The 57,671-nt window shown below is 62.2% G+C and carries 52 protein-coding genes and 1 pseudogene (1 of these 53 cut by a window edge); 30 read left to right on the top strand and 23 right to left on the bottom strand.

The genetic code is table 11. From position 1 onward, the window contains the following. Positions 1–349: 349 nt before the first annotated feature. From AC1RQC_RS21705 to AC1RQC_RS21670, 8 genes are all read left to right on the top strand, one after another. Complete coding sequence (locus AC1RQC_RS21705) at positions 350–2,035, top strand: ShlB/FhaC/HecB family hemolysin secretion/activation protein (protein ID WP_492884579.1); 1,686 nt, start codon at positions 350–352, stop codon at positions 2,033–2,035. Between the two features lie 487 nt (positions 2,036–2,522). Continuing rightward, positions 2,523–4,541, top strand: a complete 2,019-nt coding sequence (locus tag AC1RQC_RS21700) for a two-partner secretion domain-containing protein (protein WP_492884578.1) — start codon at positions 2,523–2,525, stop codon at positions 4,539–4,541. Between the two features lie 169 nt (positions 4,542–4,710). Next, positions 4,711–5,589 carry a hypothetical protein gene (locus AC1RQC_RS21695; RefSeq protein WP_492884576.1) on the top strand — a complete coding sequence of 293 codons (879 nt, stop codon included), beginning with the start codon at positions 4,711–4,713 and terminating at the stop codon, positions 5,587–5,589. Positions 5,590–6,227: 638 nt separating this feature from the next. Beyond that, on the top strand, positions 6,228–7,034 hold the full coding sequence (locus tag AC1RQC_RS21690; protein ID WP_492884574.1) for a hypothetical protein: 807 nt from the start codon (positions 6,228–6,230) through the stop codon (positions 7,032–7,034). A gap of 398 nt (positions 7,035–7,432) precedes the next feature. After that, on the top strand, positions 7,433–10,627 hold the full coding sequence (locus tag AC1RQC_RS21685) for an autotransporter outer membrane beta-barrel domain-containing protein (RefSeq protein ID WP_492884572.1): 3,195 nt from the start codon (positions 7,433–7,435) through the stop codon (positions 10,625–10,627). 222 nt (positions 10,628–10,849) lie between these two features. Then, positions 10,850–12,154 carry an amidohydrolase gene (locus AC1RQC_RS21680; protein ID WP_492884570.1) on the top strand — a complete coding sequence of 435 codons (1,305 nt, stop codon included), beginning with the start codon at positions 10,850–10,852 and terminating at the stop codon, positions 12,152–12,154. 208 nt (positions 12,155–12,362) lie between these two features. Then, positions 12,363–13,646, top strand: coding sequence for a PDZ domain-containing protein (locus tag AC1RQC_RS21675; protein WP_492884569.1), 1,284 nt, complete (start codon positions 12,363–12,365; stop codon positions 13,644–13,646). Between the two features lie 11 nt (positions 13,647–13,657). Beyond that, the gene (locus AC1RQC_RS21670) at positions 13,658–13,888 is read left to right on the top strand and encodes a hypothetical protein (protein WP_492884566.1); all 231 of its coding nucleotides are present in this window, start codon (positions 13,658–13,660) and stop codon (positions 13,886–13,888) included. Positions 13,889–14,152: 264 nt separating this feature from the next. Here AC1RQC_RS21670 and AC1RQC_RS21665 read toward each other — a convergent pair whose 3' ends face one another. Further along, positions 14,153–14,785: an acyloxyacyl hydrolase gene (locus AC1RQC_RS21665; protein WP_492884564.1), complete on the bottom strand. Its 633-nt coding sequence runs from the start codon at positions 14,783–14,785 to the stop codon at positions 14,153–14,155. Positions 14,786–15,096: 311 nt separating this feature from the next. Between AC1RQC_RS21665 and AC1RQC_RS21660 the strand changes: the two genes are divergently transcribed. From AC1RQC_RS21660 to AC1RQC_RS21645, 4 genes are all read left to right on the top strand, one after another. Beyond that, positions 15,097–15,588: a flavodoxin family protein gene (locus AC1RQC_RS21660; protein WP_492884562.1), complete on the top strand. Its 492-nt coding sequence runs from the start codon at positions 15,097–15,099 to the stop codon at positions 15,586–15,588. A 221-nt stretch (positions 15,589–15,809) separates the two neighbouring features. Then, positions 15,810–16,586, top strand: coding sequence for a COG4705 family protein (locus AC1RQC_RS21655; RefSeq protein ID WP_492810229.1), 777 nt, complete (start codon positions 15,810–15,812; stop codon positions 16,584–16,586). Positions 16,587–16,734: 148 nt separating this feature from the next. Further along, entirely contained in the window at positions 16,735–17,070 is a 336-nt protein-coding gene (locus AC1RQC_RS21650) for an ElaB/YgaM/YqjD family protein (protein ID WP_492374953.1), read from the top strand. 51 nt (positions 17,071–17,121) lie between these two features. Beyond that, positions 17,122–19,422, top strand: coding sequence for a heavy metal translocating P-type ATPase (locus AC1RQC_RS21645; protein ID WP_492884560.1), 2,301 nt, complete (start codon positions 17,122–17,124; stop codon positions 19,420–19,422). Between the two features lie 40 nt (positions 19,423–19,462). Here the strand turns inward: AC1RQC_RS21645 and AC1RQC_RS21640 are convergent, their stop codons facing one another. After that, positions 19,463–20,746, bottom strand: a complete 1,284-nt coding sequence (locus AC1RQC_RS21640) for an MgtC/SapB family protein (RefSeq protein WP_492884558.1) — start codon at positions 20,744–20,746, stop codon at positions 19,463–19,465. A gap of 335 nt (positions 20,747–21,081) precedes the next feature. Between AC1RQC_RS21640 and AC1RQC_RS21635 the strand changes: the two genes are divergently transcribed. After that, positions 21,082–21,570 (top strand): phasin family protein, encoded by a 489-nt coding sequence (locus tag AC1RQC_RS21635; protein ID WP_492884557.1) that lies wholly within the window; start codon positions 21,082–21,084, stop codon positions 21,568–21,570. Positions 21,571–21,916: 346 nt separating this feature from the next. Here the strand turns inward: AC1RQC_RS21635 and AC1RQC_RS21630 are convergent, their stop codons facing one another. Further along, positions 21,917–22,825: a LysR family transcriptional regulator gene (locus AC1RQC_RS21630; RefSeq protein ID WP_492884555.1), complete on the bottom strand. Its 909-nt coding sequence runs from the start codon at positions 22,823–22,825 to the stop codon at positions 21,917–21,919. Between the two features lie 127 nt (positions 22,826–22,952). Here AC1RQC_RS21630 and AC1RQC_RS21625 point away from each other — a divergent pair, with 127 nt between their 5' ends. Then, the gene (locus tag AC1RQC_RS21625) at positions 22,953–23,705 is read left to right on the top strand and encodes an SDR family oxidoreductase (RefSeq protein WP_416047273.1); all 753 of its coding nucleotides are present in this window, start codon (positions 22,953–22,955) and stop codon (positions 23,703–23,705) included. 85 nt (positions 23,706–23,790) lie between these two features. Here AC1RQC_RS21625 and AC1RQC_RS21620 read toward each other — a convergent pair whose 3' ends face one another. Further along, on the bottom strand, positions 23,791–24,204 hold the full coding sequence (locus tag AC1RQC_RS21620) for a hypothetical protein (protein WP_492884553.1): 414 nt from the start codon (positions 24,202–24,204) through the stop codon (positions 23,791–23,793). A gap of 331 nt (positions 24,205–24,535) precedes the next feature. Next, positions 24,536–25,714: a 4-hydroxybenzoate 3-monooxygenase gene (locus tag AC1RQC_RS21615; RefSeq protein ID WP_492810215.1), complete on the bottom strand. Its 1,179-nt coding sequence runs from the start codon at positions 25,712–25,714 to the stop codon at positions 24,536–24,538. Between the two features lie 367 nt (positions 25,715–26,081). Here AC1RQC_RS21615 and AC1RQC_RS21610 point away from each other — a divergent pair, with 367 nt between their 5' ends. The 8 genes from AC1RQC_RS21610 (at position 26,082) to AC1RQC_RS21575 (ending at position 33,167) form a co-directional block, all read left to right on the top strand. Beyond that, positions 26,082–27,047, top strand: coding sequence for a Bug family tripartite tricarboxylate transporter substrate binding protein (locus AC1RQC_RS21610; protein WP_492827127.1), 966 nt, complete (start codon positions 26,082–26,084; stop codon positions 27,045–27,047). 14 nt (positions 27,048–27,061) lie between these two features. Continuing rightward, positions 27,062–28,765 (top strand): FAD-dependent oxidoreductase, encoded by a 1,704-nt coding sequence (locus AC1RQC_RS21605; protein WP_492884551.1) that lies wholly within the window; start codon positions 27,062–27,064, stop codon positions 28,763–28,765. Next, positions 28,762–29,103: an NIPSNAP family protein gene (locus AC1RQC_RS21600; protein ID WP_492884549.1), complete on the top strand. Its 342-nt coding sequence runs from the start codon at positions 28,762–28,764 to the stop codon at positions 29,101–29,103. Before AC1RQC_RS21605 ends, AC1RQC_RS21600 begins: the two co-directional genes overlap by 4 nt. Before the next feature lie 123 nt (positions 29,104–29,226). Beyond that, positions 29,227–30,216, top strand: coding sequence for a Bug family tripartite tricarboxylate transporter substrate binding protein (locus AC1RQC_RS21595; protein WP_492884547.1), 990 nt, complete (start codon positions 29,227–29,229; stop codon positions 30,214–30,216). A gap of 196 nt (positions 30,217–30,412) precedes the next feature. Then, positions 30,413–31,588, top strand: a complete 1,176-nt coding sequence (locus AC1RQC_RS21590; protein ID WP_492810205.1) for a thiolase family protein — start codon at positions 30,413–30,415, stop codon at positions 31,586–31,588. Positions 31,589–31,591: 3 nt separating this feature from the next. Beyond that, complete coding sequence (locus tag AC1RQC_RS21585) at positions 31,592–31,993, top strand: Zn-ribbon domain-containing OB-fold protein (RefSeq protein WP_492810203.1); 402 nt, start codon at positions 31,592–31,594, stop codon at positions 31,991–31,993. A 10-nt stretch (positions 31,994–32,003) separates the two neighbouring features. Next, positions 32,004–32,801 (top strand): enoyl-CoA hydratase/isomerase family protein, encoded by a 798-nt coding sequence (locus tag AC1RQC_RS21580; protein WP_492827137.1) that lies wholly within the window; start codon positions 32,004–32,006, stop codon positions 32,799–32,801. A gap of 111 nt (positions 32,802–32,912) precedes the next feature. Next, positions 32,913–33,167 (top strand): tripartite tricarboxylate transporter substrate-binding protein, encoded by a 255-nt coding sequence (locus AC1RQC_RS21575; protein WP_492884669.1) that lies wholly within the window; start codon positions 32,913–32,915, stop codon positions 33,165–33,167. A 123-nt stretch (positions 33,168–33,290) separates the two neighbouring features. Here the strand turns inward: AC1RQC_RS21575 and AC1RQC_RS21570 are convergent, their stop codons facing one another. Next, on the bottom strand, positions 33,291–34,406 hold the full coding sequence (locus AC1RQC_RS21570; protein ID WP_492810197.1) for a porin: 1,116 nt from the start codon (positions 34,404–34,406) through the stop codon (positions 33,291–33,293). A gap of 298 nt (positions 34,407–34,704) precedes the next feature. Here AC1RQC_RS21570 and AC1RQC_RS21565 point away from each other — a divergent pair, with 298 nt between their 5' ends. The 4 genes and pseudogenes from AC1RQC_RS21565 (at position 34,705) to AC1RQC_RS21550 (ending at position 37,002) form a co-directional block, all read left to right on the top strand. Next, complete coding sequence (locus tag AC1RQC_RS21565) at positions 34,705–35,073, top strand: hypothetical protein (RefSeq protein WP_492810195.1); 369 nt, start codon at positions 34,705–34,707, stop codon at positions 35,071–35,073. Between the two features lie 208 nt (positions 35,074–35,281). After that, a complete protein-coding gene (locus AC1RQC_RS21560; RefSeq protein WP_492810193.1) occupies positions 35,282–35,788 on the top strand; it encodes a hypothetical protein in 507 nt (168 codons plus the stop codon). A 130-nt stretch (positions 35,789–35,918) separates the two neighbouring features. Further along, positions 35,919–36,230: pseudogene (locus AC1RQC_RS21555) on the top strand (AraC family transcriptional regulator ligand-binding domain-containing protein); the annotation flags it as partial. A gap of 1 nt (position 36,231) precedes the next feature. Beyond that, positions 36,232–37,002, top strand: coding sequence for a helix-turn-helix domain-containing protein (locus tag AC1RQC_RS21550; protein WP_492884545.1), 771 nt, complete (start codon positions 36,232–36,234; stop codon positions 37,000–37,002). Here the strand turns inward: AC1RQC_RS21550 and AC1RQC_RS21545 are convergent. From AC1RQC_RS21545 to AC1RQC_RS21485, 13 genes are all read right to left on the bottom strand, one after another. Further along, a complete protein-coding gene (locus AC1RQC_RS21545) occupies positions 36,999–37,793 on the bottom strand; it encodes an SDR family NAD(P)-dependent oxidoreductase (protein WP_492827139.1) in 795 nt (264 codons plus the stop codon). The two genes, AC1RQC_RS21550 and AC1RQC_RS21545, sit on opposite strands and share 4 nt — an antisense overlap. Positions 37,794–37,827: 34 nt before the next feature. After that, the gene (locus tag AC1RQC_RS21540) at positions 37,828–39,249 is read right to left on the bottom strand and encodes an aldehyde dehydrogenase family protein (protein WP_492884543.1); all 1,422 of its coding nucleotides are present in this window, start codon (positions 39,247–39,249) and stop codon (positions 37,828–37,830) included. A gap of 8 nt (positions 39,250–39,257) precedes the next feature. Continuing rightward, a complete protein-coding gene (locus AC1RQC_RS21535) occupies positions 39,258–40,541 on the bottom strand; it encodes a cytochrome P450 (protein ID WP_492884541.1) in 1,284 nt (427 codons plus the stop codon). 25 nt (positions 40,542–40,566) lie between these two features. After that, positions 40,567–41,553 (bottom strand): PDR/VanB family oxidoreductase, encoded by a 987-nt coding sequence (locus AC1RQC_RS21530; protein ID WP_492827145.1) that lies wholly within the window; start codon positions 41,551–41,553, stop codon positions 40,567–40,569. Positions 41,554–41,979: 426 nt separating this feature from the next. Beyond that, positions 41,980–42,912, bottom strand: coding sequence for an electron transfer flavoprotein subunit alpha/FixB family protein (locus tag AC1RQC_RS21525; protein WP_492884539.1), 933 nt, complete (start codon positions 42,910–42,912; stop codon positions 41,980–41,982). A 17-nt stretch (positions 42,913–42,929) separates the two neighbouring features. After that, on the bottom strand, positions 42,930–43,679 hold the full coding sequence (locus AC1RQC_RS21520) for an electron transfer flavoprotein subunit beta/FixA family protein (protein WP_492810179.1): 750 nt from the start codon (positions 43,677–43,679) through the stop codon (positions 42,930–42,932). 76 nt (positions 43,680–43,755) lie between these two features. Beyond that, positions 43,756–44,634: a MaoC/PaaZ C-terminal domain-containing protein gene (locus AC1RQC_RS21515; RefSeq protein ID WP_492884537.1), complete on the bottom strand. Its 879-nt coding sequence runs from the start codon at positions 44,632–44,634 to the stop codon at positions 43,756–43,758. Next, complete coding sequence (locus AC1RQC_RS21510) at positions 44,627–45,448, bottom strand: enoyl-CoA hydratase/isomerase family protein (protein ID WP_492884535.1); 822 nt, start codon at positions 45,446–45,448, stop codon at positions 44,627–44,629. Before AC1RQC_RS21510 ends, AC1RQC_RS21515 begins: the two co-directional genes overlap by 8 nt. A 36-nt stretch (positions 45,449–45,484) precedes the next feature. After that, positions 45,485–46,267, bottom strand: a complete 783-nt coding sequence (locus AC1RQC_RS21505; RefSeq protein WP_492884533.1) for a phosphotransferase — start codon at positions 46,265–46,267, stop codon at positions 45,485–45,487. Between the two features lie 2 nt (positions 46,268–46,269). Next, positions 46,270–47,043: an SDR family NAD(P)-dependent oxidoreductase gene (locus AC1RQC_RS21500; RefSeq protein WP_492884532.1), complete on the bottom strand. Its 774-nt coding sequence runs from the start codon at positions 47,041–47,043 to the stop codon at positions 46,270–46,272. Positions 47,044–47,412: 369 nt separating this feature from the next. Beyond that, positions 47,413–48,942, bottom strand: coding sequence for an acyl-CoA synthetase (locus tag AC1RQC_RS21495; RefSeq protein ID WP_492884530.1), 1,530 nt, complete (start codon positions 48,940–48,942; stop codon positions 47,413–47,415). Positions 48,943–48,971: 29 nt separating this feature from the next. Then, entirely contained in the window at positions 48,972–50,114 is a 1,143-nt protein-coding gene (locus AC1RQC_RS21490; protein ID WP_492884528.1) for an acyl-CoA dehydrogenase family protein, read from the bottom strand. Positions 50,115–50,124: 10 nt separating this feature from the next. Next, a complete protein-coding gene (locus tag AC1RQC_RS21485; RefSeq protein WP_492884526.1) occupies positions 50,125–51,285 on the bottom strand; it encodes an acyl-CoA dehydrogenase family protein in 1,161 nt (386 codons plus the stop codon). A 221-nt stretch (positions 51,286–51,506) separates the two neighbouring features. Between AC1RQC_RS21485 and AC1RQC_RS21480 the strand changes: the two genes are divergently transcribed. Both AC1RQC_RS21480 and AC1RQC_RS21475 read left to right on the top strand, forming a co-directional pair. Further along, positions 51,507–52,286, top strand: a complete 780-nt coding sequence (locus AC1RQC_RS21480; protein ID WP_492884524.1) for a FadR/GntR family transcriptional regulator — start codon at positions 51,507–51,509, stop codon at positions 52,284–52,286. Between the two features lie 49 nt (positions 52,287–52,335). After that, complete coding sequence (locus AC1RQC_RS21475) at positions 52,336–53,145, top strand: FadR/GntR family transcriptional regulator (RefSeq protein WP_492810161.1); 810 nt, start codon at positions 52,336–52,338, stop codon at positions 53,143–53,145. Here AC1RQC_RS21475 and AC1RQC_RS21470 read toward each other — a convergent pair whose 3' ends face one another. The 3 genes from AC1RQC_RS21470 to AC1RQC_RS21460 all read right to left on the bottom strand — a co-directional run bounded on the left by AC1RQC_RS21470 (position 53,146) and on the right by AC1RQC_RS21460 (position 56,086). Next, complete coding sequence (locus tag AC1RQC_RS21470; RefSeq protein WP_492810159.1) at positions 53,146–53,835, bottom strand: nitroreductase; 690 nt, start codon at positions 53,833–53,835, stop codon at positions 53,146–53,148. A gap of 59 nt (positions 53,836–53,894) precedes the next feature. Continuing rightward, on the bottom strand, positions 53,895–54,872 hold the full coding sequence (locus AC1RQC_RS21465; protein ID WP_492810157.1) for an NAD(P)H-dependent flavin oxidoreductase: 978 nt from the start codon (positions 54,870–54,872) through the stop codon (positions 53,895–53,897). A 92-nt stretch (positions 54,873–54,964) separates the two neighbouring features. Continuing rightward, a complete protein-coding gene (locus AC1RQC_RS21460) occupies positions 54,965–56,086 on the bottom strand; it encodes a CaiB/BaiF CoA transferase family protein (RefSeq protein ID WP_492810155.1) in 1,122 nt (373 codons plus the stop codon). 216 nt (positions 56,087–56,302) lie between these two features. On the opposite strand from AC1RQC_RS21460, the gene AC1RQC_RS21455 reads away from it, so the two are divergent. Together AC1RQC_RS21455 and AC1RQC_RS21450 are read left to right on the top strand one after the other, a co-directional pair. After that, complete coding sequence (locus tag AC1RQC_RS21455) at positions 56,303–56,881, top strand: DUF2889 domain-containing protein (protein ID WP_492884522.1); 579 nt, start codon at positions 56,303–56,305, stop codon at positions 56,879–56,881. A gap of 3 nt (positions 56,882–56,884) precedes the next feature. After that, complete coding sequence (locus AC1RQC_RS21450) at positions 56,885–57,358, top strand: MaoC/PaaZ C-terminal domain-containing protein (protein ID WP_492884520.1); 474 nt, start codon at positions 56,885–56,887, stop codon at positions 57,356–57,358. Positions 57,359–57,569: 211 nt separating this feature from the next. On the opposite strand, the gene AC1RQC_RS21445 is transcribed toward AC1RQC_RS21450, so the two are convergent. Continuing rightward, on the bottom strand, positions 57,570–57,671 hold the final stretch of the coding sequence (locus AC1RQC_RS21445; protein WP_492827167.1) for an acyl-CoA dehydrogenase family protein. 1,053 nt of this gene lie beyond the right edge of the window; 102 of the gene's 1,155 nt are visible here — the last part of the coding sequence; the start codon falls outside the window, past its right edge; it ends in the stop codon at positions 57,570–57,572.

Genomic DNA, 57,671 nt, shown 5'->3' with positions numbered 1-57,671 from the left:
CATGCCACGCGCCGCACGCCGTCGCGGCGACGGGCATGCCGCTGTTTGAAGGCGTGATCGAGTCCGCCCGTGCTGCCGCGCCGGGTTTTCTTGCAAATTCCGCCGCATTTTCAAACTTGTCCGATTGTCTTCCCTGCCCAAGACACTCAGAATCACACTCAGAATCCTGTTACTTCGCTAGCGACAGCAGCGACGCGCGATGCACGACACGCACGCGCGACACAAGACACCAAACGCAACACACAGCGACTGCCACCCTGGCCCATCAAGCGGCTCAGGCATTGGCGGGCTAGCGTTTTTGCAACAAACCTGCGCCTGTGTTCCAGGCAACACGCGCAGCATGGGCAACATGAAATCCATCCGTATTATCGGCGGCGCAGTTGCGCTGCTCCTGCTTCGGGCCCCCGCGGCCACCGCACAGTCACTGACACCGCATGCGGCCGCCGAGACCACCGAAACGACACGCCGCCAGGCGCAGCAGGTCGATGAGGCGCTGACGCGCGCCTCACCCGCGGCGCCGGTGCTGTCGGGCAGCGAAGCGTCCCCGCACGCGACACTCGTCTTTCCCGCCGAGTCGCCGTGCTTCGCTATCTCGCGCCTTGAGTGGAAGAACGCCGAGGCGTTCGCATGGCTGGTGCGCGCCGTGCAGGTGCAGGACGTGTGCATCGGGTCCGAGGGCATCACCCGCCTGCGCGACCATCTGCGCTACCTGCTCATCGAGCGCGGCTACGTCACCACGCAAGTGCTCATCGGCCAGCAAGACTTGCGCGCCGGCAAGCTGGAGATCGAGCTTGTGCCAGGGCGCATCGGCAGCATCGCCGAGACCGGCGACGCGCCGGGCCGCCGCCAGATGGCGATGCCGATGGCCGAAGGCGACGTGCTCAATCTGCGCGATCTCGACCAGACACTGGAAAACATCCGCACCGTGGCCGGCGACGCATCGGTACGGATGGTGCTGGAGCCGGGCAAGGAGTTTGGCCAGACCGATCTCGCCATTCACCACGCGCCCGAGGTGCGCCGCTGGCGGGCCATCGTCACCGCCGACAACTCCGGCATCGACGCGACCGGCAAGAACCAGCTTGGCGGCGTCCTGGTGGTGGATTCCCCCCTGGGACTGTACGACCAGCTCATCGCCACCTACAACAATGACGCGCACTTCGGCAACCGTAGCGTCGGATCGCGCGCGATGGGCCTGCAATGGACGGTGCCGTATGGCTATGGCTCCTTCTGGCTGGGTGCGAACCAGTATGACTTCCTGCAGACGATCGCCACCACCGCCGGCAACCTGCCCTACACGGGCCGCACGCGCACGTTCGAGGTGGGTGCCAGCCACGTGGCTTACCGTACCGGCACCATGAAGGGCACGGTGCGCGCCAAGCTGTCGCGGCGCTCGGACGACGTCCGGCTCAGCGATTGGCCGATCGGCGTGCAGACGCGCGACATCACCGGCTACACGCTCAGCTACTCCCACTATCAACGCGCGCGCCGCATGACGTTCACCGGCGGGCTCGGCGTGCGCGGGAGCATTCCCGCGTGGTCGGCCAACAGCGGCTATGTGAGCGGCAGAACGCAATGGAACGGCCGCTACAGCATCCTCAGCGCCAACGCGAGCGTCGACGCGCCCTTCTCCGTCGGCAGGCAACGCTTTGGCTATCGCGCCAGCATGAATGCGCAGGCAGCGCCGAATGCGATTCCAGCAACCGAGATGCTTTCGATCGGCAGCCGGTACAGCGTGCGCGGCTTCGATGGCTCGCGCACCTTGGTGGGACAAAGCGGATGGGTGCTGCGCAATGAAGTCGCGGTGGCGATCGGGAACACCGGACAGGAAGCCTATGTGGCGGCCGACGCGGGCGCCGTGGGTGGCAGCGTGACACGCGAACTCGCCGGGCGAACGCTGGTTGGCGCGGCGCTCGGGGTGCGGGGCGAGTACGGCAAGGTTGGCTACGACGTGTCGGTCGGCATGCCGGTGGCCAAGCCTGCCGGGTTCGAGGCCGCGCGGGTAACGGTGGCCGTGCAGCTATCGATGAAGCTCTGACATTGGGTTCGTCGGGGTGTCGGGTTTTGTGTGTTGTTAGTCGTGTGTTGTTAGTCGTGTGTTGTTAGTCGTGTGTCGTGTGAGTCGATTCACCGCTGGGCTGAATCCCGCGCCGCCGTAGCTCCCCTCTCCCGCCGTGCGGGAGAGGGGTTGGGGGAGAGGGCGGGCCTGCGCAAGAGCGAGGCGTTTCACTTCGAGCGAGCGCCCGCCCTCTCCCCCGGCCCCTCTCCCACTTCATGGGAGAGGGGAGCAAAACAGCGTCTTTCTTCCGGCAACTCCAGCCCGCATGCAGTACCCACACCAAAGCCGGATGAACGGAAATTGCCTTGATCCACAACCTGAAGGAGGAAGCCAACCACAGCCATTACTGAATCTCCAACACCCTGACCCGGCATGCCCGCCCCCAAATCGGCACAGATCTCCGTATGCCGGCGGCCTGCCGTCTCTCACTTTACTTACCATGGTCCAAATGATGAAAAAGACATCCATGATTGCCCGCCAGCCCCGCTGCAGCACCTTGCTGAGCGCCCTGTTGCTGGCCGTCCCAGCGCTTCACGCCTCCATGGCATCCGCGCAGATCAGCGCGGCGCCTGGCGGCCCTGCTATCGGCGCGACCGCCAATGGCGTGCCGCTCGTGCAGATCAACGCGCCGAACGCCGCCGGCGTATCGCACAACCAGTTCCAGAACTACAACGTAGGCGCCAATGGCTTGGTGCTCAACAACAGCGCCAACGGCGCTGCCACGCAGATCGGCGGCAATGTCGCGGGCAATGCCGCGCTCGCCAATGGCGCCGCCGGCGTCATCCTGAACGAGGTGGTCGGCAATTCCCGCACCATGCTCAACGGCACGACGGAAATCGCCGGGCAGCGCGCCGCGCTGATCGTCGCCAACCCGAACGGCATCTCCGTCGATGGCGGCAGCGTGCTGAACGCTTCGCGCGTCACGCTGACCACGGGCACGCCGACGCTCACCAGCGGCGGCTCCGTGTCCGGCTTCACGGTGGCCGGCGGCGACATCGCCATCACCGGCAGGGGGTTCGATGCCAGCACGGTGGACAAGGTCGACCTGCTGTCGCGTTCCATGAAGATCGACGCGGCGGTCCGTGCCAAGGACCTGATCCGCGCCGTGGCGGGCCGCAACGATATCGCCTATGACGGCGACCGTATCGATGCCGAGCAAACCAAGGGGACCGATCACGTGCCGGTGCACGCCATCGACGTGGCCGCGCTCGGCGGCATGTACGCGAACGCCATTTCGCTGCGCAGCACCGAAGGTGGCGCCGGCGTGAACATCGCAGGCAAGGTGCAGGCGCTCACCGGCGACCTGAAGATCGAGAAGACCGGCCTGGTCATCACGACGGCGGATCAGGGCGGTGGGAAGGCCAGCGACGACAAGGCTGGCGGCGAAACCGCCAGCGCCGAAGTCGCCCCTGGCTTCGTCGTCGCCGGGAAGGCCACCGAGGACAAGATCAGCGTACGGGCCGGCGCGCAACTGCTGGCGGCGGGCGCCACCGATATCCGTTCGAACAGCGTGGACAATGCCGGCGCAATCAGCGGCAAATCCGGCGTCTCGTTCAAGTCGGCGGTGCTGATCAATGACGGGACCATCACGTCGGACGGTGACATCAAGCTGAACACGGCCACGCTGCGCAACACGAAGACCATCAAGGCCAGCGGCACGCTGACGGCCGATACTTCCACCATGACCAATGGCGCTGACGGCACGATGGAATCGGAGCGGGACCTTTCGGTCAAGGCCGCCACCCTGACTAACGATGGCGTGATCCGTTCCAACGCCGGCAACCTCAACGTGGATGCCGTAGCCACCAGTAACAACGGTACGCTCTCCAGCGCGACTGGCACCACCAAGGTGAAGGCGACGACGTTCACGAACTCCGGCAAGATCACCGCGAGCCAGAATCTTTCGGTCAATACAACGACCGCCAGGAACGAAGGCACGCTGTCCAGCGAGCACGGCAACCTCGACTTCTCCAGCCTCACGTTCACCAACGTGAACCGCTTGTCCGCCAAAGAGGGCAAGGTGAAGGTGCAGTCGATGATCTACTCCAACTCCGGGACCATTGAGCAGGCCCCGCTGGTGGCGCAGGTCAAGCCCGTAGAGCCGTCCAAGCCCGTGGAGCAGGCGAAGCCCGTGGCGCCGACCAAGCCGGTGGAGCAGGCCAAGCCCGTAGCGCCGACCAAGCCGGTGGAGCAGGCCAAGCCCGTTGAGCCGACCAAGCCGGTTGAGCAGGCCAAGCCCGTTGAGCCGACCAAGCCGGTTGAGCAAGCCAAGCCCGTTGAGCCGGCCAAGCCCGTGCAGCAAGCCAAGCCCGCGCAGGTCTGGCCCGGGCAGCAAGTCTGGCAGGCGCAGCAGGTCTGGCCTGTACAGCAGGTCTGGCCCGCACAGCAGGCCTGGCCCGTGCAGCAGACCTGGACCGTGCAGGTGCCCGTAGCCAACCCCTGGTGGCAAGCGACGCCCATCAGCTGGAATACGCGCTGGTACTAACCTGCTGAAGACATCCGTCGCATAACGCGGCGCGGATGAGAGAAGGAGAGGCGGGCGCCGTTCTGGCGCCCGCCTTTCGCCGCCATCTTGATTCCGCAGTCCATCATGACCAGCGTGAGGAGCGCCCGCTGCGGCAGGCGTGCGTTGACGCCGATCAGAGAGAATTTCTATGAAAACCTATGTCGTGGACATGAACGTCCTGCAATGCCCTGACTTTGCCGCGAAAATCCGAGCGGAAGCCGAGTCCAGGTTTGTCATTCCAGATGTCGCCCTGGTTGAGATGTGCAAGCACGAGGACTGTCGGTTGACCATGAAACTGGCATTGCAGGTGTTCTCCCCGCACATCGATCAGGTGGCGGTTTCTTTCAGCGTGGGTGAGATATCCAATACGGAGTTGAACTCGCGTTGCCCTTCCACCCCGGATGGAATCCTATCTTCCGAGTTCACGAGTTTAGTTGGCAATTTGATAACGGATCTCGCAAAAGACGAGAACGATAAAACCAACGATAGCATTCAAAAGAGATTTAGCGACGCAAGAGCGTCTCTCCTGGGCAAAGATCTGGATGCAGCCAATGCCAGACTCCGCACCGAGCAACTTCTGGAAGTATTGCATCAAGGCCTGAGGCCTAAGCTCATCGCTTCCATCCGAAGTCCAAATCTGAGTTGGCCACGCTTTCTCGCCTTCGTTCAGGTGATGTCTGAGATCTTCTTTTTGAAGATGCTTAAGAAAGATCACGGCATGGAGGAAATTGACGCACTCCGCTTCATCGCCCGGAAGCCGATGTACCTCCGATACAATTATCTGCTGGCAAGGCACTGCCTGATCACGATAAGAAATGGGGGGAACGTCGCGGCGGCAGGGAAGGAGCTCAACCATCAACTTGATCTGGACTATGTCTTGATCGCATCGTACTTCGATGGCCTTTTGTCCCAGGATAAAAGGGTAAACGAAGCACATCGCGACCTGCTCGCGATACTTTCCACTTCCTCTGGGGAAGCCAGAGAACGGGCGATGGATTGGTTCGAGGAGATCGGTCCCCCAGACTGATCGCGGTATGTCCCGGTGTTAAGCGAGAGCGGACGTCTCCGGGATCGATTGCTACGCTTGAAGAACCGTTATTGACAACGGAGCTCACGCTCAAGGGGCGCTGGGCAAGGTCGCCGGCTGGTGGTTCATGGCCGAACTCAGCCGTCGGACCGATCCTTGAACGATACCGTCACCCTTGCCGCTTCAGCTCTCCCATGCTGCAAACCGGAGCTGACATAGCCGCCCTTCTTCGCGCCAGTAAAAAAACCCAGGCTGCCACGGGGATAACAGCCTGGGGCGCGATTGCGGGTTGGAGGGGGGTACCCACTCTGCAAAGGTCGATCATCGGCACATAGGGGTATGCCGACAAACAAAAGTCTAACGAGGTTTCACGGTTCAGGAAATCGGATAAGTCTGAATTTCATGGCGCGATCAATCGGATAAGTCCGAAATGACTAAGCCCGCCAAAGATGCCACATCCTCAGTCCACGCGTGCTTCGAGGTACAGCGCGCGGAATTCGAGAGCCGGGCGTGGCGTTGCGCAGAATCAGACTTGTCCGATTTTCGACTCATATCAGCAATGCTAGTATTGCCCTTTGACCAGCTTCGCCCGGATCGACCGGCGGTGTTGCGTCGCTTTTGCGCTGCAGAGGTGAGCCTTGCCTGATTCCGTTATTCCTTCCCAACTCGATGTGCCGCCACCATGGGGCACGCGCTTCGATATACGCGATACGCTTGCTGCGTACCGTGCCGAGGCCGTCAAAGTGCATCTTGCGGCCACGGCCCCCACCCAGGCGCGGGCGTTGCGCCGCGCGCGGCTGCGCGGGCTGGCTGCCGGCACGGTGGGCTGCGGCACGGCCGCGGCGGCGGCGTGGCTGTTGGCGGCGTCGTTGACAGGCCCCGCTCCCGCGCCCTTGCCTGCACCCTTGCCCGCATTCAAGCCTGTGTCCATGCCCGAGTCCTCGCCTGCGCGATCGCCAGCAACAGATGCCGGGCTGCAAGCCGCTGTGGCCGAGCAGCCGGAAGCCGTGGCTGCCGTGGCTGCGGCGGTTGACTCGCCCGCGCCCGCGGCGCCTCTGCCCGCCCCTTTGCTGGCTGAAGACGCAACCACCAGCAAAGCCAACAGCACAGCCATCAGCGCAAGCAACGGCACAGCCACCCGCGCCGCCACCAGCCCCATCGCCGCTGCGGTCGAGCACACCGTAGCCCGCAGGCATTCGTATGCCGAGCCGGTTCCTGCCAGGCAAATGGCCGCGCGCAGCGCCAGGGCGCCGGCAGCCCATGACGCGGGCGATAGCGCGGACAGTAACGCGGACAATAACGCGAGCTACAGCGCGGGCTACAGCGCCGGCTACAGGCTGGCTGTGCCGGCGTACGACGCCAGCTCGCGCCCGAGCGCCGTGGCCTATCTGCCGCCCGACTCGCATATCACGTTGCATGAGCACTCCCGGCTGATCGACGAGTAAGGCTGCGGCCTTCCACTTGCGCCGATTTCATCGGCTCCGCCCCGCTCGGCGTGGCACAGAGACTGGCCGCGCGCCAGGCGAAACGCGTGTCGCTCCCGGCCAGCATCCCGACATCGGCTTTTCCAGGCGCCCGCTGCGATTTCGCTGTCAATTTCGCTGTCGATTTCGCTTTCGGTCAAGCAATGCGCCGTGCCTGGAGCGCGCGCCGTGGCGTTGAGCACCCTGCTTTTCGTACTTGTCTGATTCAAATCTGGTGAACGCGTCTCTAGAATGGACCGGCGAATCAAACTCTTTCAACGCTCCCCTTCAACGCTGCCATACGCGCTTCATTATTTCCATTAGCCGATTCAGGTCTGGTGCATTTGGTATTGGGGGTGGAGCAAGCCGGACACTCCTCCATGAAACTGCAACCAACTCGAATTTCCGTCGCCATCCTGACACTGCTGTTCCCGGGCATTCAACTGGCCACGGCGGCGACGGCTTACCCCAGCATCGATCTTTCCACACCCGATGGAGAAACCCGGGTGCTCGTTCCCGGTGACACGGTCACGCATGCGGGCGCCGGCACGGCGGTCAACATCAGCGGCGCCAACAACGCCCTCTCGGGCAACGGCGTGAGCATCCAGTCCGGCATCGCGGGCACGAGCGTCGGCGCGCAGGGCGTCAGCGTCAGCGCCGGCGGCACCCTGGCACTGTCCGACAGCAACCTCACCGCACTGGGCAGCTTCGAGGCCAATGCCTTGGTCGTGCGCGATGCGGGCAGCACGGCGACCCTGAACGACACGCGGATCAAGACCGAGGGTCAATATTCCCACGGCGTGCACGCCATCGACGGCGGGCGCGTCGAGATGACAGGCGGCTCGGTTTCCACCCAGGGTGACGAAGCCCATGGCCTGAATGCAGCGGGCACGGACGCCGTGATTACCGCCCACAAAACGCAAATCACCGTCCTTGGCGATGGCGCCTCGGCAGTCCACGCAGCGGATGGTGCCAGCGTCGTCCTGGATCAGGCAAAGCTCAATGCCACTGCCACCACGCATTGGGGCGGCAAAGGCATCAGTGTCGACCGCGGTACCGTGACCGCCACCAACACCGACATCGTCTCGGTCCGCGGCACTGGCATTCACGCGTCCGGCGGCAGCGTCTCGTTCTCCAATGGCACCATCGACGCGTATCGCGATGGCGTGTATCTCACCAGGGCCGGCGGAGCGGAATTCACCCCGTCCACAGCCGATTTGCGCGATGTGGTGGTGCATGCCGAGACGGGTTCCGGCATCGATGCAAACGCTGATGGCGTCCATGCCAGGCTGGAGCGCGTGCAGATCAGCAGCAATGGTTCGAACGTCGCCGGCATCCGGGTTCCGAGCGAGAGCGTTGTGGTGGCCAAGGACGTCTCCATCAGGATGAGCGGGGAAAAAGGCGTGGGCGTGGAAAACCGGGCGGGCACAGTCACCATGGACGGCGGCTCGATCACCACGCGTGGCGAAAGCGGGCACGGTATCTACGTCTCCGAACTCTATAGCGGCAGCGGCAGCAGCGCGACGACCACCGCGCGCGGCGTCGCAGTCGAGACCTTCGGCAACGCTGCCATCGGCGTGGTCTCGCGCCTGCCCGGGTCCAACGTCGTGCTCGAAGGTGGCTCGGTCACCACCCACGGCCACACCGCCTACGGCCTGCTCGCCAACGCCGCGCGCCTGGATGCGACAGGTACCATCGTGCGCACCGTTGGTGACGGTTCCCACGGGCTGATGATGGGCCGCCAGGGCGCGCAGGTCAGCCTGGACGGCGTCGACATACGCACCAGCGGCACAGGCGCCAATGGCATCCTGGCCTACTCGAACACGCCCGGCGTCGACAACACGATCTCGATCCGCAACAGCCATATCGAGGCCGCGAACGGCAATGGCATCACGGTCGAAGGCAGCGGCCTCACCGCGAACCTGGTCGACACCACGATCATCGGCAAATCCAGCAGCGGCGATGGCGCCTTGCTGTACGTGGACGAACGGCGCCCCTCCTCGCCAGACGGCGATGTGGTTGCCGCACGCGATGTGCAGCTCAACGCGCAGCGCAGCCACCTGGAGGGCGACGTGGTGCTCGACAGCGGGTCGGCCAGCGTGAGCCTGCGCGACCACTCCGTGCTGACCGGCGCCCTGCACAACAACGCCGGGCGGATGGTGGACACGCTGAGCATCGATGGCAGCAGCACCTGGCGCGTGCGCGGCAACTCGGCGGTGGCGCGCCTGGACAATGCGGGCACGGTGTCATTTGCCACCCCGGGCAGCGCGTTCAAGGTGCTGGACGTGACCGGCAACCTCAGCGGCGGCGGCCTGTTCGAAATGCGCACCGACCTGGGCGCCGGCCAGGGCGACCTGCTGCGCGTCGGCGGCACCGTCTCTGGCGATCACCGCGTGCTGGTGGCCAACAGCGGCGCCGAGCCGATGGCCGGCGGCGGGTCCCTGAGGATCATTCAGACCGAAGGCGGCCCGGGGTCGTTCACGCTCGCCAACCGCGATCAATTGGTAGATGCCGGCACCTATCGCTACGCGCTGAAAAGCAGCGATACGGTCGGCGGGCGCGCCACCGACTGGAGCCTCGTCAACAGCGGCGAGCTGTCGCCGGAAGCGGTGGCGCCGCCAGGGCAGTCCGAGATTGCGCCGCCTGGCCCCGAAGACCTGTCCACGGCCGCCAACGCCGCCATCAATACGTCCAGCGCCGGCACCGCGCACGCGATCTGGTACGCCGAAAAAGGCACGCTGGCCAGGCGGATGGGTGAGTTGCGCCAGGGCAAGAACGAAGGTGGCGTCTGGATGCGGGGTTTCGGCGAGCGCCAGAGACTCGACAACCGCGGCGGCCGCTCGTTCGAGCAGACCGTGGGCGGCCTGGAGGTCGGCGTCGACAAGTCCCTGCCGGTCGAAGGCGGGCGTTGGTACGTCGGCGGCATGACCGGATACAGTTCGACCGACCGCCGTTTTCGTGACGAAGGCACGGGCGGCGCCGATAGCTACCACTTCGGCGGCTATGCCACCTGGCTGGCCGATGCCGGCTGGTACGTCGACGGCGTGTTCAAGGCAAACAAAATCCAGCAGAACTTCGCGGTGGTGGCGACCGACGGCCAGTCGGTGAAGGCCGATTCCCACCAGAACGCCATCGGCGTGTCGGTGGAAGCCGGCCGCCAGGTGCCGTTCGGCTTGGGCTGGTTCGTCGAGCCGCAGGTGGAGCTGTCGATGCTCCGCGCCAGCGGCGCCAGCTACCGCGCCAGCAACGGTCTGCAGGTCGATGCCGACAGCGGCAATTCGATGCGCTTGCGCGTTGGCTCCCTGCTCGGCCGCCGCATTGCATTGGCCAATGGCGGCACCGTGCAGCCCTACGTCAAGCTGAGCCTGTCGCAGGAGCTTGACGGCAAGAGCACGGTACGCACCAACGGCGTGGCTACCCGGACCGACCTGTCCGGCGGCCTTGCCGAGCTGGGCGTGGGCGTTGCCGCGTCACTGGGCACGAACCACCGCCTGTACGCCGACTACGGGTACGCAAGCGGCGCCAGGCTGGACAACCCGTGGACGGTCAGCATGGGCTACCGGTACAGCTGGTGACCACAGTGACCACAGCCCCGTACCCAAGCCCATATCGGGCCAGGATGCCAACGCGTGGTTGCGCGTGGTTGCGCGTGGTTGCGCGTGGTTTCGTGAGGCTTCGTGAGGTTTCGTATCCCCGGCTCTGACATCAGGAAGAAAGGAGAATCCCAGGTGCAAGAAAAAGCCCAGAAGAAAGTGCAACAAAGACGCACGTTGGCTCGCCGTGCGGCGGCGGCCGCCATGCTGCTTGCCGCAGTCAATGCCGGTGCCGGAACATTGGCGCAGCCCAGCGAGCCTGGCGCCGGACGAACCACCCAGTTGAACGGCCTGGTGGCAACCATGTATCCCGAGCTGGACGCCTTGTACAAGGATCTGCACGCGCACCCCGAGCTCGCATTCGCCGAGACCCGCACCGCATCGCGGCTCGCCGGGGAGATGCGCGCGCTCGGCTTCGAGGTGACCGAGAACGTGGGAAAGACCGGCGTGGTGGCCCTGTACCGCAACGGCCCGGGCCCGACCATCATGGTGCGCACCGACATGGATGGCCTCCCCATGGAGGAGAAAACCTCTCTGCCCTATGCCAGCAAGGCAGTCACCACGTGGAACGGGCGCGAGAGCTTTGTTGCGCATAGTTGCGGCCACGACTTGCACATGGCGACCTGGGTAGGCGCCGCGCGTGCCCTGGTCGCCATGAAGGGCCAGTGGCGCGGCACCCTGATGTTCGTGGCGCAGCCGGCTGAAGAGATCGGCGCCGGCGCCAGGGCCATGCTGGCCGACGGGCTGTTCAAGCGCTTTCCCAAGCCCGACACCGCGCTTGCCTTGCACACGGATCCCCGGCCTTACGGCACGATCAGTTACAGCGTGGGCCCGATGACGTCTGCCGCCAGCTCGTTCGAGATCCTCTTCAAAGGCCGTGGCGGACACGGCTCCGCACCCAACAAGGCGCTGGACCCGGTCATCATTGCCGCGCGATTCGTCACGGATGTGCAGGCCGTGACGAGCCGGGAAAAGGATCCGATGGCATTCGGCGTGATTACCGTCGGCGCGCTCCAGGCAGGAAGCTCGGGCAACATCATTCCCGACAGCGCGGTCTTGCGCGGCACCATCCGCGCTTACGATTCCGGGGTCCGGGAATTGCTCGTCGACGGGGTACGGCGCGTTGCGCGGGCATCGGCAAGCGCGGCCGCTGCCCCTGAACCGGAGATCACGATTACCGACAATGGCCTCGGCGTGGTGAACAGCGAGACGGTGGTCGCACGCGTCGAGGCCGCGTTGCAGGCGGGCCTGGGCAAGGACAAGGTGGCCCGTACGCGGCCGCTCACGACCAGTGAGGATTTCGCGGAATACGGCGGCGAGGGCGTGCCTTCGATGTTCTTCCTTGTGGGTGTGCTTGACCCAGAAGACGTCTCGGCCGCAAGCAAGCGCGGCGGCAAGCCTCTGGTGTTCAATCACTCGCCCTACTTCGCCCCGGTGCCCGAGCCGTCGATCAAGACCGGTGTCACCGCCATGAGCCTGGCCGTGCTTAGCCTGCTCCCCGCGCCCTGAACGCGCCCTGAACGCGCCTTGAACGCGCCTTGAACGCACCTTGAACGCGCCTTGCCGTGCGATGCTCCCGTCGGCCTGCTATCTGCCTGAGGATCATCGCCCTTGCGCCGGCTTGCCCAGGTGCTGGGCGAACCAGCTTGCAGCCGCGCGGCTGGCGTCAGGCCATCTTCGGTCGCGACGATCATCAGCCATCAGAAAGGACGAACCAATGCAATCGACAATAATCAGCGGTGCCACGCCTCACCGTGCCGTGCACACGTCGCGCAAGGCCGCACGGCGCGGCAGCAAGCCGATCTTGGCCGCAGTCTTTGCACTCTTATCCCAGATTCTGATCGCGTCACCCGCGTTGGCAGCAAGCGAATCGGCCGACGCCACGACGGCCGCAGTCGCCTCGCAAGTGACCAAGCGCGACGGCAAGTACTACCTCTACAAGAACGGCAAGCCGCTCAATGACACCGGCTACGACCGTCTGGACATCGAGTTCCCGGGCCTGGCCAAGGCCCGGCTCGGCTCGCAATACGGCGTGCTTGACGCGAACACGGGCAAGCTCGTGCTGCCCTTCATCTACCAGAGCGTCCGAACCGAAACGCTGAACACCATCGGCTTGATCCAAGTGCGCAAAGACAATCTGACGAGATTCGTCGACAGCAAAGGACAGCCGGTCAAGGTGCCCGCCTATGACGTAGTCGCGGATTTCAATGGAGCCGGACAGGGGCTCGCCGAACGTGCCGGCAAACTGTTCATGCTGACATTCAGAGACGGCCAATTGCGCAGCGAGGACGCGGCGCCGCAGTACCTTCCGAGCATCATCGTGCCGCCCGGACTGCGGCAGCGCCCGGCAAATCCGGGCGGTCCGCTCAACGGCACCTACGTACCCGCATCCTATCCGGATCTGAAGACCGCATGGGCCGCGTGGCGCAAAGGGCAACTTCGCGAGCCAGCTCAGCCGGCGATCGTGGTGAAGGGCGACATCGCGTATGTGTCGTTCGGCATCCTGGCCGACCCGCCGTTGCCGATGATGTTCAATACGATGGGCGCGTGCCAGAACGAACAGGGCTTGGCGTTGTTCGATACGATGCGGGCCGAAGGATGTGCATCGGCGGAGAAGCCGACGTTTCACTTCCAGCGCGAGCGTGACGGTTCGCTGCAGTGCACCGACTGTTATCCCGCCATGCCGGGTAAGTGGCTGAAACTGCCGGCTGCGACGCAATCGCTCGTCGGCATCGGTATCGTGATCGCCACGCCGCTGCATAGCACGGGTGCGCTCGTGCACGCGGTGATTCCCGGCGCGCCGGCTGAACTCGCCGGCGTGAAACCAGGCGACCGGATCACGACGGTCGACGACCGGTTGACCTCCGAGATGTCGCTCACCCAGATCACGGATCTGATTCGAGGTCAGCCGGCGACTTCTGTGAGGCTGGGCATCGAGCGCGAAACGCAGCGTCTGGAGCTGAATGTCGAGCGCAAGGCGATCGTGGTCGAAGCAGACTAACGGAGGATCTATTGCTCGTACTCGATGGCCACGCCCCGATCACGGCGGACGGGACCAGCGCCTGCTGTGCGTGCCGCAGGAGCGGCTGGCGCGCATGGTGCCGGGTCGCGTTTGTCGAGATCGACCTGCCAGCCATGCCATCGGCACTGGTATGGCCGGCCGACGACCGCAGGCCGATCCTTCAGGAACTCGACGCGCTGTTGCTGCGCATTGGCCGCCGCTACGGCATCGCTCCCGCCTGAGCCCGGGCGCAAGCCTTTTAGGGTTCTTCAGACTTTCGCGTGGGTAAGTGGCGGGAAGCAATACGCTGGTTCGCTCCCCTCTCCCATGAAATGGGAGAGGGGCCGGGGGAGTGGGCGGGCGCTCGCTCAACGTCATGCGCCTCGCTCTTGCGCAGGCCCGCCCTCTCCCCCAACCCCTCCCGCAATGCGGGAGAGGGGAGCTACGGCAGCGCTGGATTTAGCCCAGCGATGCATCGACCCACACGAAAGTCGGATGAATCCCTTTTAGAAGCGGGCCGAGTACTGAAGCATGTAGAAGTTGATGCCGGGGTTCGGCTCCTTGATGCCGGCGTTGGAATAGTGCTGGAAGCGCACCCCCAGTTCCGAGTCGATCGCGTCGCCAAACCGGTAGCCGGCGGCAATGCGATCGCCAAACTGGAACGCCGTCGAGAATACTTTTGAGTCCGAGATGCGCGTGCGCGACAGCAGGTGCACGCCGGCGCCAACCTCGGCGAAGGGCCCCGAGCGGCCGGCACCCTGAACCCGGAAGATAGGTGTAAAGCCCACATCGCCCATGAGGTTGCTATTGCTGCCATGTGGATTCCAACCACCCACGGAAGCTTCGAGACCCAGGCGAACACGGACTGACCGCGAGCTCGTCGCCCAGAGGTCGGTCTTCAGGTTCCATCGCGCCTCCAGGCGTGCGATCGAGGCCTCGCCGCCCGCACCCAGTGCTGCCCCAAGACGAACCGGCTCGAACCACGCGGCATCCTCGCTGGCGGGCGCGGCAAGCGCTGCGGCGCTGGCAAACGCACTGGAAATCAGGACGAAGGAGAAGACAGATCGAAGCATGACAAAAGCCTTGTGAAGATGAATTCTTGTTGTTGGTGATACCTTGATCGCGTTGGAAGTGAACACAAGTCAAGAGGATTCCATCGGCATGGCGAACAATTCCCCGGCCCGCCGCCCCTCCTGGCTGGACTTCGCGCGAAAACCCCGAATTATGCGTTCGGCACAAGCGACCGAATAGATACCGCTAGCGCATATCAGCGTCCCAGATTTGGAACGACGTGGACGGAACAGGCGTGAAGCCGACTATCAAGCGGCGCACCGGCACGCGCGAAGTTGCTCTCAGGGCTGGACCGCGGCTTTTCCTCGGCTAGCCGGTGTTTGGGGCGTGCTAGAGTGCGCAACGTACCGGCGTACCGGCGGATGGCGAGTAGGAACAAATGAAGACGCTGCTGATCGTCTACCACACGATGACCGGGGGAACAAAGCAGATGGCCGAGGCGGCAGCCGACGCGGCGCGTATGCAGCCTGACATCGCGGTCAGGCTGCAGCGGGCGGCCGAGACCGGTCCGGACGATGTGCTGGCGGCCGACGGCTATCTGTTCGCGACGCCGGAGAACCTGGCTGCGATGTCCGGGCTGATGAAGGACTTCTTTGATCGCTGCTACTACGCGGCGCTTGACCGTGTGAACGGCCGCCCGTACGCGGCCATGATCTGTGCCGGCAGCGACGGGCAGAACGCGCTGCGCCAGGTCGAACGCATCGCTACCGGCTGGCGGCTCAAGTGTGTGGCGCCGGGCCTGATCGTCTGCACCCATGCACAGACGCCCGAACGCATTCTGGCACACAAGGAGATCAGCGCCGAGGACCTGGCGCACTGTGCCGAGCTGGGCGCTGGCTTGGCGGCAGGTCTTGCGCTTGGCGTCTTCTGACGTCGAAACCCGTCACATTCGGGATTGTCACGTTCGGGCTTGACGCGATAAGCCTCCCGCCACCACGCGCCAGCGGCTGATAGTCAACTTTCGTCCTCCGCCCCGCCCGTTGCGCCGCAACACGGCCTTAATGCTGCCTTAATCCCGCGCGAACTAGTATCTGGCAATCCTTGCGGTGGCAGGAGTCCGCCGCACCAAGCCTAACGTCGAAGGAGTTCAACATGACAGCACGCCCCAGCCACGAGGCCAGCGCCGCAGCGGCCAGCAAAGTGCCGGAAGTCACACTGGCATTCTGGCTGATCAAGATCGCCGCGACCACGCTCGGAGAGACCGGCGGCGATGCGCTGTCCATGACGATGGGACTGGGCTACCTGGTCAGCACAGCGATCTTTGCGGCGGTGTTCCTGGTGGTGGTCTACGCCCAGGTTCGCGCCACGCGCTTCCAGCCGCTGCTGTACTGGGCCACCATCGTGGCCACCACCACGGTCGGCACGACCCTGGCGGACTTCGCGGACCGCTCGCTCGGCATCGGCTACGCCGGGGGATCCACGTTGCTGGCGCTGCTGTTGCTGCTGTCGCTGGCGTTGTGGTATCGCTGGCTTGGCACGGTCTCGGTCGACAGCGTGCATTCGCCGCGCGCCGAGCTGTGCTACTGGGTCACCATCATGTTCTCGCAGACGCTTGGCACGGCGCTGGGAGACTGGACCGCCGACACGGCCGGGATGGGTTACGTGGGCGGCATGGCGATCTTCGGCTCGCTGCTGGCATTGCTAGCCCTGGCCTACTACCGCACGCGGATCTCACGCACCCTGCTGTTCTGGGCGGCCTTTATCCTGACGCGCCCGCTCGGGGCGGTGGTGGGCGACTTCCTCGACAAACCCCTGCAATCCGGCGGGCTGGCACTGGGTCGCTTCAGTGCTTCGGCAGCGCTGCTGGGCTTCATGGCGCTTTGCCTGCTGCTGATGCCGCAGCGGGCCGCGGCCCGGGCCCGGCACTAGCGGCCGGACCCCGCATCCGCTTGCTTGCTGCCGGCTTGATGGCGGCTTGATGTCGATCAACCGCCAGACCGGCGCCGAACCTATAGTGGTGTGTGGCTTAGCTTCATCCCGCCGTACCTTCATCGTTTCCACCCGCCAGGAGTGCGCCATGAACGACGTCAGATCCGTATTTTCCGTACACCGCGCCGCGCTACAGCGCGATGTCAACGTCTTGCTAGCCGATGTGCAGGCATTGCTGCGCGACGCCGCCGCCTTGACCGGCGAGCAAGCCGGCCAGGCCCGCGAACAGTTCAAGGTGCGGCTGGAGGCGCTGCAGCTGCGCCTGCGCGAGCTGCAGGCGCAAGGCCGCGGCCAGGTGCGCGATCTGGCCGATGCGGGAGAAGCGTACGTGCAGGCGCACCCATGGCGTGCGCTGGGCGCGGCCGCGGCCGTTGCCGCCGTATGCGGGGTGCTTGTCGCCATGTCGGTCTCGCGCCGGGATTGATGCCCGATCGATAGCGGATCGATAGCGGATTGATGGCGGATCGAAGGCAATATGGCGCCTGCGCAGCCTCGCTACCACCGCTGGCTCAACCTCGGGCTGCTGGCGACCTGCGCGCTCACGCTGAGCGCCGGATCGCTGCTGTACTGGTTCGAATCGGCGGCGCTCGCGCGCACCGTGTGGCTGATCGGCGTCCTGCCGGTGCTGATTGCCCTGGCCGCCAGCACCGTGCTCGCGGCGTGGCGCCGCAATGCCGGCGTGGATGTCCTGGCTCTGCTGGCCATCGGCTTCGCATGGTGGCTGGGCGAGCACTTTGCCGCCGCTGTGATTGCCCTGATGCTGGCCAGCGGACGCGCACTGGAGAGCTATGCGCAAGCGCGCGCCGCCAGCGAGATGAGCGCGCTGCTGCGCCACGCGCCGCGCGAAGCCAGCCGCTTCGAAGGCGGCGAATGGCGCCCGGTACCGCTGGAGCTTGTGCACCCCGGCGACCGGCTGCTGGTACGCGCGGGCGAAGTGGTGCCAGCCGATGGGACGCTGCTCCAGGCTGCCGAACTGGATGAATCCACCCTGACCGGCGAGGCCATGCCGCTGCGCCGCGCGCCGGGCGAGCCACTGCGCAGCGGCGTGGTCAATGCCGGCGCGCCGTTCGAGATGCTCGCCGGCGCCACGGCGGCACAGAGTACCTATGCAGGCATTGTCCGCCTTGTGACGGAGGCGCAGCAAAGCCGCAGCCCGTCCATGCGCCTGGCCGACCGCTACGCCCTGCTGCTGGTGCCGCTGGCGCTGGCCGTGGCCGGCGCGGCCTGGATCATGACCGGCGATGCGCACCGGGCACTGGCGGTGCTGGTGGTGGCTACCCCCTGCCCGCTGATCCTGGCCGTGCCGGTGGCCATCGTCTGCGGCATGTCGCGCGCTGCCAGCCGGGGCATCCTGGTCAAGAGCGGCGGCGCACTGGAGCGGCTGGCGCAGTGCCGCGTGCTGTTTTTCGACAAGACCGGAACCCTGACCACGGGCCAGGCCCGCGTCTCGGCCATCGAGGCGGCGCCAGGACACGCGCAGGACGAAGTGCTTCGCCTGGCAGCTTCGCTGGCACAGGCCTCGGTGCATGCCAGTTCCCGCGCGCTGGTCGCCACGGCGCGCGAGCGCGGCCTGGCGCTGGCGTTGCCGGGCGAGGTCGCCGAGGATCCCGGCGCCGGCCTGCGCGGCAGGATCGGCGGGCATGTGGTCACCATCGGCTCCCTGGCGCACGTGGCCAGCGCGAGCGCACCCACGCCGTGGAGCACGGCATGGGTGCGGCGCATGGGCCATGAGGGCGCGTCGGCCGTCTTTCTTGGCGTCGATGGCGCCATGCGCGGCGCGCTGCAGCTTGCGGACCAGATCCGGCTTGACACGCCGCGCGCGCTCAGGCTGCTCAGGCAGGCCGGCATCCTGCGCATGGTGATGCTGACCGGCGACCGCGACGACGTGGCGCAGATGACAGGCGCGATGCTGGGTGTGACGCAAGTGCGCGCCCAGCAGACGCCCGCGCAAAAGCTCGCAGCAATTCGCGAGGCACAGCGCAATGACAAGGTCATCATGGTTGGCGACGGCGTCAACGACGCGCCCGCGCTGGCCGCCGCCGACGTCGGCGTGGCAATGGGCGCGGCAGGCGCGGCCGCGTCGGCGCAGGCTGCGGACGTGGTACTGCTGGTCGACCGCCTGGACCGCCTGGCCGAGGCGATGCAGATCGCCCGGCGCACGCGCCGCATCGCCGTGCAAAGCGTGGTGGCGGGCATGGCGCTGTCGCTGGCGGCCATGATCGCGGCCGCATTCGGCTACCTGCCGCCAGTGGCGGGCGCGCTGCTGCAAGAACTGATCGATGTCGTTGTGATTCTCAACGCGCTACGGGCACGCAAGCCAGGGCCTGAATGGCAGCCCGCACAAATCACGGCGGCCGAGGCCACCAGACTGAAGACCGAGCATAGCGAACTGGGGCAGGTGCTCGACCAGGTGAGATCGATGGCGGATCGCGTAGCCAGCCTCCCCGGCCAGGCCGCCGCAGCCGAACTGGCAGCGCTCAACCAGGCGCTGCGCGAGCAATTGCTCGCGCATGAGATCCACGACGATGCCGACCTCTATCCGGAACTCGCGCGGCGCCTCGGCGGCCAGGACCCGCTAGCCGCGCTCAGCGGCGGGCATCGCGAGATCTTCCACCTGGTCGGCATGCTGGAGCGCATCGCCGCGGACCAGCCCGCGGACGGCATCGACCTGGAAAGCGCGCAGGAAGTCCGGCGCCTGCTCTATGAACTCAACGCGATCCTGCGCCTGCATTTCGCGCAGGAAGACGAGCTGTATCACGCGCTGGGGGACGCCTGACGATCTGCCCGCAGCGCAGCGCAGCGCGCCCGGGCCGGCATCAGCGCAACGACACCAGCGCGAGCGCCGCGGCCCAGGTCACTGCGGCAGCCAGCACAAGCCCCGCACCGACACGCAACGCAAAGGCACGCCCGCCCGCGGCAGCCAGCACGATCTTGGTAGCGGTGTTGGCGGAAAAAGCCGCCAGCACCGGCCACACCGCCGCCTCTGCCGACATGCGCCCCGCCGCTACCTGCGCGGCAACCGACACGGTTGCGGCATGTGCATCGGCAAACCCGCCGGCCACGGCCACCATCATCAGCATCCCGGGCCCGGACCATGCTCGCGTGGCGCCATTGGCCAGCAAGAGCAAGGCCATGAGCAGCACGAACCCTGCCGCCACGCGCCAGTCCAGCGAGGGGCCCGCCAGTTGTGCGCCGTCCTGTGCGCCGTCCTGTGGGCCTTCTTGCGCACCATCCTGCGCGGCTGGCCTGCGCGCTGCCAGCCAGAGCCAGGCGCCGGCATAGAGGCCCATTGCCGTCAGTCCGGCCGCGAGGGGCAATGCTAATGCCCTGAGCGCTGCCGCGCTGGTCGCCGCCAGCAACAGCAGCATCTGCACGAACGTGGCCACGCTGGAAAGCAGCGCGGCCGCCACGGCCGCATCGCGTAGGCCGGGCGCCTTGCGCACCATCGCCGCCATCGAGCCGATGGTCGCCGCGCTGGAGACGAAGCCACCGAACAGGCCGGTCACCGGCAGGCCCACCCGCTCGCCGAACAGCCGCGTGGCAATATGCCCGGCGGCGCCCATCAGCATCACCAGCATCGCCACCAGCCAGAGCGTGCGCGGGTTCCAGGCGTCGAACGGGCCCATGTAGCGGTCGGGCAGCAACGGCCAGATCACCAGCGCGGCTACCGCCAGCATCAGGGCATCGCTCAGTTCCTGCCGGCTCAGCGCGTTGCGCACCAGGCCGTGCAGGGTTGCCTTGCCGTGCAGCAGGATCGCAAGGACAGTGGCGATGCCGGCGGCAAGCGCGGGATGCGTGACAGCCAGCGCGCCGAGCAAGACCGTGCACAGCAGTGCAATCTCGGTGGTCATGCCGGGATCCCTGGCCGCGGTGTGGCGGTAGCCCAGGGCGGCCAGGCCGGCGATCGCCAGCAGGACCGCCGGCAACAACCCGGCGTTGGGCAGGAACGCGCCCAGCGCGCCGCTGACGCTGGCAATGGCAAACGTGCGCAAGCCGGCCGGCGCCTCGGCACCTTCCGCCGCCTGGCTGCGCTCCCGCTCCAGCCCGATCGCAAGGCCGATCCCGAGCGCGACGCTAAATGCCACGACCGTGTGATCCATGCTATCCCCCCGGAAACGGTCCAGCTTACCGGCACCATTGCATTCCAGTCTGGCCCATGCCTGCGCAACCGGCTTGATGTGCCGCAAGCTTGATGCGGATCAACAAGCGCCGGCGGCATGCTTCTAGAATCATCTGATGGGCGAAACCGTGATTTGCCGTGGCCGCGCGACTTGCGTGAGACATGCCCGGTAAAACGGGCTCGGTAAATCGGGGTCGGCAAAACGGGCCCGGTAAGACTGGCCCGCCCTGACCGTTGACATCAGTTGGCGGCTCAGCAGCAATCCACGCGCATTACCGCACTATCGCGTTACCGCGCGCATCCAGGAGACTCACCATGACAGACCAGACCGACGTCCCCCTCGCATGCTTCACCGCCAATTGCGAGGCGGGCCTGCGCGCGCTGACCCTGATGCAGGAGAGCCGGCAGCGCTTTCTCGAACTACAGCTCGACGCGGTACGCAAGGACATCAAGACCTTGCACGACGCAGGCACGCAGCTGGCGAATGCCGGCGACTTCGCCACGCTCGCCACCCTGCCGGCGACCTTCCTGCGCAACCAGGCCGAGCATTATGCACAGCGGATGCAAGCCTGGATGAATCTCGCCATTCACAACCAGACCGCCATGGTGGAACAACTGCGGGAAGCCGCAGAGACCTGGCAGCGCTGCCAGGCCGCGGCGCTGCAGCAGGCCGGGAGCACCGCCTCGCTGCCCACGCAAGTGCAGGCTATGTTCGAAAAGTTCAGCCAGGCGGCGGCCACCCTGGATGGGACCGCCGCCAGCACCGGCGCCGCTACGCACAAGCGCGCCGCTCATGCCGGCTGAGATATTGCTGAGACGCCACTGAAGCACCACTGAAGTGCCGCTGAGACGCCGGCGGGGATGCCGCCGGCCACCGCTTGCCATGCCCGCCTAAAAGTGATCTGCTCCACCGAGGCCTGGATCGCAACCTGCTTGCCATGGATGCGCAGTTCACGCATGCCCGAAGCGCCGCGCCGCGCCGCGCCGCGTGACGTGCTGGTGCGCATCAGCGCCGCCAGCGTCAACCCGCTGGAATAAGATGGTGCGTAACGGGGAATTCAAGCTGCTCCTGAAATACAAACCCCCATTGACGGGAGCTTGAACGGCGAGTGACGTGACAGGGAAGCATGGGGCATGACCCGCGAGACACTTATCGATTCGGCAAAGGGGTGTTGCCGTTCAAGGCAGGAATCCTCGAAAACACGTCAGCCATAAAATCCATGAACACGATAGCCCGCGTTGGAAGCAGTCTGTTGGCCACATAAACCATCTGCACCGGGACGGGCGGAGCCGCATGGTCCGTCAGAATGAACTGCAATCGACCGCTGTTCAGCCCGCCCTCAAACAGCCACGCAGGTCCATGTGCCACGCCCAAGCCTGCCGTGACCGCGGCACTCACGGCGTCGGGCGAGTTGACTCTAAGCCTGCCGGAAACCGGGATGTCCGCGTCCCGGAATCGCCAGGTCGCCCCGGACGACAGCAGGGTGTAGATGACGCAATCGTGGTCGCGCAGGTCATCTGGGGTCTGCGGAACTCCGCGTTTGGCCAGGTAGTCCTTGCTGGCGACGAAGACTCGGTCGTACCAGCCAAGACGCCGGGCGCGCAAGGTACTGTCCTCCAGGTGTCCGATGCGAATGGCGAGTTCGGTCCCTTCATTGACCAAGTCCACGTATCGATCATTGAGTTGAAGATCCAAGATCAATTGGGGGTAGCGCTCCAAAAAGGTCGGCACATGCGGCAACACAAACGCGTGTGCGAGAGCCGTAGGGCAGGCTACGCGCAAGAGCCCCGATGGCTCGACGTTGTTCCTGAAGGATGATTCGGATTCATCCACCGCATCCAGGATGCCCCGGATGTCCGCATAGTAGCGTTCGCCCTCCGGCGTCAAAGATAGCTTTCGCGTAGACCGATGGAGCAAGCGCGTCTGCAAGTGATCCTCCAGAGCCGCCACATAGCGGCTGACATTGGGTTGCCCCAGCCCTAGATCGCGCCCTGCCGCCGAAAAGCTCCCGGTTTCTACGGCACGCGCGAAGCATGTCATCAAAAGGAATCGATCCACGCCTTCACCTCAATTCATGCTGATTTTGCATGAATTATATACGAATAGACAATCTTATCTATATTTCTGCATGAGCGCATATTTCTCCCTGTCGACCGCGGTGGTCGTCATTCACCGGAGAATTCAAATGTCGCGCTTGCAAGGTAAACGTACCCTCATCACTGGCGGCACCAGTGGCATCGGGCTGGAAACGGCAAAGCAGTTTCTAGCGGAAGGCGCCCGCGTGATCGTCACTGGCGTCAATCCCGATACGATTGCAAAGGCACAAGCCGAACTGGGCCCAGAAGTTCTGGTGCTGCGCGCTGACTCGGCCAGCGTTGGAGCACAAAAAGAACTGGCACAAGCCATCAAGGACCACTACGGGCAATTGGACGTTGCCTTCCTCAATGCCGGCGTATCCGTCTGGCTGCCTATCGAAGAGTGGACGGAGGAGATGTTCGACCGTTCTTTCGACATCAACGTCAAAGGTCCCTACTTCCTGATGCAGGCACTGCTTCCGGTCTTCGCAAATCCTGCGTCAGTCGTACTGACCACCTCCGTGAGCGCGCATGCCGGCGCGGACCGCTCGTCCGTGTATGCCGCCACGAAGTCCGCATTCCTGAACATGTCGAAGACGCTTTCGACTGAATTGCTGGGCCGCGGCATCCGTGTCAACGCAGTGAGCCCCGGACCGGTCGAGACTCCGTTGTACGACAAGCTCGGGATTCCGGACGCGTATCGCGAGCAGCTCAACAAAGAGATTGCGGCAAGCATTCCGCTTGGGCGCTTCGGTACGTCCGACGAGGTGGCCAAAGCCGTGCTGTATCTGGCTTCTGACGAGTCGCGCTGGACGGTCGGCTCTGAAATCGTCGTTGACGGCGGCCGCTTGCTGAATGGTTAAGCGCGTAGCCCAAGAATTGGGCGAATTCTGTGCCGCGGTTTCTGTTTGATAAACCATCCAGGGCCACAAGACACAATGAACACACTTACGCTAATAAGTCATCCACTGTGCCCATTCGTCCAGCGCGCCACAATCGTGCTTCTTGAGACAGGCCAACGTGGAGGACGCGATCTTGTTCGAAAGCGTGGTCATTTGCGAGTACCTTGACGAAACGCAGGGCGGCGCGGCGATGTACCCCGCTGACGCGCTGTCTCGCGCCCGACACCGGGCGTGGATCGAGTTTGCCACCCAGACCTTCGCCGAAGCTTGGCAGTTCCTCCACGCTCGCGACTCTGGGACTGCCGATGCCAAGCGCACCGCATTTCGCGAACGGCTCGGCAAGCTGGAGTCGGAAATGGGCATGGGGCCGTTTTTCGCGGGCGCGGCCTTTGGCATGGTCAATGCGGTTTACGCCCCGCTCTTCCGCTACTTCGGAATCATCGACGGGACGGTCGCGCATCAGATCTTCGACGGTCTTCGCTCCGGCACTGCGCTCATTGGCCGAACGCAGCGGCGAGACCGGCTATCTCGCAGTGCCCTGCGGTACGCGCGAATACCGTCTACCGCTTCGCGGCTGGGCAACCAGGCAGACGAGCTTGGGCCTTGCGCTCAATTCTATCGGGGACGTCGTCTTTGGCGGAAATCATGTTTTCACTCATCCCGAGTCCCCGCGCCCCTTGAAATACGGACAGGGCCAGGTCCTCTACCCGCGCTGCGCCACCTCAATGAAATCGCGATCCGTCTTACTTGAATCGCAGCGCTAGGCCCTTGTTGTGCACCGTCGCACCAACTTAGTGGCTCAGGCCAACCATCCCTACATAGTTCTCGGCTAGCGCTGTGGCGCCGGCTCGGGACGACGTCACGTATCGTAGCTCCGATACTTGAAGCTGCTGATCAAACGGGCTCGCGTCATCAAACCGATGCAGCATGCTGGTCATCCACCAAGAAAAGTGCTCAGCCCGCCAAATGCGCTGAAGCGCAGTGGCCGTGTAGGTGTTCAGTTTGTCCTCCGTGCCGTGCTTGTAGAAGCTATCAAGTCCTTCGGCCAAGATCTTCACATCGTTGACGGCCAGGTTCATTCCCTTGGCGCCGGTCGGGGGAACGATATGAGCGGAGTCACCCGCGAGGAACAGCCGGCCATGCTGCATGACGTTGGAGACAAAGCTGCGCATCCCCACGATGTTCTTCTGGAAGATGCGACCTTCCGTCACGCGCCAGCCATCGGCCTGGTCCAGTCGTGCGTGCAGCTCGGACCAGATTCGGTCGTCGGACCAGTTGTCAACTGAATCTTTGGGATCGCACTGGAAATACATGCGCTGAACCGTTGGGGATCGCGTGCTGATGAGCGCGAAGCCGCGGTCATGTCGCGCGTAGATGAGTTCATCGCTCGAAGGGGGCGCCTCAACGAGAATTCCAAACCAGCCAAACGGATAGAGTCGCTGGTGGTCCTTACGTACCGCCTCAGGAATGGCCTGGCGGCTGGGCCCCTGCGAGCCATCACAGCCGATCACGAAATCGCAGTGGATCTCGCAAGTATCGCCATCCTTTTCATAGCGGATGGAAGGCTTCGTCGATTCGATGTCGTGCAGGGACGTGTTCGACACGCCAAACACCGGCTTTCCGCCGGCGGCGACGCGCGCCGCGACCAGGTCTTTGATAACCTCGTGCTGCGCGTAGACCGTAATGGCATGACCGGTCAAATCGGTCAGATCAATACGATGCCGCTCACCTTCGAAAGCCAGCTCGAACCCACGGTGAAGAGCACCCTCCGCCACCATCCGCGTTCCCAGCCCCACTTCCTGCAGCAAGTCCATGGTCCCCTGCTCGAGCACACCAGCCCGGATGGTCGATTCGATCTCGTCACGGGTGCGTGACTCAATCACAACCGAGTCGATGCCCTTAAGGTGCAAAAGGTGCGACAGCAGCAGGCCCGCCGGACCTGCACCAATGATTCCAACCTGAGTACGCAAGATCGTCTCCATCCCGGCAATTAGTGCATTAAAAGCCATATTGATGTGGGAGGCTATTCATCGCGTCCCCACTTCATCCGCACTCAGCGTAGCAGCCGCAACGCCGAAATGTCAATGGTACGACCATTATGAATGAACGATAAAACTCGGGGGTGCGGTATGTGTGTCGATCCGCCGCCGTGCACATGAAATGTAATTACGATGCCGAATATATTGAGAGCATTCACTAACATAATGCCTCCCCTCACCGCAGCAGCGCTCCTCCACTCAGGGCTTACCCCACCTTCAGTTTGCCTTGACATGGATACCGCATCGGTCGATATAATCAATGGACCAACCATTGAACAATGAAAAGGATGGAGACAACATGCGATACCTGAAGTTGCCCCTGATGGCGGCATGTGCGTTCCTCGCGGGCAATGCGATCGCACAGGACCCCTACCCCTCGCGCCCGATTACTATCGTTGTGCCCTACCCTGCGGGAGGCACCAGCGACATCCAGGTCCGGAAGATCCAGGAACCGCTGTCAAAACTCCTGGGGCAGCCCGTCGTGGTGGACAACAAGGCCGGGGCATCTGGCGGTATCGCAGCCATGGCCGTCGCCCGCGCAAAGCCCGATGGCTACACCTTCCTGTACGCCAACAATGGGCTGCTGATCGCCCCGCTGCTTTACAAAAAATCTGGATACAACCCGCTTAAGGATTTCACCCCGGTTGGTACCGTGACGTCCGTGCCCTTGGTGCTGGTCGCGAACAAAGCTGTCCCGGCAAAGAACCTGCAGGAATTTCTCCAGTACGCCCGCAAGCAGCCTAACGGCGTTCGCTATGCGTCTGCCGGCACCGTTTCCTATGGTCACCTCGCGACTGTCCGATTTGGCCAGATGGCGGGCATCAAAGTCGACCATATCCCCTACAAGGGGGAAGCCGGCACGACCTTCGCCGCAAAAGCCGGGGAGGTGGACATGCTGCTCACGACCCCGTCGCCGACCATGCTCTCGCAAGTAGGCCCGGGTGGGCTCACGATGCTCGGGGTTGGTACCGAGAAGCCATCGCCTGTTGTGCCGGGCGTTCCCACCATCAACCAGGCTGTCCCCGGCTTTACCGCGGAAGCCTGGTTCGGACTGCTGGCGCCCGCCGGCACACCGGACGCGATCGTGCAGAAGGTCAATAGCGCCATTGCCACGGTGATGGCCGACAAGGGCGTTCAGGACTGGCTGATCAAGACCGGGGCCCAAGCACAGCCCTCTTCGTCTGCCGCCTTCGCTGCGATTCTGAAAAAGGAAACCGCGCAATGGCAGGACATCATCACCAAGTACAACATCCAAGCTGAATAGTCTGTCATCGCGCTATGTCTGAACAACTCGCATACGACCTGGTCGTCATTGGCTCCGGCGCCGCAGGCCTGGCTTGCGCCATTACCGCGCGCAAACGGGGCATGAATGTCGTGGTACTGGAGAAGGAGCCTGTCTTTGGCGGCACGACCGCCCTGTCAGGTGGCGTCCTGTGGGTGCCTCTCACCCATCATGGCTTGAAGCAAAACCCAAAAGATTCGATCGAAGCGGTTCAGGAGTTCCTGCGCAGCGAAACAGGCACCTTCTACGACGAGGCCGTCGCGAAGGCGTTCATCGAAGCCGGCCCGGAAATGGTCAATTTCTTTGAACGCGAGACAGACATGAAGTTCGTACCGACGCTGTACCCGGACTATCATCCGATTGCTCCCGGCGGCGTCGATGTCGGAAGATCCATCCTTGCTGCCCCCTTTGACATCAGGGGGCTTGGCAAGGATATGCCGAGACTCAAGCCACCTTTGAAGACCATCACCTTCATGGGGATGATGTTCAACTCGTCCAACGCTGACCTCAAGCACTTCTTCCGCGCCACCAAGTCTTTCCGGTCTTTCCTCTATGTGGCATGGCGTCTCGCGAATCACGTCAAGGAAATCGCGATTTACCGGCGAGCGATACATGTAACGAGTGGCAATGCACTGGCCGCCCGTCTCGCCAAGTCTGCCCTGGACCTGGGCATCCCTATCCTGACAGATACCCCCGCGTCTCAGCTGATCAGTCAGGGAGACCGCGTAATGGGCGTCGTTGCAAAGACCAGGGATGGCGAGAAGTCGTTCATGGCGCGTCACGGCGTCGTACTCGCATGTGGAGGATTTCCGCACGACCTCAAACGGATCGGCGCCGCGTATCCCCATCTGCGCCGCGGCCATCAACACCTTTCGCCAACGCCGAAGGGCAATACAGGTGACGGGGTGGCCATGGCCGAAACGGCAGGCGGCCACGCTAACATCCGATACACGTCGCCCGCAGCTTGGATGCCCGTGACCAAAGTCGATTTCGGCAATGGCGAGATTGGCGTATTCCCCCACTTGCTGGATCGCTATAAGCCCGGCGTCATTGGTGTGCTGAGCCACGGGGGGCGGTTCACCAACGAGTCCAATTCGTATCACGACGTGGGCTCCGCGATGATCAAAGCTTGCGAAAACCTCAAAGAGACGGCCATGTGGCTCGTCTGCGATCGAGAGACTCTCGGCAAATATGGGCTCGGCTATGTGAAACCCGCACCGATGCCGATCGGAAAATTTATCCGAAATGGCTACCTCTTCCGTGGCGACACGCTGGAGGACCTGGCGCGCGCAACAGGCATCGATGCTGCCGGCCTAGTCCAGACCGTCCACGAGTACAACAAGTCAGCCGAAGCCGGACAAGATGCTGAATTCGGCCGAGGGACGACTTCGTTCAATCGATTCCTGGGCGACCCGGATCACAAGCCGAACCCCTGTGTCGCCCCCATTAAGAAGGGACCGTTCTACGCCATCAAGCTGGTCATGGGCGACCTCGGAACCTTTGACGGGTTGACCACAAGCGTTGTAGGCGACGTGCTCAAGAAAGATGGGGCACCGATCCCGGGGCTCTACGCCGTCGGAAACGACCGTGCAAGCATGATGGGCGGCAACTATCCCGGCGCGGGCATTACCCACGGACCCAACATGACCTTCGCTTACATCACTGGCAAGCACATCGCCAAGCAGGCGGGGGCGGCGTGACCACCAGGAAGAGAGTTCTTGTGGACCATCGGGTCTACACCATTGCCCTGCGAAAGATGCCGGAGTTCCTCGACATCTTCCACCGGCTCGCCATGCCGATTCTGATGGAGACCCTCGGGCATCCGCTAGGGTTTTACACCAGCATGGTGGGCCCGCAGAACCAGTTCATCCATCTGTGGGCTTACGAGGACCTCACCGACTACGAGAACCGGTGCCGGGCCCGAGATAGCCACCCTCGCTTTGGGGAATATCTCGCGGCATCCGGTCACCTCATCACGGCACAGGAAACACGGCTAATCCGGATGACGGATATCCCACAGCTCCCATCCACGCAGTGAGCGGGAGGCGATGGGGCTGATTTTGCTTGAACAGACAGGCCGCTGGACGACGTGTCACGCCTGCCGACACCTTACCGGCTTCCGGCCTCGCAGCCCGCAATAATGAACAAAACGGAGACAACGATGGCAACCCAACCCAACAGGCAGCGCAGGATTCTCACCGCTACGGTGGGCGCCTTGTTCGTCAGCGCAAGCACGACGGTCATGGCGCAGTCCAAGGACTTTCCGACCAAGCCCATCCGCTTGGTCGTGCCGACCGCCGCCGGCGGAAACCTGGACCTCATGGCACGCATCCTCGGCGAGCACATGAGCAAGGCCTGGGGACAACAAATCGTTGTCGATTCGAAGCCGGGCGCAAACACGATGCTGGCCACCAGTGCCGTGGCCAGGTCGCCGGCAGATGGCTATACGGCGCTACTTACCGTGAGCGGCTTCGTGCAGAACCTCGTTCTCCAGCCCAACCCGCCGTACAAGGCGAGCGACCTGATCCCCGTGTCCCAAGTCGCCTGGTTGCCCGTTGCGTTGGCGTCGAGCACGAAGCTGCCCGCCACGGATCTGGCGAGCATCATCAAACTCGCCAAGGCGCAACCGGACAAATTCAGCTTCGGCAGCTACGGCATGGGTTCCGGGGGGCATATTATCGGCGAGGGCTTGAACCACCTCGCAGGCGTGAAGATCAAGCATGTCGCCTACAAGGGGGAATCCCCTGCCTTCACGGATCTCGTTGGCGGCAATATTGAACTGGCTTACGGATCGGTAGGACTCTACGCGCATCAAATGAGTGGCGGAAAGGTTCGACTATTGGCCGTCGCGAGCACGAAGCGGCTCAAGACCTTTCCCGACGTCCCCACCTTCGCGGAAGCGGGATATCCTGACATCAACATCCCGGGATGGGGCGGCATCTTCCTGCCAGCTGGTACGCCTGCGGCGATCGTCGAGAAGTTTAGCCAGGAAATTCGACGTGTCGTCGCCCTGCCCGACGTTCAGAGGAAGATCCTCGAAATGGGATTCGAGCCGACCGTCACGACCAGCGCTCAGTTTTCGGAACTCATTGCGAGCGATATCAAACGCTGGGGCAAGATCGTTCTCGACAACAACATCAAGCTAGACTAGCCACACGCCGGCTTCCGGCCGCAAGAGCCCAGCGGATCGTTCGTTCCGCCGGGCTCTTTGTCTTTCCAGCTCCACCGCCTTCGCATCCATCTTCGTGCGCTTGCCTCGCCCCCGCCATCGCTCGTCCCTTCTCTCTATTGCATATGGTTGAACCAATGATATTATCGACGTGGAGACAGATCCAAACGGAGCAAACATGACCATCAAAGGCAAGGCATGCATTGTGGGCGCTTACGAGCACCCCACACGCAAAGCACCAGACAAGACCGTCGCCCAGTTGCACGCCGAATGCGCGAAAGGCGCGCTCGAGGACGCCGGGCTGACCCTTCAAGACGTGGACGGCTATTTCTGCGCCGGCGATGCCCCCGGACTGGGGGCAAACAGCATGGCCGACTACTTGGGCCTGACGCATCTTCGCTACGTAGACACCACGGATACAGGTGGCTCCGCCTACCTGATTCACGTATCGCACGCCGCGCAGGCGATTGCTGCCGGCAAGTGCAATGTCGCACTCATTACGCTCGCCGGGCGCCCTCGTACTGAAGGGGCGAGCGGCGTCGGCGTTGGCGCGCGACTCGTCACCGCGTCCACGCCAGACGTACCGTGGGAAATGCCGTATGCGCCCGTGACGGTCAACATGTATGCCCTGGCAGCCGCACGGCATATGTACGAATTTGGCACCACTTCCGAGCAACTCGCTTGGATCAAGGTGGCCGCAGCGGCCCATGCACAGCACAACCCCCATGCGATGCTGCGAGAACCGGTGACGGTGGAAGACGTTCTCGCATCCCCGTTGATCGCCGATCCTCTCCATAAACTGGATTGCTGCGTGGTCAGCGACGGCGGTGGTGCGCTCGTCGTGGCACGACCGGAGATCGCCCGACGACTGCAACGGCCCATTGTCAACGTACTGGGCGCAGGCGAAACGATCAAAGGCCAACTGGGCGGCAATGTCGACTTGACCTGGTCCGGGGCGGCCATCTCCGGACCCGCCGCGTTCGAAGAGGCAGGCGTCAGGCCATCAGACATCCAGTACGCCTCCATCTATGACAGCTTCACAATCACGGTCCTAATGCAACTGGAAGACCTCGGATTCTGCAAGAAAGGCGAAGGTGGCAACTTTGTGGCGGACGGCAACCTCATCTCTGGGGTAGGCAAGCTCCCGTTCAACACGGATGGCGGCGGCCTGTGCAACAACCATCCTGCCAATCGTGGCGGCATTACCAAGGTCATCGAAGCTGTCCGGCAACTCCGCGGTGAGGCCCACCCGAAGGTCCAGGTAGCCAATTGCGGCCTGGCCCTCGCACAAGGTACGGGCGGTCTGCTCGGATCGCGGCATGGCAGCGCAACATTAATTCTGGAAAGGGAATGAGCAATGAGCACCCCCTACGTTGAACGCCCGCTTTCGCCTCCGCTGACCGACGCCAGTACCGAGCACTACTGGCGCCTTGCTCGGGAAGGTGTTCTGAGCACGAAACGATGCAAGTCCTGCAGCAAGCTGCATTGGTACCCCCGCGCGCTGTGCCCCTTCTGTCAGGGTGACACCGAGTGGGAAGGCCTGTCCGGACAAGGAACCATCTACAGCGTGAGCGTTACCCGCAAGGCTGGCCCCACGCCCTACGCCATTGCCTACGTCACACTCGACGAAGGGCCAACAATGCTCACTAACATCGTCGATTGCGACCTGGACACCCTGACAATCGGCCAACGCGTCAAGGTTTGCTTCAAACCGGCCGAGGGCGACGATGCCGTCATCCCAATGTTCACCCCGGTATAGCGAGCCCCTCATGGAAACTCTCGCCTTCGAAGTCATCAACCGCGTCGGATGGATCCGGCTGACCCGATCCAAAAAGCACAACCCATTTGACGCGGAGTTGCGTTCCGAACTGATCTCGGTCCTCGAGCGCGCCCGCAGCGACTCGGAGATTCGTGCACTCGTCCTGATCAGTGAACCGGGCTCGTTTTGCGCCGGCGGCAACTTGCAGTTGTTGCGTGAACATGTCGATTCAGGTCCGGCATACTGGCAACATCGCATCAAGGAAGGTCTGCGCTTCATTCACGACATGTTGAGCCTGGGAAAACCAGTGATCGCTGCAGTGGATGGTCCAGCCTTCGGCGCAGGCTTTGCGCTGGCGCTGGCGGCAGACATGGTCATTGCCACCCCGCGCGCCCGATTCTCCATGGCGTATTTGCGATTGGGCCTCGTACCAGATTTGGGTGCACTGTACCTGTTGCCGCGGGCCGTGGGTCTGCAACGCGCGAAGGCGTTGATGTTCTCGACCCGGGAGCTTTGCGCAGACGAAGCGCAGCGAATGGGCCTTGTCATGGAAGTTCAGCCGAGCGACGCCCTGGAAGACCGGGTGCGCGATATCGCGGAAAGCCTGACGCACGCCGCCCCGGCGGCTCTGGCTTTGACCAAAGCCGCCCTGAATGCGTCCTTGGATGTTGACCAGCAGTCGATGTTCAGTCTGGAGGCTGCAAGCCAGGCCGCCGCTTTTTCCGCGCCCGAGCCTCGGATCGCCATCGATGCCATGTTGGCCAAACGCACGCCGCCCTTCCGCGGCGTCCCGCCTGCCTCAACGTGATCGCCGAGCGCGCAGGCCCACGGGGCTGCGCGCTCGGCACCATCCCACCCATATCGCTCACTTACGCAAGGGAGCAATGCCTGCGACTTAGGTGGCCTCCCGGCTGGGAAAATCCGTCCGATCACATCCCGCAACGCAAGGGACAACCGCTGCTTTGCGCCCGCGGGAACGCCGAAGGCCATTGTCGAGCAATTGCATGCGGCCATCACAAGCGCCTCGAGTTCGCCCGAATTCCAACGCCAGATGCTCGACAATGGTCTCGAAGTCGCACCTCCCCTGTCACCCGAGCAATTCGGCGCGCTCATGCGCAAATCGCATGCGGAGTGGCTAGCCATCAAACAGGCGAGCGCGATCCGCGTCGACTAATTCGTCATTAGGCGCCATCCTGCCGCGACAGTGCCTAAAGGTGCGGCGGGCACGAGCATCCGCTTACGACGAGCAAAAAAAGGGCGCCTCACGGCGCCCCAAAGCATGAATTCGAAACGCGATTCAGAAGATGTGGCGGATACCAATGGCCGCCCCCACCTGGCTGCTCTTGCCCGCACCGAGCAGGTAGCTGCCGCTGGTGGCAGTGGTTGCTATCCCGCCGAATGCCAAGGCAGCGTTCTTGGCGTATGCGGTCGTCAGATAGACATTGGTCCGTTTCGAGAAGTCGTAGCTCGCCATGAAGCTAACCTGATAGGGGCTGTTGCGATCGACTTCCGCGCCGTTGTACTGGGCGCGAATGGTGTGCAGCTTGTCGTAGTAGTAGGCCAGCGTCAAATTGACTTTCGGGGCGGCCTGATAGTTGATACCAAACCAGAGGAAATCGTCTCGAAACGCCACCGAGCCGTTCGAAAACTCGTTGCGCCCCCAGCGATAGCCACCAGACAGCCGAATCGGACCCATGTTGTAGCCAGCCGCAATCGCGGCCTTACGGAAGTTCCCGATGCCCGTGTCGCCGAGCGCCGTCAGCGTGGGATAAAACTGGTCATACGCGACCGACATGCCAAAGTTGCCAGGCGAGTACTCCAGGGACGCGCCGTAGCCTGCGTTTGCGCGGAACTGCCCCGGAGTCTCGCCCGCCCCAAAGACCCCGTTGCCGAACGTCCAGTGCGCACGCGCCGAAATCGCGCCCCGCTCAATGAGATAGTTCAGACTGTTGTCGTTGCGCAGGTTCATCCCGATGAGCAGCCCCAACGGCTCGTACATCGGCGCGTACGCGGTGGGGGAATAGTTGGCCAGGCCACGAAACAGGGTGCTGTACTGCCGACCGAACGTCAGCGTGCCATAGGTCGCGCTGCTCAGGCCCACGAATGTCTGCCGGTCATAGAGCTTGGCGGCGTTAAATTGCGTGCCCGTATCGGTGGAGAAGCCACCTTCCACAGTAAACACCGCCTTGAGGCCGCCGCCGAGATCTTCCGTTCCACGCATGCCCCAGCGATTGCTTGCAAAGCCCCCGCCGCTATTGCGCAAGGCGCTGCCGGATACACCACTGGTATTCGTAAGCTTGTTCACATACTCGATATTCGAGTCAATGACGCCATACAGGGTCACACTGGCATTGGCATGCCACGCAGCCCCGGACAACCCAACGGCTGTCAGAGCAAGCATCGTTTTCTTCACCTTGTCTCCTCCGGTTCTCTTTCGTCATCTCGCGAGCAATGCCTCGCTAAGAGCTTCAGGCGCTGGACTTGTCTGATGCCGTCCGTTCGCTTCGACGGATTAAATAGCATTGGTTGAACCATAGGTATAGTGGAAAACCCGATCGATGTTCTCATTGGTTCAACCACTGCTATTATGAGGGGGTGAGTTGGTGCGTCGCGCGCCCGCGTTGGCACATCAGGGCTCGCCCCTTACCCCTCTCGGTGCCCCAATCGCCATCTCAGTATTGCCACCCTTAGCTTGCTTAAGCCCCGACGCCATGAATGAACTTGACCACGCCTCCATCAAGCACGAGATCCGATTTCTGGCCTCAGAAGTGGGCCTGCCCGCGGAAGCGAACAAAGAAACACGGTCTTCCCTGCTCAAAGACCTGCGTACGCTGACTAGGTCAATCATCAGCGCCTCCCCAACCCTGACGCAGACGCAGCGTCGCGCCCTACTGGTTTCCGCCGTGGACGAGTCAGTCTCGGAAGGGGATTTTCAATCGTCGGTGCTGTTAATGGCGGCGGGCAGTGAACTGTCGATCCGTTGGCCGAATGCCATGATTCAGTCTCTGATCCAAGAAGTCGGCAGACAGAGCCAGCTATTCCGCTATGTGTTCTGGATGGTCGTCAGGCGTTCGACATGAAGCATGGCGCGTCCGCCTTTCCCTAAACGCTTTCAGGAGTTGTTTTGTGCCTAAATGGATAACGACATCCGAGAGCATTGCGTTGAACGTCAGAGGTTCGGTGGCCCTCCATGCTGTCGGAGGGAGTCCCAGCGGCGGTCATCGAAAACGCGGCGCTCAGTGTCGGAATGCCGGTCGGCCCCCCCTAGCCGTCATGGACGAGACATCGATGGCGCTCAGTTTGTCCGTCAAGAAGCAGACCGAGCAAGACTTGGCTGCCTTGGGCAAGACCATGCCCTCGCACCCAGGCTGGGCGGTCATTTCGCGCATGGCCGAGGGCTTGAACCGCCCCGGCAGGGCTGGCGGCGGCGGATTCTACGAATACCGCAAGAACAAACCGAAGCACCTTTGGTCGGGCCTCACCCAGGAGTTTGGTAAGGCAGACGTCGAGTTCTCGCTGGAGGATCTGCGCGACCGGATTCTCTACATCCAGGCCATTGAAGCAATCCGCATTATGGAGGAAGGCGTTATCGAGACAACGCGCGACGCCAACATCGGTTCCATCCTCGGCATCGGCTTCCCCCGCTGGACCGGTGGCGTCATTCAGTTCGTGAACATGACTGGCACCCGCCGGTGCGCTGAACGCGCCGCAGAGCTCGCGAAGCGATTCGGCGAACGTTTCAGCCCGCCACCCCTGCTTGTCCACAAGGCTGAACGTAACGAGCGTTTCGAGTAATGAAGGAACGGCCGTGGGATTGGACACGTCCTTGGTACCGGCAGACGCCTGGACGTGGACGGGGGAACATCCACCGGCCATCCATCTTTCCTACGAAATCGGCGTCGGTCAAACGCTCTAGGGTGGACCGATGCCAAGCCGATGTTCAAAAGCGTGCGACGTAGGTCCGATAATGCAACAGCACAGAAACTTAGCGGGCGTGGAAACGCAGGAAGGCATCCCACTGCTCTACTTGCTCGTCCTTCTCTATCCTGCGCAGGCAAGAGGCCACGACATTGACACGCTGCTTCGTCAATACGGGTTGCCGACAACGCTACAGGGCAATGCGACTCAAGACGTCTCACTGCTTCAATTCGCACGAGTCATGCGACGTTTGCAGCGTGCATTGCGCGACGAAATGATGGGCGTGTGCTCACGGGCGGTGCGCCCTGGGACGTTTTTGCTTGTCGCTCGGCAGATGCTTCTCAGCCCATCGCCTCGGCGACGCGTTGCGCGTGGGTTGCAGTCTGTACCGGCTCGCCATCGACGAATTCTCGCCGCGTCTGCGTACAAAAGGCGAGGTGGCCTGCTTGGAAATTGTGGACAACAGTCCCGCCGGAACATATCGCTCCACCGGCCATTTGATCTTGCTGTATGGCGCCATCGGCCTGATGTCATGGCTGGTCCAAAGACCCATCGCGATCCACGAGGTGTCTCTTCGACAGTACTTTCTGGACGGCACTGCAGTATCTGCGCTCTTTCAGGCGCCCGTATGCCCCGGTAACAAGAGCCGGATCACGTTTGATGCGAGCCATCTCGATGACCGCGTCGTCACCGATCTTCGGGGCCTCCGGTCTTTCCTGCTGCACTGGCCCGCGCGGAGAATGGCGCTGTACTCCGAAGATATGCCCGTTGCGATACAGGTAAGGAAGCGTCTCTACCAGTGGGACGTAGCACGGCTACCGACTTCGGCAGAGTTGGCGGCAACCATGGGACTCACCGACAAGGGATTGCGCCGAAAGCTCTTCCAGGAAGGACAAAGCTTCCGGGCGATTATCGATGGGGTGCGTCGCGACGCGGCCATTCGTCTGCTCGACCAATCCAGGCTGACCGTAGCCGAAATCGGCATCCGCTTGGGCTTCTCCGAGCCTAGTGCATTTCACCGTGCATTCCGACGCTCCACCGGCCTGACGCCGGTTCAGTACCGACGTCAAGACTCGGGCCGCGCGGACTAGGAGGCGCTGTACCCGCCATCGACAGTCAGTTCGGTACCGCTAATGAACTGCGATTCCTCCGCGCAGAGGAACGAGATGAGGTTAGCCACATCCGTCGGCTGGGCCCACCGACCCAGTGGCGTCTTTTGCGCGACGATGTCTGCCGCGGCACCTGCAGACGCCAGCGGAACTCCATGACTGATCATGTCCTGCATCGCTCCCATACCGAGCGGGGTCTCCACCAGCCCGGGATGAACGGAGTTGACGCGGATCCGGGCTTTACCGAACTCGATCGCCAAGGCTTTGCTCATCAGGCGTACCGCCCCCTTCGAGGTGCAGTACGCCGCGTGCATCCCGCCTCCCTTCTGCCCGAGGATCGAGCAAAGGTTGACAATGGAGGCGCTCCCATATTCGGACGCCGTCTTCGAAAGAAGCGAGTAGGACGCTTGGGAGCCAAGCCAGACACTGTCAACGTTGATCGCCTGCTGCCGACGGTACAGGGAAAAATCGGTCTCAAGGAACGGGCGCACCACCATGAGCCCGGCGCTGTTGACCAAGCCATCAAGCCGGCCCTCTGTCTCTTCAATGCACTGAATGACGCGCCGCCATGCACCCTCTTCCGTGACGTCGTGCAGCAGGCCAGTCGCGATGCCGCCAGCGGCGCGAATCATCGCCGCGGTCTTTTCCGCGCCGTCGTGGTTGAGGTCGGTGGCAAACACTTTGGCGCCCGCTGCACCCAAGGTCAGGGACGTTTGCCGGCCGATGCCACTTGCGGCGCCAGTTACCAAAATGACTTTGTTCTGAAGTTGCATAGCTATCTTCTCAATATGTATTCATCAGCGAGTTTCAGTTCGCACGTTTGACCGAAAGCGTCTGCGGCAACGTATACCCCGCCAGTCCTTCCTCCCCGTTCTCGACACCCGCCCCGGATTGCTTGTGTCCGGCCATTGGGGTGTGAGGCGTGACCGCCTGTATCTGGTTGATCCAGACCGTTCCCGTCTGCAACTGGCTAGCGATCTCGAGGGCCACCGTCTCGTCGCGGCACCATACCGAGCCTGCCAGGCCGTACTCCGACGCATTGGCGCGGGCCACCACCTCGGCAACACTACTGAACCTCAGCAGCGGCAGGATTGGACCAAATGGCTCCTCCTTGACGATCCGCGCATCATCTGGCGGGTTGTCCACCAGCGTCACTGGGATGAAGTACCCAGGCCCGCTCACAACGTCGCCGCCGGCCAGGAACCTGAGATGGTTGTCCTTGCAGTCCTGAAGCAAGCCTTCGAGACGCTCAAATTGCCGGATGTTCTGTACTGGCCCGAGCTCAATGCCGTCTCGCTCGCCGGGCCCCATCGGTGTCTTCTCGGCCAGACGGACGAGCGCCTCTGCCATACGGTCGTAGATGGAGTCGTGGATATACACGCGCTTTGCGGCAATGCAGATCTGTCCGCTATTGACGAAAGCTCCCCAGAACAGCTTTTCCGCCACGGTCTCGATATCGACGTCTGGCATGACAATCGCGGCGTCATTGCCGCCAAGTTCCAGAGTCAGCCGTTTGAGGCTTCCGGCCGCGCTCGCCATGACGCGCCTGCCCGTTGCCGTCGAGCCTGTGAAGGAGAGCTTGTCGACGCCCGCATGTGCCGACATCCATGGGCCCAGTTCGTCCCCACCACTGACGACATTGAACACACCGGGCGGCAGCACATCGCGCAGTAGTTCTCCAAGACGCAGGGTCACCAGGGGCGTGAATGGCGACGGTTTGAGGACAAGCGTATTGCCGGTCAGCAGCGCCGGCGCAATCTTCCACGCGGCAAGGACGACCGGATAGTTCCAGGGCACCATGGCGCCCACGACACCCATCGGCACGCGCCGGGTCAAGACGTAGGCTTGAGGGTTGTCTTGGATCACCACATCAGGAAGGTTCATCCGTGCAAGCTCCGAGAACCAGTAAGCGGCGTTCGCCACTTCGGCCTTGGCGCGTGCCAGGGGCTTACCTTGCTCTCGCGTTAGCAGTCTCGCCAGCTCGTCCTGGTGTGTGACATAGACTGCTGCAATCCTCGTCAAATACGCCTGGCGCGTCGACCATGGCAACGCCGCCCATGCGGGCTGGGCTGCGCGCGCCGCCCGAACTGCGGCATCAAGCAGTTCTGGCTCGCAATCCGGCGCTTTTGCAAACACCTCGCCAGTGGCCGGATCAATCACATCAATCGAGCGCGCCGTACTGGCGGACTTGCCGCCGATAGTCAGCGTGAAGGGGTGCAGGGTATCCATTTGGGCGCTCATGCAGCAATTTCTCCGTGTGAGGGCGTGATCGCGCGCGCAGGCGTAACACGGATGTTCAGTGTTTTCAGACCACCAACCTGGTTGCTAGCGATGAATTCAGGATCGCCAACAACTTCGATACGCTCCGTGCGCGTCAGCAGTTCGGTAAAGAAGGCACGCATGCTGGCCCTCGCGAGATTTTGGCCCAGGCAGGCGTGAATCCCGAATCCGAATCCCACATGCTTGTTGGGGGAGCGATCGATGCGAAAACAGCGAGGATCGTCAAAAACCTCTTCGTCGAAATTCGCACTGTGATAGAACAAGGCGACCTCCTCCCCTGCCCGAATCGTCTTGCCTCGCAGCTCGAAATCTCGTGTCGCCGTGCGAACAAAATGCTTGACAGGGCTACCGTGGCGGAACATTTCCTCCACCGCCGTCTGCATCAGTTCGGGATGTGCACGAAGACGCTCCATCTCTCCCGGCTGTTTCAGGAGGTAGTAAAGGCCGCTGCCCATGGACGAACTCGTAGTGTCATGCCCCGCCGTCGCAAGGATGACGTAGTAGGAGACCGCTTCCATTAGGGGCAGCGGCTGGCCATCTACCATCGCATGCGCGATCAGCGAGCCCAAGTCTTCCTTGAGCGGGGCCGCGCGCCGCTCGCCAAGCATCTTTCCGAAGTAGGAGAAGTACTCCTTGGCGACGGCGCTCTTGCCATTTGTATCGGCTCCGTCGCGCCGAAGCGTCGGATCCTTGGGTGCCAGGAATTGCTGCGTCAGCCGAAGCAGGTATGCGTGATCCTCCTCAGGTACCGCCAGCAGTGTCATGACAATCTGCAGCGGATACCAGACCGCAATCTCCCTGCAAAACTCGCACGCACCCTGTTTCTGGAGCAGTCTGTCCACCAGCGCGCGAGCGCGTTCCTGAATGATCGAGTCGAGTCGCTTGATGCTTGCGGGCATGAAATAGGACTGCGTGAGGCCTCGATACTTCTTGTGGTCGGGCTCGTCCATATGAATCATCGTTCGGACGAGCTTCCCGTTGGTGTTGGCCGTCTCCTCATTGCGGATCCGAAGCTCCACGTCATCGAGGATAAAGCTCTTTGGCGACGCGATGAAGACATCGGGATGTTTCCCAATTTCGACAATGTCGGACTGTTTCGTCACCGCCCAGAACGGCGGATGACTGGGCGCAGCCGTCCAGTGCAAGGGATCCTCCCGTCTCACCTGAGCAAACAGCTCATGCATCCGCTCTGGATCGGCATAAAGCTCGTGGCTTGCGAGTTCCTTGTCGATGTTCTGCATTTCCATTCTCGTCCCCTCAATGTGGTCAAAGGTCCAGCAACAGCTCTGGGGTTCTGGCGCGCGAGCGGCACGGCATAAAGCAGTCGTTGCGAGCCTTATCTTCATCGGTCAAATAGTGGTCGCGATGCTCGGGCACTCCATCGAGAACCGTGGTCGCGCAGGTGCCGCAAATTCCTTGCTCGCAGGACATCGAGAGGGAGATGCCCGCCTCCAGCAGTGCTGCCGCGGCGCTCACCCCACAAGGCACGTGCACCTTCTTCCCCGATGAGGACAGAATCAGATCGAAGGCAGTCTCATCGGCCAGGGCGTCGGGCTGTGTGGTGGGCGGAGCGAAGAACTCCCGATGTAGCTGGCGCTTGTCCCATCCGAGCGCTGCCGCCGTCGACAGGATGTGGTCGATAAATCCCGACGGACCGCAGACGTACACCTGGTCATCGGGGCCCCGCTGCTGCAATACCTTGCGCGCGTCGAATGGCGGTGCTTCCGGTGGCAGATCGTGATAGAAGCGGGTACGCGCCGAAAATCGGGTCTTTATCCGGGCCGTAAAGGCCGTTTTCGCCGCCTCACGTGTACAGTAATGGAGTTCAAACTCTCGATTGGCGTTTGCCAGCGTCTCAGCCATCGCCAGTAGCGGTGTAATCCCGATTCCGCCGGCGATAAGCAGTGTCCGGCCTTCGCCCGGTAGCAATTCGAATTCATTACGGGGGAAGCTGACCCTGACCAGTTGGCCGGGCTGGATCGCTTGATGCATGCCGACGGATCCGCCCCGTGAATCTTCCGTACGTAGGACCGCAATGAGATAGCGATGTCGCTCGGCTGGATCGTTGCACAGGGAGTACGCGCGCGATACACCAGGTGCAACGTCTACCAGGATATGCGCGCCAGCTTCAAAGGCCGGCAGTGGCGCTCCATCCGGATGCATCAACTCAAAGGACATAATGCCTTCCGCTTCCTGCCGCCTTGCTGCAAGCCTTAGCTCGAGGAAGGGTGTCTCACCTACAATGTCGTTCATCTTTGTCTCCATCCGATTTCGCTTCCGACCTTGGCCCGATGAGGCCGGAAAATGCGTGGAGATAGCTTAGAGTTCTTAGCGGGAAACGGCGATGACCGATTTGGTCAACTTTGCTGACCGAAATGCCTAACGCCGCGCGATGCCGATCGACTCTTGTTTCTTGTGGATCACCTATCAAGTCGACACGTAGCGACTCGAAGACATCGTCCGAATATCCATCCCGAAGCGACAGGGGCCTGGATTGACGACAACCCAAACTTCCTCGACATAGAAGCGCACGCCTAACAGGGCTCGCCCAGCAAAAGAAAAGCGGCGCCGTTCAGCGCCGCTGTAAGCCAGCAGGAGCAAGCTGGTTGAAGTCACCACCCGAAAACAATTGCAGACAGGTCCCTGCGGCAACGCGCGGGACGCCGTCAACCAAACACGTTAGAGTGCCCCCAACAGCTCGGGAACCACGGTGTTCAGGTCCCCCACCAGGCCGTAATCCGCCACCGAGAAGATCGGGGCTTCGGCGTCCTTGTTGATCGCCACGATCACCTTGGAATCCTTCATGCCGGCCAGATGCTGGATCGCGCCCGAGATACCGACGGCGATGTACAGCTGCGGCGCGACGATCTTGCCGGTCTGGCCTACCTGATAGTCGTTCGGCACGAAGCCGGCGTCGACTGCCGCGCGCGATGCACCCAGCGCAGCGCCCAGCTTGTCGGCCAGCGGCGTCAGCACCTTGGTGTAGTTCTCGCCCGACCCCACGCCGCGGCCACCCGAGACGATGATCTTGGCGGCGGTCAGCTCCGGACGGTCGCTCTTGGTCAGCTCGCGCGACACAAATTGCGACAGGCCCGCGTCGGCAACCGCCGGCAGCGTTTCCACGCTGGCCGAGCCGCCCTCAGCCGCAGCCTGGTCGAACGCCGTGCCGCGCACGGTGATCACCTTGATCTTGTCGGCCGACTTGACCGTGGCGATCGCGTTGCCGGCGTAGATCGGACGCTCGAACGTGTCGGGCGAATCGACCTTGGTGATGTCCGACAGTTGCGCCACATCGAGCTTGGCAGCCACGCGCGGCAGGATGTTCTTGCCCGAGGCGGTGGCCGGCGCGACGATATGCGAGTAGTCGCTGGCGATGGCCAGGATCTGCTCGGCGACGTTCTCGGCCAGGCTGTCGGCAAAGTACGGCGCATCGGCCAGCAGCACCTTCGCCACGCCGGCGATCTTCGCGGCGGCGTCGGCAGCGGCCTTGGCGTTCGAGCCGGCCACCAGCACGTGGACATCGCCGCCGCATTGGGCGGCTGCCGTCACGGCGTTCAGCGTGGCGGCCTTGATCGATTGATTGTCGTGTTCAGCAATGACAAGTGCAGTCATGTTCTATCTCCCCGCGCTCAGATAACCTTGGCTTCAGACTTCAGCTTTTGCACCAGCGTGGCAACGTCCGGCACCATCACGCCGGCGCTGCGCTTGGCAGGCTCGACGACCTTGACGGTGGACAGGCGCGGCTTCACGTCGACACCGAGGTCTTCCGGCTTGACGGTTTCCAGCGGCTTCTTCTTGGCCTTCATGATGTTCGGCAGCGTCACGTAGCGCGGCTCGTTCAGGCGCAGGTCGGTGGTCACCACGGCCGGCAGCTTGACCGACACGGTTTCCAGACCGCCATCCACTTCCCGCGTGACCGACGCCTTGCCGTCAGCAACCACCACCTTCGAGGCGAACGTGGCTTGCGGCAGCCCGGCCAGCGCGGCCACCATCTGGCCGGTCTGGTTCGAGTCGTCGTCGATGGCCTGCTTGCCCAGGATCACCAGGCTCGGCTGTTCCTTGTCGATCAGCGCCTTGAGCAGCTTGGCCACGGCCAGCGGCTGCAGGTCTTCATTCGATTCCACCAGGATGCCGCGGTCGGCACCGATGGCCATCGCGGTACGCAGGGTTTCCTGGCACTGCGACGTTCCGCAAGAAACCGCGACCACTTCCGTCGCCACCCCCGCCTCTTTCAGACGCACGGCTTCCTCGACTGCGATCTCATCAAAGGGATTGGCACTCATCTTGATGTTGGCCAAGTCGACGCCCGAACCATCCGACTTCACGCGGACCTTGACGTTGGAGTCCACCACTCGCTTCACTGCGACAAGTATCTTCACTGCTTCACCTATCAGACTTCGTTTAACTTGTGTGACGGCCCCGCTCGCTTCCATCTATGCCACGGGGAGTCGTTCCTTATGCGCGACCCGCCAGCACGGCCCTGCCATTCGCGAGGACAATGACATCTCGCTCCTTCAGCCGCGCACGGAATGCCACTTCGGAATTCGAGGTTTTCCAACAATCGAGCAAGAGAGTTTCTCCGGGATACACCGGTGAGGTGAGACGCGCGCGAATGGATTGGAGCAGGCTCGCGTCGTACCCACAGTAGGCCTTGACGATGCCGTGACACGCGTTGCCGTAGGTTGCCAGCCCGTGCAAGATGGGGCGCGTAAAGCCCGCCTTCGCGGCGACGGCAGGGTCGATGTGCAGCGGATTCAGGTCACCAGACAGGCGATAAAGTACAGCCGCGTCCTGTCGCGTCGGCAGCTCCACCGTAACTTCGGGCGCAGTCTCGGGCGTTGACGGCGAGGCAGGCGCGGCTTCGTCCCCGCCTCCGTTCTTGGAGAATCCACCGTCGCCGCGCAGGAAGAGCACTTGTTCCGTTGTCGCAAACTGCTCGCCAGTCGCTGCGTCATGCAAAGTTTTCTCGACGTGCAGCACTGCGCCTTTCCCTTCGCCCTTGTCCACGATCCGTACCACGCGACTGCGTCCGATCAGGGAGCCGGAGGCAGGAAGGGGCTTGTGCAACGTCACGCCCTGCTCACCATGAACCAGCTTGAGGAAGTCGATTCCGAGCTCTTTGCGGTCACGCATCCAGGAACCCGGCGAGGCAAGAACTGCCGCCATCGTCGGCAAGGTGACGAGATTCTTCTCGTAGACGAACTGCAGTTGTTGCGCGTCCAGCGGATCGGCGCCGATCCCCAAGCCGAGTGCATAGAGAATGCTATCTTTCTCGGTGTAGTGGTGCTGAACATCGCCCGACTGCCAGGCTTTGGTCTTCTCGTAGTCAATCATGCGTGTACTCACTTTTTGGCAACGCAGGCCAACGGAATTGCGCTGGCTCTTTGGCCGCAAACCGACGAACCGATTCACGTGCGTAGTCACTGCCACCGGCGATGGCCTGGCCTGCGGCCTCCAGATTCAGCATGGTCTCCAGGTCGCATTGCAGCGACTTCTGTAGAGCCTGCTTGGACAGGCTCACCGCTGTGGCTGAGGCACCTTCGAAACTGCGCGCAAGCTCCAGTGCGCGCGCCATCAGTCTTTCCGGGGCCACCACTTCCATGGCCAGCCCCATCTCTTTCGCCTCGTCTGCGTGGAATTCCCGTGCAGAGAACACTAGCTCCTTCGCACGCTGGAGCCCAACAATGCGCGGCAACGTGTACCAGGCCCCGTTGTCTGGTACGAGGCCTACACGATGAAAGGCAACCGACATCCTGGCGCGATATGAGCAGATAACAATGTCCGCCAGGATTGCAAGGCTCAGTCCACCGCCATACGCGACGCCGTCGACTGCCGCAATAACGGGCTTGTCGAGAGACGATATGGCCAGGACGAGATCCCTGTAAGCATTCAGCCCCTCACGGCGCTCCTCCGGATTCCGCTGGCCTGCGCTCCCCATCCCCTTGACGTCGCCGCCGGAGCAGAAATCGCTTCCTGCGCCCGTCAGCAGCACTGCGCGTACCCGCGGATCCGAACGAAACCATCGGAACATCTGCGTCATGGCATCCGCCATGGCAGGCACCAGCGCATTTTTGGCACGCGGCCGGTTTAGGGTGACAATGGCCACCCCGCCTTCATATGTCAGCTTGACATCTTCACTGTCGCTCATACTGATCCTCACCAAAGTGAAACTGGCAACCCATCTTTACGTGCGCCGGAGACCGTCCAGCTCCGCCATCAACAGCGCGGTCTGCGCGGTGGCGGTTACCCGGTCGGCTACCTTTGGCGCGTTGCCATTGGCCGCATTCCCTTCCAACGCCCGACGCGCCACCCCTTGCTGGATTGCCGCAAGGCGAAACATGTTGAATGCCAGATAGAAGTTCCAACGCGAGATCCCTTCGCTTTCGTCCAGCCCAGCGTTCTTGCAATACATCGCCACGTATTCGCGCTCGGTAGGGATTCCGAGAGGCCCGACATCGACACCCGCAAGGGTGCAATGGGTCCCGAGGCCAAGGTGCCAGGTCATGCAGTGGTACGCCAAATCAGCCAGCGAGTCCCCGAGCGTGGACAATTCCCAATCCAGGACGGCAATGATTCGGGGCTCGGTCGGGGATAATTCAGGAATGGTCTGGTCGTCGAAGATTCTTCCCTCCACATAATCCATCACGTAGAAGGCACTCCCTATGACGGCGACATCCTCGCAAAGTACGCGAACCTGGGGAACCGGCACGTCCGTGTCCACCAGACGCTGCATGACCCGAAATTCGCGCTCGAAGGCATGGGCTGACGGCAGAATCGTGCCGGATGGCTTCCGCCTCAGCACGTAACGCCTGCTACCCGCCTCCACGATGTAGGTCGGGTTGGATTGCCCGCCTTGCACCCGCGAAAGCTCCAGCGCGCCAGTAAATGGCGCGACACGCTCCCGGACGTAGGTCGCCAGGCGATCGACAGCATTCGGGTCGGTGACGAGGATATCGCCGGACGTCATGATCAAAGGCTGATGTGGAACCCGCCGTTGACACCGAGATGCTGGCCCGTGACATAGCTCGAGCCGTCAGAAAGCAGGAAGCACACCGTTTTGACGACTTCCTCCGGCGTCGACCAGCGGCCCAGAGGAATCTGGGCGAGCATGTTGTCGCGGAACTTCTCGCCGCGGACAACCTCGGTCATGGGTGTTTCGACCACGCCGAAGCAGACCGAGTTGGCACGGACGTTGTAGCGCCCCCATTCCCGTGCAGCGGTCATCGTCATACCCAGCAGACCTGCCTTTGCCGCCGAGTAGTTGATTTGACCAATGGAGCCCTTTCGACCCGCATCCGAGGAGATATTTACCACAGAGCCTCCGGACTTGTCGCCGTCCTTGGATCGCGCGACCATATGTTGCCCAACCGCTCGCGTCCAGTAGAAGGAACCGGTAAGGTGTACGTCGATGACATCCTGCCACTGCTGGTCGGTCATCTTGTCGATCATTGCCGGACGAATGATGCCCGCATTGTTGACGAGACCGTGCACGGCACCGAATCGCGAAACTGCGTCGCAGACCGCACGGGTCGCGAGCGCAGAGTCCGCGACACTCCCGGCTACCGCCATCACGCGCTCCGCCGGCAACGACGCCAGGGCTGCATTCAGGCCCTCTCCGCTGAGGTCGACGGCAACGACGTTTGCACCCAACTCGACGCCGAGTTCGACGACGGCCTTACCAATGCCTTGGGCGGCGCCGGTCACGATAATGGTGCGGCCTTCCAACGACACAATCTGCGACATCTCAGTCTCCTTTATTTGGTTGAACCAATGATATTTCGATGGCGTAGCCGCGTCAACGGGATTTCGCTGTCCGACGCGTCGCGTCACGTGGATTGCGCCCTCTCCGTCCCATGCTCTGTGTCCTGGAACAGGCTCCGTTTGCTTTTTGGCAGAACCATTGATAAGTTCTGACGCACTCACAACCATTCTTTGGACCGCTCCGTGCTGCTGGAATGGGGTTTCAGTGAGGAGGAAATCTCGGCCCTTCGACAGGCGGAAGTTTTACGAGCCAATGCGTAATCGACAAAAGGAGCCCCCCGACCGAAAGGGAGCTCCCGCGACACGAAAAGGCCAGCGAAACCGTCCCGTTTGAGCCGGGCCGGCCTAGGCTCAGATCTTTCTGCCGACCGCCTGCCAGAAGGGATCCCGCAGTCGCCGCTTGAAGAGCTTCCCGCTATCCTCCCGCGGCAGGGATGCGTGAAAGTCGATGCGCTTAGGGACCTTGTATTTAGCTAGGTGCGACTCGAGGTATTTCTGAATTTCGGCTGCACTGAGTTCGACACCAGGCATGAGTTCTACGGCGGCAGCCAGCGATTCCCCAAAGTCCTCATCGGGGATCCCGAAGACCGCGCAATCATGAACGCCCGGACATTGCGTAAGCACCATCTCAATCTCGGCCGGATAGATGTTGGTGCCTCCAGAGATGACCATATCCGAACGCCGGTCGCACAGATACAGCCTGCCGTCTTTTAGATAGCCGACATCGCCGACACTGATGAGACCATTTCGCTCGACGCTCTTCCTCTTCTCTTCGTGGTTCAGATAGGTGAAATCCGCATAGGCCGGTACGCGCATGTAGATCTCGCCCGGGGATCCGTCTTCCACCGGCGCTCCATCCTCACCATAGAACGCGATCTGTGTACTTGGCGTGGGCACGCCGACCGTGCCAGGATGATTCAGCCAGTCGTCCGGCGTCGCCAGTGTTGCCGTGCCAACCTCAGTGCCGCCGTATGTTTCATAGATGATGGGGCCCCACCACTCCATGAGCGCCTGTTTGACTTCCCGCGGGCACGGTGCACCAGTATGCGTCACCCATTTCAGCGAACTCACATCGTAACGGTCGCGGACTTCCTTGGGGAGCTTCAGAATGCGGACGAACATGGTCGGAACCATGACCGCATTGGTGATGCGGTACTTGTCGATGGCCGCCAGCGTTTCTTCCGGGTCGAACTTCGACTGGAGCACAAGCACCTCGGAAGCCAGTATGGCTTGTCGTCCGTATGCATTCGGCGATGCGTGGTACAGCGGCCCGGTGACTAGTGAGCGCACGCCCGGCGTCAAGCCGTAGACACGCTCAATCAGCTTCACATAGGCCTGGGCCTGCTCGGGTGTCGCCGGATCACGCTTGACCCCTTTAGGGTGACCGGTCGTGCCCGACGTGTAGATCATCGTGGCGCGCCCGCGCTTGGCAGGCTGCTCCCACGGCGCAAACTGGCTACACCATGCCTCCCACGAGGTGTCCCCTTCTCGAGGCTGCGTCAGCTCATCCTTGATCTTGTAGCGGGCCTGCACTTCCGGCGGGGTCGGGACCACAAACACCTTAATGCCCGCCGGAATTTGCTCGCGCAGCGGCTCCAGCAGGTCAGCATGAGCAACCAGGGTCTTCGGCTTTGAGTCGTTGAGGACATACAGCAGTTCTTCGGCCTTGCCATGCCAGTTCAACGGTACCGAATATGCCCCAATTGCTGCTGCAGCCTGCTGCACTTCGAAGAATGCGAAGTCGTTGCGCAGCAGCAAGCCGACGGTGTCGCCTTCCTTGATCCCCATCTGGTCAAAACCGGTCGCGGCACGCAGCGCCTGCTGCAACACCTCTTCGCGGGCCTTGGGACGTCCATCCAGGTAGATGGTAGCTTCGCTCATTTTTGTCTCACTCCGTTCGTTTCAGTCTTTTACAATGCGTGAATCAACGACGCCAACTTCGATGCATGCGCGTCGCCGTCGCCGAAGAGTTGGTCCATCACATGGATACGGCGCAGGTAGTGACCAACTGCGTATTCCTCGGTCATGCCGATGCCGCCGTGCAATTGAATCGCGCCATGTGCCACGGCCCGGGCATGCTTGGCCACGGAGAGTTTGGCGCGGTGCAAATCCAGTGCGGCGCCTTCCGAGTCAGGGTCATCAACGGCCACCGCTGCGGCCATCGCCATGCTTTTTGCCAGCTCCAGACTGACAAGCATCTCGGAGGCCCGATGGCGCAAGGCCTGGTTCTCGCCAATCAACCGGCCGAATTGCTTGCGAGTGTTCAGGTAGTCGACTGCCAGCCGGAATGCAGCGCTCGCCGCCCCGACCATATCGGCGCAGCTCGCCGCGATGCCGATGGACACGGCGCTGTCAATCGCCTGGAGGGCACGTCGGCCATCCATTGGGTCGCCGATGGGCGTTGCTGCCACCCCGCGAAGCACGAGCTCACTCGCCGACGTGTCGTCCACCAGCCGGAAGCCACGCACGTCCAGCCCCGCCTCTCGGGCCTCGACGAAAAACAGCGCACAACCGTCAGGATCCGCGGGCGAGCCTCGGACTCGTGCGCTCACAATGTACTGGTCCGGCTGGCCGACACCCAGTACATTGACTTTACGCCCGTTCAGAATCCATTTCCCACCCTCTTCCGAGGCGGTGGTCTCGATCCACCAAGGCGCGTGGCGCCGCGCGGCTTCTTCATGCGCCCACGCAAGCTTGCGCTCGCCCGTTGCCAACTCTCGGAGCGCATCTTTTGAGCACTCCTCGGCATCAAAGATCTTCAAAGCAGTGACAGGCAGCACGTTGGCTGCGAGGAGCGGCTCCAGGCACAGCACTGCGCCCAGTTCCTGCATCAGCGGTAAGAGATCGACCGCCCCACAGCCAAAGCCGTCCAGCGTTTCCGGCACCAGCAGCGCGGTAAGGCCCAGTTCGGACAATCCGGCCCAGGTTTCCTCGTCGTGCCCCTTGCCACTCTCGGCAACAACACGACGACTCTCGAATACATAACGGTTCGCAAGCAACCGTCGGAGGCTGTCCTGTACGGCCCGTTGATCCTCGTTCAACTCGAAATTCACGTTTGTCTCCCTATCCCACAATGGCTTTGGCCAGGATGTCTTTTTGCACCTCGCTGGTACCACCGTAGATGCTGGCGGCACGCGAGTAGAAGTAGCGGGGAGCAAGCGGGCCGTACACCAAATCGCCCTTGCCCCGTTTCTCCACGCCCAACGGACCAGCGAGGCGAGCCAGGAGCGCGTTAATTTCCTGCTGCAGCTCGACCCCCTTCAGCTTGAGAACGGACGCAAATGCGGGCAGCTCCGCCTGAGCGCTCGGTGTCAGCAGGAAGCGCCAGTTTGTTACCTCCAGTGCCCGGATCTCCGCATCCAGCGCTGCGAATTCCGTGCGCAGCTTCGGATCGTCAAGGAGTTTTCCCGAACCCTGAGGGGTTTTGCTCGCCACCTCACGTGCAAAATCCAGCCGCTCACGGCACAAGCCGACGTTCGCAATCCCCGTGCGCTCGTTGCCCAAGAGGAACTTGGCGCAGTCCCACCCCCTGTTTTCTTCACCGACGAGATTGGCCACCGGGACACGCACGTCGTCGAAAAAGACTTCGTTCAGATGATGATCGCCGTCGATGGAAAGAATCGGGCGTACCGTGATGCCAGGCGACTTCAGGTCAATGAGCAGGAAGGAAATGCCCTCTTGCTTGCGAGCCTCGGGGTTGGTCCGAACGAGCGCAAAAATCCAGTCAGCCCAGTGGGCAGTCGTGGTCCAGATTTTTTGCCCGCTAACCACGTAATGATCACCATCACGCTTCGCTGCAGTACGCAACGAAGCCAAGTCCGAACCGGACCCTGGCTCTGAAAAGCCTTGGCAGAACCACAGATCAAGATTGGCAAGCTTGGGCAAGAAATGCTGGCATTGTTCCGGAGTTCCATAACGCATCAACACCGGTCCAAGCATCGTCACATTGAACACTTGCGGCAGCGGAGCAGGTGCGCGGTACAACTCGTCCATCAGGATGAGACGCTCCATTTGCCCCAGTTCCGCGCCACCATACTTCTTCGGCCAGTGCGGTGCGGCCCAACCTCTTTCATTGAGGATGCGCTGCCACTTCACGGTGTCTTCTTTCCGCGGCGGGTGCCCAGCGCGCAAGCGCGCGCGCATTTCCGAGGGCAGTCTGTCTGCGATGAAGGCTCGCACCTCCGCACGAAACGCCTGCTCTGCAGGCGACAGTCGTAGATCCATTCTCTTGCTCCTCCAACGTAAATTCGCGCCGTGCGAACACGTGTGTTATTTTGGTTCAACCATTGTACTTAAGGCAAGCAGATTGTGACCGGGATCGCCGCAGCGCCGCGGCGCAACACAGAAGTGGAGGAACCCTTCGAGTGGCTTACTAAGCACCCATTCTCTGGTACCATAGGTGCAGAGGTTGATCCAATGCAAGACACATAAAAATGCCGACGAAAATGAAACCTGCCGTACCAAGCCAACCGGAAGAGAACCCGGCGGGTCCCATCTTCAAGCGCGTGCGCACGAGGCGGGCATTCGAGGCGGTCAGCGATCAAATCCGCCAACAACTCGCAAGCGGCGACCTGCGCCCCGGCGACCGGCTCCCCGGCGAACTCCAGTTGGCCGAGCAGTTCAACGTGAGCCGGAGCGCAGTACGCGAAGCATTGCGTAGTCTGGAAGCCGCGGGTGTTGTCGAAGCCCGTACCGGCATCAACGGGGGCTTCTTCATCCGTAGTGGTAGCACGACGACCGGGCTGACACAGACAGTCCAGGACTTGGTGTCGCTCGGCCAGGTTTCGATTGCGAACGTTACAGAAGCTCGCATCGAGCTGATGACGGTGGCCCTTCGCTTGGCGTGCGAGCGCGCTACCGAGGAAGAGCTGGACGCAATCGAGGCCGACGTGACGTATCACACCGAGCTGTTCCGTCATGGTGGTGGCTCGCGGAATACGAAGTCTGTGATCGAGTTCTACCGGCTCATCGCTCAGGCCACACACAACGCTGTCATCGTATTGATGGTCGATGCGCTGTCGGAAATCATTCGGAAGCTGCTGGCACAGATTGCGCCAGAGCCGCGACGGGACATCATGCAGGTACGTCGCAAGGTAATGGCGAGTTTGCGGCAGCGTGATGCCGTGGGGGCTTGCCAGGCAATGACGACTCACCTGCGGCACGTCAGCGAGTACCTGGAAAGCGAGAGCAAGAAGCCTGCACGCAAGCGGAAGATCGCCGCCTGACCACATCCGCCTCGCGCCGCCGCAGTAAATCGACTAAGTTAGCAAGCCCATGACCACTTCTACGTTGAAATCCGCCGATGTTCCCACTGGCACCACGGGACTTCGCTTTGAGGCCGTGCGCTCAGCCAGAGCTTTCGAAGAGATCGCAGATCAGATTCGCGCGGAACTTGCAGAGGGCAGACTCAAGGTGGGCAGCCGATTACCGGCGGAGCGAGCTCTGGCCGTGCAATTCGGTGTGTCCCGCAATACCCTGCGAGAAGCGCTCCGTTCCCTCGAGCATGCTGGACTGGTCAGGCTCCAGAAGGGTGCTAGCGGCGGCGCATTCATCAGCGAAGGCTCGGGCCTCGCTATCACGAACAGCCTTATGGACTTGTACCACGTCGGGTCCATCACGCCAGATCAGCTCACCCAGGCTCGTATCTGGCTTGAGTCCGTCATCGTCCGCGAGGCTTGCAGTCGGGCAACGGCCGACGACCTGGCAGCATTGCAACAGAATATCGACGAAGCAACACGAGCCTCAGCAGAAGGTGACTTCCCCCGTCGCGCTGAGCTTCATTTCGATTTCCATCGCATGCTTGCCAGAATGTCGGGCAACCCCATCATGGTCATCATGATGGATGGGCTACTGGCCGTATTGGCCAAGTTCGTCAATAGCATTGGCGAATATGAGAACACCTTCGTGTTGCCGTCCCGAAAGCGTTTCATGAAACACATGCACGCGAAGGACGCCGATGCCGCCGTGGCAGAGATGGAGGCCAGTCTCAAGCGACTCCAGCAAGCCTACCTCTCCCTCGTTACCGGGAAAGAGGAGGCGCCGAAGTCCCGATCGCAGCGTCCAGCGCCGCGAAAGAGCACATGATTAGGCGTCAAGCCACTTTATCGTCGAACTGAGATCCGCGCGACTGGTTCGGAAGCTGTTCGCCGGATGACGAGTGTCGGGAAAGCCAAAAGAAATCCCACAGACAATGCGCCGGTCCGGCGGCAGACTGAGACAGTCACGCACTCGTTCTGGACGAGAGGCTAGCGCAGCCTGCGCAATTGTGGCAACGCCCAGACTGGTCGCGGCCAATATGAAGTTGGCCACATAGCCGCCGCAGTCGACAGCACCGTAAGTAGATAGGGCGTCGTCGCTGGTCACAATGGCAACGTGCGGGGCACCGAACAACCGCATATTCTCGCGAGCCTGCCTGGCAGAAGCCGCGCGGTCACCGCGCGCAACCCCAACGGCGTCGTATAGCGCGAGACCGCATTCCCGGCGGCGCTCCTGATAGACTCCGCGATACTCTCGAGGCCACTCGAAGTCCGGGCGCTTGTCGTCTTCCGCCGACGGCGCGAGCATCGCCTCCCGAAAGCGCTCGGTAGCGGCACCTCGGGTAATGACTACCTGCCACGGCTGGGCGTTACACCATGACGCGGTCCGCTGCGCGAGCGAGACAATGCGCTCGACCACGTCCTGCGGGACCTCCTCGGGCAGAAAGGCACGGCAGCTATGCCGCGACGACAGAAGATGCTCCAAAACGGCGCTTGCCTGCTCTTCTCGATTGCTCATTATCCAGTTCTCCAAACACAGCCCGGGACCGAGGGTCCTCGGCCTCAATTCATCTCAGACTATCGTGCGAGGGCTAGCTCGCTCGCGCTCGTCAGGCTCTCGCGGCATTCAGCAACCATCCGCTCAAGCAATTCTGCACAGCTTGGGATGTCGTGAATCAACCCGACCACCATGCCGGCGGTCACAATCCCGCCATCCGGATCGCCCTCTTGCAAGGCCGCTTTCCCGCGCGCGCCGGCGACAAGTTCGCGGATATCTTCAAACTCGCAGCCACCTGGGCGCCGTTCTGTCGCCACAACCTGATCCGAGACCGCGTTCTTCAACACCCGCGCCGTATTCTTCAGCGTTCGGAAGACTAGATTGGTATCGCGTTCGCTGGCAGCCAGAAGGCGTTGCTTGATGTTGTCATGTATAGGCGCTTCACGCGTTGCGCAAAAGCGCGTCCCCATGTTCACCCCATGGGCACCCAATGCCAGCGCCGCCGCCATACCGCGCCCGTCGGCAATGCCACCGGAGGCAATGACGGGCACCTGGAGTTGTCGGGCAGCGATCGGTATTAGCACCATCCCCGGAATATCATCCTCACCAGGATGACCCGCGCATTCGAAACCATCCATGCTGATAGCATCCACGCCGAGACGTTCCGCAGTGAGCGCATGGCGGACTGCCACGCACTTATGGATAACCTTCACGCCCGCGGCTTTAAGCCGGGGAAGGTACTCGAGGGCTTTGTTTCCGGCAGTCTCCACCACACCGACACCGTTCTCGATAATGGCGTCGATGTACTCCGCGTACGGCGGCGGCTTGATGGTCGGAAAGATCGTCATGTTGACGCCGAACGGGTTGTCCGTCATATCACGACAACGGCAGATCTCGCGATGCAACGCTTCGGGGGTGGGCTGGGTAAGTCCTGTCAGGACGCCGAGGCCACCTGCGTTGGAGACTGCGGAGGCTAGCTCGGCGCGCCCAACCCACTGCATGCCCCCTTGGATGATTGGATAGGCAGTGCCCAGCAACTCTGTAACGCGTGTTTTCATGATGAACCTTTCGGCGGGTCGTCGCCTCTATGTGTTTCCCGTGCGGCCTTCCCACCTATGAGCCAGGCGCTCAGTGCAAAGCCGCATGTCGCTTAGGTACGCGAAGATTCCCGCCAAGCTTCAAGCAAGCCGGCTGGCTTGACTGCATCTTTGGGAGCGGGTCCCTGGACGGCACCAGGCGTGCGAGAAAAGCGCGGGGCGGGTGCCGGTTGCTGGACGCCGCCAACCGAGACGAAGGCGTTTCTGTGCTGAAGATGCGGATGCTGACCGGCTTCGCTCAGCGTCAGAACTGGGGCAAAGCACGCATCCGTGCCCTCGAGAAGTTCGCACCAGTGAGCGCGCGTCCTCGTGCGAAATGTCTCGGCAAAGTGGGCTTCGAACGCCGGCCACTTTGCCCGATCGTTCTGTGACTTGTGCAGTTCGGCAGGCACGCCCAGTTTTTCGCAGAGCAATACAAAGAACTTTGGCTCAATGGGACCCACCGAGATGTAGGCGCCATCAGACGTCTCGTAAGACTTGTAGTAAGGCGCACCCCCGTCGAGCATGTTACTGGCCTTCTTCTCGACGTAGTGCCCACGCAGAAGTTGGGTATGAAACAGGCTCGTGAGCGATACCGCGCCATCGCAGATGGCTGCATCCACCACCTGCCCCCTGCCCGATCGTCGCGCTTCCAGTACCGCTGCCAGAATTCCGACGACGAGATATAGGCTCCCCCCGCCATAGTCACCTACCAGGTTCAGAGGCGGAACCGGCGCCCGCCCGGCCTCACCAATACCGGCGAGCGCGCCCGAAATGGCAATGTAGTTGATATCGTGGCCAGCTGCGTGGGCTAGCGGCCCGTCCTGCCCCCAACCGGTCATACGGCCATACACAAGTTTCGGATTACGCTTCTGAGTGTCCGCAGGACCTAGACCCAGCCGCTCCATGACACCCGGGCGAAATCCTTCTACCAAGACATCCGCTTCTGAAACGAGGTCCAGCACCGTCTCAACATCAGCCTGGTTCTTGAGGTCCAAGAGTACCGTCTTGCGGCCACGGCCAACGATGTCGAACTGGTCTCCCAATTTGGCATCGCTCCGGTCAATCCTGACCACCTCCGCACCCATGTCAGATAGGAGCATGCACGCGAATGGTCCAGGGCCGATGCCAGCCATTTCAATCACCCGCAATCCAGCAAGTGGGCCCGAAGTGGACGAAGTGCTCTCTTGGTTCATGAAGTCTCCAATGGTTCAACGATGGTGGCGAGCCCTGAACATCCAATGCTCGAGTAGCACGAGCGTCGCCCATGCCCAGGATGTTGGACGTACATCACGCCCGCCACGCTCGGCCAGCCAGACGATGCCTTGACGATTGAGCAACCAAAGCCCGTTGCACCCACCCTTGATGAAACTATACAATGGCTCAACCATTAAAACCAGAGCAGGCGCCCCATGAATGACGAGCGAGTTTTGCTGCACACGCGCCAAGTGCACTACCGGTGCTACCGGCGCGGTGACGGGCTGTGGGAGATCGAAGGAGAAATGCGGGACTTCCGTAGCTACGACACGGTAGTGGCGGAGCAAGCCGACCTTCCAGCGGGAACCTCCGTACATCACATGCTGATTGCACTCGTCGTAGACGAGGATCTGACGGTGCGAGACATAGTGAGTCGTATGAAGGCCGTCCCCTTCCGCGTATGCCGAGAGATTGAGAAAAGTCTGACGACGATGGTAGGCGTGCGCATGGGATACGGCTGGCGACATACGATCAATGAACGGCTGGGCGGCACCGAAAGCTGCACACATCTGCGAGAGCTGCTGGTGAACATGGCCACGGCGGCGTTCCAAGCCATTCCGACCTGGCAAGCCCAACAACGCAAACACAGGGGTGAGGATCCATTGAATGGCGCCCGCCCCCACTACCTTAACCAGTGCCGGTCCTGGCGAATCGATGGCCCGGTGGTGCGAGAACACCTCCCTCAGTTTTATCAACCTAACGATACTGCCGGTACAGAGCCGGGTAAGGAATGAGCCATGTCTGAAATTGAAGAACGCAAGCCCCGCGGCATGTACTTCGAAGACTTCGAGATCGGGAAGACCATTGTCACCTCGCGTCGCACGGTGACACTGACTGACATTGTCAACTTTGCCTGCCTGTCCGGTGACCACAATGCACCCCATATCGACCATGAGTTCTGCAAGACCCAGTCCTACGGAGAACCAATTGCCCATGGTCCACTGGTACTAGCCATCGCAGGTGGCCTCCAATGCCTCAGCGGCATCAATGACGGCACCATCATTGCGATGCTGGGCAACAACCAATGGCGCATGCATCTGCCCGTCAAGCACGGCGACACCATCCACGTCGTGATTACCCCCATTGAGAAGAAGATGTCGAGCAAGGGTACTTCCGGCATCGTGACGTTCGACCGAAAGGTCAAGAATCAACGCGGCGAAGTCGTCCACTCCATGATTACGACGTTGCTGTATCGTCTGCGCCCGCAGTAATCCGATTGCACCCGCCTGCCATAGACAATCGGCCGACGGGCTTTCTACGTGGGGGAACGAACACCCGTTCGCCCCCACCTTTCTTTGACTCGTTCAACTATCCCTCCGGGCAGCGGCTGCATTGAGCCACAAGGACACCGCCCCCTGGAAAGCTAGAAAGTAGAAAGCAAGAAAGGACGCTTTCGCGTCCTTTCTTGCGCCGGGCCCGTGATTACAGGTCCATTTGCTTTGCAAGGATGTTGCGCTGAATCTCGTTGGTTCCGCCGCCGATGGGGCCCACACGGGAATCACGGAAGAACATCTGCATGTCGTA

The organism is Cupriavidus sp. GW822-FHT03E04, assembly GCF_058801495.1.
The sequence above is the reverse complement of the archived record's forward strand: the minus strand, read 5'-3'. Positions and strand labels throughout refer to the sequence as shown.

Excerpts from the sequence above, each read along its gene's own strand:
- AC1RQC_RS21705 (WP_492884579.1), top strand. The coding sequence starts at position 350 with ATGAAATCCATCCGTATTATCGGCGGCGCAGTTGCGCTGCTCCTGCTT.
- AC1RQC_RS21700 (WP_492884578.1), top strand. The coding sequence starts at position 2,523 with ATGATTGCCCGCCAGCCCCGCTGCAGCACCTTGCTGAGCGCCCTGTTG.
- AC1RQC_RS21695 (WP_492884576.1), top strand. The coding sequence starts at position 4,711 with ATGAAAACCTATGTCGTGGACATGAACGTCCTGCAATGCCCTGACTTT.
- AC1RQC_RS21685 (WP_492884572.1), top strand. The coding sequence starts at position 7,433 with ATGAAACTGCAACCAACTCGAATTTCCGTCGCCATCCTGACACTGCTG.
- AC1RQC_RS21680 (WP_492884570.1), top strand. The coding sequence starts at position 10,850 with ATGCTGCTTGCCGCAGTCAATGCCGGTGCCGGAACATTGGCGCAGCCC.
- AC1RQC_RS21675 (WP_492884569.1), top strand. The coding sequence starts at position 12,363 with ATGCAATCGACAATAATCAGCGGTGCCACGCCTCACCGTGCCGTGCAC.
- AC1RQC_RS21660 (WP_492884562.1), top strand. The coding sequence starts at position 15,097 with ATGAAGACGCTGCTGATCGTCTACCACACGATGACCGGGGGAACAAAG.
- AC1RQC_RS21655 (WP_492810229.1), top strand. The coding sequence starts at position 15,810 with ATGACAGCACGCCCCAGCCACGAGGCCAGCGCCGCAGCGGCCAGCAAA.
- AC1RQC_RS21650 (WP_492374953.1), top strand. The coding sequence starts at position 16,735 with ATGAACGACGTCAGATCCGTATTTTCCGTACACCGCGCCGCGCTACAG.
- AC1RQC_RS21645 (WP_492884560.1), top strand. The coding sequence starts at position 17,122 with ATGGCGCCTGCGCAGCCTCGCTACCACCGCTGGCTCAACCTCGGGCTG.
- AC1RQC_RS21640 (WP_492884558.1), bottom strand. The coding sequence starts at position 20,746 with ATGGATCACACGGTCGTGGCATTTAGCGTCGCGCTCGGGATCGGCCTT.
- AC1RQC_RS21635 (WP_492884557.1), top strand. The coding sequence starts at position 21,082 with ATGACAGACCAGACCGACGTCCCCCTCGCATGCTTCACCGCCAATTGC.
- AC1RQC_RS21625 (WP_416047273.1), top strand. The coding sequence starts at position 22,953 with ATGTCGCGCTTGCAAGGTAAACGTACCCTCATCACTGGCGGCACCAGT.
- AC1RQC_RS21620 (WP_492884553.1), bottom strand. The coding sequence starts at position 24,204 with ATGCGCGACCGTCCCGTCGATGATTCCGAAGTAGCGGAAGAGCGGGGC.
- AC1RQC_RS21610 (WP_492827127.1), top strand. The coding sequence starts at position 26,082 with ATGCGATACCTGAAGTTGCCCCTGATGGCGGCATGTGCGTTCCTCGCG.
- AC1RQC_RS21605 (WP_492884551.1), top strand. The coding sequence starts at position 27,062 with ATGTCTGAACAACTCGCATACGACCTGGTCGTCATTGGCTCCGGCGCC.
- AC1RQC_RS21595 (WP_492884547.1), top strand. The coding sequence starts at position 29,227 with ATGGCAACCCAACCCAACAGGCAGCGCAGGATTCTCACCGCTACGGTG.
- AC1RQC_RS21590 (WP_492810205.1), top strand. The coding sequence starts at position 30,413 with ATGACCATCAAAGGCAAGGCATGCATTGTGGGCGCTTACGAGCACCCC.
- AC1RQC_RS21585 (WP_492810203.1), top strand. The coding sequence starts at position 31,592 with ATGAGCACCCCCTACGTTGAACGCCCGCTTTCGCCTCCGCTGACCGAC.
- AC1RQC_RS21580 (WP_492827137.1), top strand. The coding sequence starts at position 32,004 with ATGGAAACTCTCGCCTTCGAAGTCATCAACCGCGTCGGATGGATCCGG.
- AC1RQC_RS21565 (WP_492810195.1), top strand. The coding sequence starts at position 34,705 with ATGAATGAACTTGACCACGCCTCCATCAAGCACGAGATCCGATTTCTG.
- AC1RQC_RS21560 (WP_492810193.1), top strand. The coding sequence starts at position 35,282 with ATGGCGCTCAGTTTGTCCGTCAAGAAGCAGACCGAGCAAGACTTGGCT.
- AC1RQC_RS21545 (WP_492827139.1), bottom strand. The coding sequence starts at position 37,793 with ATGCAACTTCAGAACAAAGTCATTTTGGTAACTGGCGCCGCAAGTGGC.
- AC1RQC_RS21540 (WP_492884543.1), bottom strand. The coding sequence starts at position 39,249 with ATGGATACCCTGCACCCCTTCACGCTGACTATCGGCGGCAAGTCCGCC.
- AC1RQC_RS21535 (WP_492884541.1), bottom strand. The coding sequence starts at position 40,541 with ATGCAGAACATCGACAAGGAACTCGCAAGCCACGAGCTTTATGCCGAT.
- AC1RQC_RS21530 (WP_492827145.1), bottom strand. The coding sequence starts at position 41,553 with ATGAACGACATTGTAGGTGAGACACCCTTCCTCGAGCTAAGGCTTGCA.
- AC1RQC_RS21525 (WP_492884539.1), bottom strand. The coding sequence starts at position 42,912 with ATGACTGCACTTGTCATTGCTGAACACGACAATCAATCGATCAAGGCC.
- AC1RQC_RS21515 (WP_492884537.1), bottom strand. The coding sequence starts at position 44,634 with ATGATTGACTACGAGAAGACCAAAGCCTGGCAGTCGGGCGATGTTCAG.
- AC1RQC_RS21510 (WP_492884535.1), bottom strand. The coding sequence starts at position 45,448 with ATGAGCGACAGTGAAGATGTCAAGCTGACATATGAAGGCGGGGTGGCC.
- AC1RQC_RS21505 (WP_492884533.1), bottom strand. The coding sequence starts at position 46,267 with ATGACGTCCGGCGATATCCTCGTCACCGACCCGAATGCTGTCGATCGC.
- AC1RQC_RS21500 (WP_492884532.1), bottom strand. The coding sequence starts at position 47,043 with ATGTCGCAGATTGTGTCGTTGGAAGGCCGCACCATTATCGTGACCGGC.
- AC1RQC_RS21495 (WP_492884530.1), bottom strand. The coding sequence starts at position 48,942 with ATGAGCGAAGCTACCATCTACCTGGATGGACGTCCCAAGGCCCGCGAA.
- AC1RQC_RS21485 (WP_492884526.1), bottom strand. The coding sequence starts at position 51,285 with ATGGATCTACGACTGTCGCCTGCAGAGCAGGCGTTTCGTGCGGAGGTG.
- AC1RQC_RS21480 (WP_492884524.1), top strand. The coding sequence starts at position 51,507 with ATGAAACCTGCCGTACCAAGCCAACCGGAAGAGAACCCGGCGGGTCCC.
- AC1RQC_RS21475 (WP_492810161.1), top strand. The coding sequence starts at position 52,336 with ATGACCACTTCTACGTTGAAATCCGCCGATGTTCCCACTGGCACCACG.
- AC1RQC_RS21470 (WP_492810159.1), bottom strand. The coding sequence starts at position 53,835 with ATGAGCAATCGAGAAGAGCAGGCAAGCGCCGTTTTGGAGCATCTTCTG.
- AC1RQC_RS21465 (WP_492810157.1), bottom strand. The coding sequence starts at position 54,872 with ATGAAAACACGCGTTACAGAGTTGCTGGGCACTGCCTATCCAATCATC.
- AC1RQC_RS21460 (WP_492810155.1), bottom strand. The coding sequence starts at position 56,086 with ATGAACCAAGAGAGCACTTCGTCCACTTCGGGCCCACTTGCTGGATTG.
- AC1RQC_RS21455 (WP_492884522.1), top strand. The coding sequence starts at position 56,303 with ATGAATGACGAGCGAGTTTTGCTGCACACGCGCCAAGTGCACTACCGG.
- AC1RQC_RS21450 (WP_492884520.1), top strand. The coding sequence starts at position 56,885 with ATGTCTGAAATTGAAGAACGCAAGCCCCGCGGCATGTACTTCGAAGAC.